Annotated in this window: 47 protein-coding genes and 1 tRNA gene (1 of these 48 running past the window's edge); 37 read left to right on the forward strand and 11 right to left on the reverse strand. The window is 70.5% G+C overall.

The annotated features are described in order from the left end of the window. Window positions 1–761 (reverse strand): IS5 family transposase (locus GXW74_RS07595; RefSeq protein ID WP_211845887.1); only part of this gene is annotated, 761 nt, incomplete at its 3' end. A 363-nt stretch (window positions 762–1,124) separates the two neighbouring features. Between GXW74_RS07595 and GXW74_RS07600 the strand changes: the two genes are divergently transcribed. From GXW74_RS07600 to GXW74_RS07610, 3 genes are read left to right on the forward strand one after another with little or no spacing between them, the layout of a single operon-like run. Beyond that, window positions 1,125–1,727: a DUF3489 domain-containing protein gene (locus tag GXW74_RS07600; protein ID WP_211845888.1), complete on the forward strand. Its 603-nt coding sequence runs from the start codon at window positions 1,125–1,127 to the stop codon at window positions 1,725–1,727. Window positions 1,728–1,739: 12 nt separating this feature from the next. Further along, a complete protein-coding gene (locus GXW74_RS07605) occupies window positions 1,740–2,231 on the forward strand; it encodes a DUF2924 domain-containing protein (protein WP_272877246.1) in 492 nt (163 codons plus the stop codon). Next, window positions 2,224–3,966 (forward strand): recombinase family protein, encoded by a 1,743-nt coding sequence (locus GXW74_RS07610; protein ID WP_211845890.1) that lies wholly within the window; start codon window positions 2,224–2,226, stop codon window positions 3,964–3,966. The genes GXW74_RS07605 and GXW74_RS07610 overlap by 8 nt, the downstream gene beginning before the upstream one ends. Before the next feature lie 315 nt (window positions 3,967–4,281). Here GXW74_RS07610 and GXW74_RS07615 read toward each other — a convergent pair. The 3 genes from GXW74_RS07615 to GXW74_RS07625 all read right to left on the reverse strand — a co-directional run bounded on the left by GXW74_RS07615 (window position 4,282) and on the right by GXW74_RS07625 (window position 6,955). Next, a tRNA-Gln gene (locus tag GXW74_RS07615) sits at window positions 4,282–4,356 on the reverse strand. 20 nt (window positions 4,357–4,376) lie between these two features. Beyond that, the gene (locus GXW74_RS07620) at window positions 4,377–5,258 is read right to left on the reverse strand and encodes a 4-(cytidine 5'-diphospho)-2-C-methyl-D-erythritol kinase (protein WP_211846069.1); all 882 of its coding nucleotides are present in this window, start codon (window positions 5,256–5,258) and stop codon (window positions 4,377–4,379) included. After that, window positions 5,255–6,955, reverse strand: a complete 1,701-nt coding sequence (locus GXW74_RS07625) for a tetratricopeptide repeat protein (RefSeq protein ID WP_211845891.1) — start codon at window positions 6,953–6,955, stop codon at window positions 5,255–5,257. Before GXW74_RS07625 ends, GXW74_RS07620 begins: the two co-directional genes overlap by 4 nt. Before the next feature lie 232 nt (window positions 6,956–7,187). On the opposite strand from GXW74_RS07625, the gene GXW74_RS07630 reads away from it, so the two are divergent. From GXW74_RS07630 to GXW74_RS07670, 9 genes are all read left to right on the forward strand, one after another. Next, on the forward strand, window positions 7,188–8,624 hold the full coding sequence (locus tag GXW74_RS07630; RefSeq protein ID WP_211845892.1) for an NAD-dependent succinate-semialdehyde dehydrogenase: 1,437 nt from the start codon (window positions 7,188–7,190) through the stop codon (window positions 8,622–8,624). A 144-nt stretch (window positions 8,625–8,768) separates the two neighbouring features. Next, window positions 8,769–9,968, forward strand: a complete 1,200-nt coding sequence (locus tag GXW74_RS07635) for an MFS transporter (protein ID WP_211845893.1) — start codon at window positions 8,769–8,771, stop codon at window positions 9,966–9,968. Between the two features lie 33 nt (window positions 9,969–10,001). Beyond that, entirely contained in the window at window positions 10,002–10,481 is a 480-nt protein-coding gene (locus GXW74_RS07640) for a CinA family protein (protein ID WP_211845894.1), read from the forward strand. 63 nt (window positions 10,482–10,544) lie between these two features. Further along, a complete protein-coding gene (locus GXW74_RS07645) occupies window positions 10,545–11,393 on the forward strand; it encodes an AAA family ATPase (RefSeq protein WP_211845895.1) in 849 nt (282 codons plus the stop codon). Between the two features lie 4 nt (window positions 11,394–11,397). Then, the gene (locus GXW74_RS07650) at window positions 11,398–12,576 is read left to right on the forward strand and encodes a vWA domain-containing protein (RefSeq protein ID WP_211845896.1); all 1,179 of its coding nucleotides are present in this window, start codon (window positions 11,398–11,400) and stop codon (window positions 12,574–12,576) included. Window positions 12,577–12,590: 14 nt separating this feature from the next. Beyond that, a complete protein-coding gene (locus GXW74_RS07655) occupies window positions 12,591–13,793 on the forward strand; it encodes a pyridoxal-phosphate-dependent aminotransferase family protein (protein WP_211845897.1) in 1,203 nt (400 codons plus the stop codon). A gap of 75 nt (window positions 13,794–13,868) precedes the next feature. After that, window positions 13,869–15,722 carry a PHA/PHB synthase family protein gene (locus tag GXW74_RS07660; RefSeq protein WP_211845898.1) on the forward strand — a complete coding sequence of 618 codons (1,854 nt, stop codon included), beginning with the start codon at window positions 13,869–13,871 and terminating at the stop codon, window positions 15,720–15,722. Between the two features lie 7 nt (window positions 15,723–15,729). Further along, on the forward strand, window positions 15,730–16,197 hold the full coding sequence (locus GXW74_RS07665) for a CYTH domain-containing protein (RefSeq protein ID WP_211845899.1): 468 nt from the start codon (window positions 15,730–15,732) through the stop codon (window positions 16,195–16,197). Between the two features lie 77 nt (window positions 16,198–16,274). Beyond that, window positions 16,275–18,410 (forward strand): acetate--CoA ligase family protein, encoded by a 2,136-nt coding sequence (locus GXW74_RS07670; RefSeq protein ID WP_211845900.1) that lies wholly within the window; start codon window positions 16,275–16,277, stop codon window positions 18,408–18,410. 51 nt (window positions 18,411–18,461) lie between these two features. Here GXW74_RS07670 and GXW74_RS07675 read toward each other — a convergent pair whose 3' ends face one another. After that, window positions 18,462–19,847 carry an L-serine ammonia-lyase gene (locus tag GXW74_RS07675; RefSeq protein WP_211845901.1) on the reverse strand — a complete coding sequence of 462 codons (1,386 nt, stop codon included), beginning with the start codon at window positions 19,845–19,847 and terminating at the stop codon, window positions 18,462–18,464. 402 nt (window positions 19,848–20,249) lie between these two features. On the opposite strand from GXW74_RS07675, the gene GXW74_RS07680 reads away from it, so the two are divergent. The 20 genes from GXW74_RS07680 (at window position 20,250) to GXW74_RS07775 (ending at window position 44,837) form a co-directional block, all read left to right on the forward strand. Continuing rightward, window positions 20,250–21,353, forward strand: coding sequence for an ABC transporter substrate-binding protein (locus tag GXW74_RS07680; RefSeq protein WP_211845902.1), 1,104 nt, complete (start codon window positions 20,250–20,252; stop codon window positions 21,351–21,353). Window positions 21,354–21,357: 4 nt separating this feature from the next. Next, window positions 21,358–22,149: an ABC transporter ATP-binding protein gene (locus tag GXW74_RS07685; RefSeq protein ID WP_211845903.1), complete on the forward strand. Its 792-nt coding sequence runs from the start codon at window positions 21,358–21,360 to the stop codon at window positions 22,147–22,149. Then, window positions 22,146–22,916 carry an ABC transporter permease gene (locus GXW74_RS07690; protein ID WP_211845904.1) on the forward strand — a complete coding sequence of 257 codons (771 nt, stop codon included), beginning with the start codon at window positions 22,146–22,148 and terminating at the stop codon, window positions 22,914–22,916. Before GXW74_RS07685 ends, GXW74_RS07690 begins: the two co-directional genes overlap by 4 nt. A 2-nt stretch (window positions 22,917–22,918) precedes the next feature. Continuing rightward, the gene (locus GXW74_RS07695; protein WP_211845905.1) at window positions 22,919–23,599 is read left to right on the forward strand and encodes an isochorismatase family protein; all 681 of its coding nucleotides are present in this window, start codon (window positions 22,919–22,921) and stop codon (window positions 23,597–23,599) included. Window positions 23,600–23,814: 215 nt separating this feature from the next. Beyond that, entirely contained in the window at window positions 23,815–25,383 is a 1,569-nt protein-coding gene (locus GXW74_RS07700; RefSeq protein ID WP_246523050.1) for an ABC transporter substrate-binding protein, read from the forward strand. Window positions 25,384–25,388: 5 nt separating this feature from the next. After that, window positions 25,389–26,957, forward strand: coding sequence for a GMC family oxidoreductase (locus GXW74_RS07705; protein ID WP_211845906.1), 1,569 nt, complete (start codon window positions 25,389–25,391; stop codon window positions 26,955–26,957). Window positions 26,958–27,002: 45 nt separating this feature from the next. Then, window positions 27,003–28,244: an NAD(P)/FAD-dependent oxidoreductase gene (locus GXW74_RS07710; RefSeq protein WP_211845907.1), complete on the forward strand. Its 1,242-nt coding sequence runs from the start codon at window positions 27,003–27,005 to the stop codon at window positions 28,242–28,244. 453 nt (window positions 28,245–28,697) lie between these two features. Continuing rightward, entirely contained in the window at window positions 28,698–30,245 is a 1,548-nt protein-coding gene (pehA, locus tag GXW74_RS07715; protein WP_211845908.1) for a phosphoric/sulfuric ester hydrolase PehA, read from the forward strand. Between the two features lie 19 nt (window positions 30,246–30,264). After that, complete coding sequence (locus GXW74_RS07720; protein WP_211845909.1) at window positions 30,265–31,887, forward strand: ABC transporter substrate-binding protein; 1,623 nt, start codon at window positions 30,265–30,267, stop codon at window positions 31,885–31,887. Window positions 31,888–31,894: 7 nt separating this feature from the next. After that, window positions 31,895–33,508 carry an ABC transporter substrate-binding protein gene (locus GXW74_RS07725; RefSeq protein ID WP_211846071.1) on the forward strand — a complete coding sequence of 538 codons (1,614 nt, stop codon included), beginning with the start codon at window positions 31,895–31,897 and terminating at the stop codon, window positions 33,506–33,508. A 3-nt stretch (window positions 33,509–33,511) separates the two neighbouring features. After that, window positions 33,512–35,122: an ABC transporter substrate-binding protein gene (locus tag GXW74_RS07730; RefSeq protein WP_211845910.1), complete on the forward strand. Its 1,611-nt coding sequence runs from the start codon at window positions 33,512–33,514 to the stop codon at window positions 35,120–35,122. Then, window positions 35,119–36,084, forward strand: a complete 966-nt coding sequence (locus GXW74_RS07735; protein WP_211845911.1) for an ABC transporter ATP-binding protein — start codon at window positions 35,119–35,121, stop codon at window positions 36,082–36,084. Before GXW74_RS07730 ends, GXW74_RS07735 begins: the two co-directional genes overlap by 4 nt. Further along, the gene (locus tag GXW74_RS07740) at window positions 36,081–37,067 is read left to right on the forward strand and encodes an ABC transporter ATP-binding protein (RefSeq protein ID WP_211845912.1); all 987 of its coding nucleotides are present in this window, start codon (window positions 36,081–36,083) and stop codon (window positions 37,065–37,067) included. The genes GXW74_RS07735 and GXW74_RS07740 overlap by 4 nt, the downstream gene beginning before the upstream one ends. After that, window positions 37,067–38,002 carry an ABC transporter permease gene (locus GXW74_RS07745; RefSeq protein WP_211845913.1) on the forward strand — a complete coding sequence of 312 codons (936 nt, stop codon included), beginning with the start codon at window positions 37,067–37,069 and terminating at the stop codon, window positions 38,000–38,002. Before GXW74_RS07740 ends, GXW74_RS07745 begins: the two co-directional genes overlap by 1 nt. Then, window positions 38,002–38,874 (forward strand): ABC transporter permease, encoded by an 873-nt coding sequence (locus tag GXW74_RS07750; protein ID WP_211845914.1) that lies wholly within the window; start codon window positions 38,002–38,004, stop codon window positions 38,872–38,874. Before GXW74_RS07745 ends, GXW74_RS07750 begins: the two co-directional genes overlap by 1 nt. 60 nt (window positions 38,875–38,934) lie before the next feature. Beyond that, window positions 38,935–40,059 carry a TIGR03364 family FAD-dependent oxidoreductase gene (locus GXW74_RS07755; protein WP_211845915.1) on the forward strand — a complete coding sequence of 375 codons (1,125 nt, stop codon included), beginning with the start codon at window positions 38,935–38,937 and terminating at the stop codon, window positions 40,057–40,059. Beyond that, complete coding sequence (gene phnX, locus GXW74_RS07760) at window positions 40,056–40,877, forward strand: phosphonoacetaldehyde hydrolase (protein ID WP_211845916.1); 822 nt, start codon at window positions 40,056–40,058, stop codon at window positions 40,875–40,877. The genes GXW74_RS07755 and phnX overlap by 4 nt, the downstream gene beginning before the upstream one ends. An 85-nt stretch (window positions 40,878–40,962) precedes the next feature. After that, entirely contained in the window at window positions 40,963–41,982 is a 1,020-nt protein-coding gene (locus tag GXW74_RS07765) for a putative 2-aminoethylphosphonate ABC transporter substrate-binding protein (protein ID WP_211845917.1), read from the forward strand. 22 nt (window positions 41,983–42,004) lie between these two features. Next, window positions 42,005–43,150, forward strand: a complete 1,146-nt coding sequence (locus GXW74_RS07770) for an ABC transporter ATP-binding protein (protein WP_211845918.1) — start codon at window positions 42,005–42,007, stop codon at window positions 43,148–43,150. After that, complete coding sequence (locus tag GXW74_RS07775; protein WP_211845919.1) at window positions 43,143–44,837, forward strand: putative 2-aminoethylphosphonate ABC transporter permease subunit; 1,695 nt, start codon at window positions 43,143–43,145, stop codon at window positions 44,835–44,837. The genes GXW74_RS07770 and GXW74_RS07775 overlap by 8 nt, the downstream gene beginning before the upstream one ends. Before the next feature lies 1 nt (window position 44,838). On the opposite strand, the gene GXW74_RS07780 is transcribed toward GXW74_RS07775, so the two are convergent. The 6 genes from GXW74_RS07780 to GXW74_RS07805 all read right to left on the reverse strand — a co-directional run bounded on the left by GXW74_RS07780 (window position 44,839) and on the right by GXW74_RS07805 (window position 52,112). Further along, window positions 44,839–46,260, reverse strand: a complete 1,422-nt coding sequence (locus GXW74_RS07780; RefSeq protein ID WP_211845920.1) for an alkaline phosphatase family protein — start codon at window positions 46,258–46,260, stop codon at window positions 44,839–44,841. An 11-nt stretch (window positions 46,261–46,271) separates the two neighbouring features. After that, the gene (locus GXW74_RS07785) at window positions 46,272–47,234 is read right to left on the reverse strand and encodes a PHP domain-containing protein (RefSeq protein ID WP_211845921.1); all 963 of its coding nucleotides are present in this window, start codon (window positions 47,232–47,234) and stop codon (window positions 46,272–46,274) included. Window positions 47,235–47,307: 73 nt separating this feature from the next. After that, entirely contained in the window at window positions 47,308–48,075 is a 768-nt protein-coding gene (gene phnE / locus GXW74_RS07790) for a phosphonate ABC transporter, permease protein PhnE (protein ID WP_211845922.1), read from the reverse strand. Next, complete coding sequence (phnE, locus tag GXW74_RS07795; RefSeq protein WP_211845923.1) at window positions 48,072–48,929, reverse strand: phosphonate ABC transporter, permease protein PhnE; 858 nt, start codon at window positions 48,927–48,929, stop codon at window positions 48,072–48,074. The genes phnE (GXW74_RS07790) and phnE (GXW74_RS07795) overlap by 4 nt, the downstream gene beginning before the upstream one ends. Next, a complete protein-coding gene (phnD, locus tag GXW74_RS07800; RefSeq protein WP_211845924.1) occupies window positions 48,930–49,841 on the reverse strand; it encodes a phosphonate ABC transporter substrate-binding protein in 912 nt (303 codons plus the stop codon). Between the two features lie 294 nt (window positions 49,842–50,135). Beyond that, window positions 50,136–52,112, reverse strand: coding sequence for a PhoX family protein (locus GXW74_RS07805; RefSeq protein WP_211845925.1), 1,977 nt, complete (start codon window positions 52,110–52,112; stop codon window positions 50,136–50,138). A gap of 273 nt (window positions 52,113–52,385) precedes the next feature. Here GXW74_RS07805 and GXW74_RS07810 point away from each other — a divergent pair, with 273 nt between their 5' ends. The 5 genes in view from GXW74_RS07810 to GXW74_RS07830 are tightly spaced (at most 37 nt apart) and all read left to right on the forward strand, a layout consistent with a single transcriptional unit that may run on beyond the window. After that, a complete protein-coding gene (locus GXW74_RS07810) occupies window positions 52,386–53,639 on the forward strand; it encodes a sarcosine oxidase subunit beta family protein (protein WP_211845926.1) in 1,254 nt (417 codons plus the stop codon). Window position 53,640: 1 nt separating this feature from the next. Then, window positions 53,641–53,916 (forward strand): sarcosine oxidase subunit delta, encoded by a 276-nt coding sequence (locus tag GXW74_RS07815; protein WP_246523051.1) that lies wholly within the window; start codon window positions 53,641–53,643, stop codon window positions 53,914–53,916. Then, a complete protein-coding gene (locus GXW74_RS07820; protein ID WP_211845927.1) occupies window positions 53,913–56,858 on the forward strand; it encodes a sarcosine oxidase subunit alpha family protein in 2,946 nt (981 codons plus the stop codon). Before GXW74_RS07815 ends, GXW74_RS07820 begins: the two co-directional genes overlap by 4 nt. Continuing rightward, the gene (locus GXW74_RS07825; RefSeq protein WP_211845928.1) at window positions 56,845–57,438 is read left to right on the forward strand and encodes a sarcosine oxidase subunit gamma; all 594 of its coding nucleotides are present in this window, start codon (window positions 56,845–56,847) and stop codon (window positions 57,436–57,438) included. Before GXW74_RS07820 ends, GXW74_RS07825 begins: the two co-directional genes overlap by 14 nt. A 37-nt stretch (window positions 57,439–57,475) precedes the next feature. Continuing rightward, window positions 57,476–57,671: the beginning of an ABC transporter ATP-binding protein gene (locus GXW74_RS07830; RefSeq protein ID WP_338148176.1), read on the forward strand. The gene runs 827 nt beyond the window's last position; 196 of the gene's 1,023 nt are visible here — the first part of the coding sequence; the start codon lies at window positions 57,476–57,478; the stop codon falls past the right edge of the window.

The following is a 57,671-nucleotide window of genomic DNA, read 5'->3' on the forward strand; positions in this document are numbered from 1 at the left end:
AGGAAGGCGTTGGCGGAGGCGATGGTGGCCTCGAAGTCCTTGGCGAGACGTCGGTTGCGGCCGATCCAGGCGAAGAAGCGCTCGACCACCCGGCGGCGGGCATGAACGGCGAAGCCGACTTGATCCTTCGGCTTGCGGACGATCTCGACGCGGATCGCGGTGGCGCTGGCGACGCGGTCTCCGGCGTAGCCGCTGTCCATGAAGGCCAGTTGCACGAAGGGCCAGCGGCAGCGCGACATCCGCATCGGCGGCGGTGCGCCGTCACGGTCCTGGATGCTGGCCGGATGGTTGTCCAGCGTCAGGCCGCGCCCGTCGGTGTCCACCATGGCGTGGCGCTTGCGGCCTTTGATCTTCTTGCCGGCGTCGTAGCCGCGCGGGCCGCCGCTCTCAGTGGTCTTCACGCTCTGGCTGTCGATCACCGCCGCCGTCGGGCTGGCTTCGCGGCCAGAGCGCTCGCGGTCGAGCATCACCAGGTGATGGTTGATCGCCTCGAACACGCCGCCATCGCGCAGCCGGACGAACCAGCGGTAGACCGTGCGCCAGGGCGGGAAGCTGTCGGGCAGCAGGCGCCAGGCGCAGCCCGCGCGCAGAACGTAGAAGATGGCGTTGGCGCTCTCGCGCAGCGGCCAGGCACGCCGTCGCCCGCGGCCGGGTTCGCCGGGCAGCAGCGGTTCCAGGATCCGCCATTCGTCGTCCGTCAGGTCACTCGCATAGCGCAGCCCCGCGCGGCTATGCTGCCGCCGGGTGGCCGGGGTCCACATCGCGTCGTTCGTCCAAGGTGTCGCAACCCGGTCGAATCACGATGCAGCCCGGCCATCCACCCCCCCCACAGGCTCATATCGAACGTGTTTCGAGACAGCCTCTTAACGTCCGCTTTCAAGATCGCCGTACCAAGAGCAGACCTACCGCTTCCGGCCAGATCCGGCCGCAACTCGGGCGACGAACTCGGTGAGAACGGCCATCGTCGGAGCACCTGAACTTTCCGCTCGACTTCGTCGTGGCGGGAAGCATTGGTGCTGACGCGGCGCGGGTGAGGGAGCCCGCAGCAGCAAACCCGGCAAATCCCGGGCTTCGGGTGGTGGGAGCGCCGCATGGAGCGGCGTCCCGCACAAGGAACCATCCAGATGTCTGACACTAAGACCCTCACCGTCGCCCAGCTTCTGATCCTCTCCACCGCCGCGCAGCGACCCGACCACATGGTCCTCCCCCTGCCCCCGACGATCCGCGCCCGCGGCGGCGCCCAGCGCAATCTGCTCGGCGCCCTGCTCAAGATGGACCTCGTCGCGGAGGTGCCGCTCGACGATGCGAGCATCGCCTGGCGCACCGACGAGGCCGGCCAGCACCACGGCCTGCGTATCACCGCGGCGGGCCTTGCCGCTGCGGGCGTCCATGAGGATGCGACGGTGGAGACGACAGATGCTGACGCCGACACCAGCACCGGAGGGGTCGTGGGTTCCATGAGCGGCGATGCTGGCACGACCGAGGAGCCCGCCGCCGAGCAGGGCACGCAGGAAGCCCCACCCCGCCATCCGACCGGCAAGCTGGGTGAGGTGCTGCAGGCGATCTCGGCCGAAGCCGGTGCGACGCTGGCCGAGATCACCACGCTGACCGGCTGGCTGCCGCACACCGCCCGCGCCGCCGTGACCGGCCTGCGCAAGCGGGGTTTCGATGTGGCACTCATCCAGCAGAACGGCCGCAAGGCCTACCGCCTGACGGCGGTGGACTGAGGAGGGGGCAGAATGCCCCGGCCACGTAAGGTAGGCTCCGACCTGCCCGGCGATGAATCGCCTGCCGCCGCGCGGCGGCAGGAATGGGAACGCCTGCATGGCATGGTGGCGCCCGCCGCGCTCAGCCGCGACTTCCTGGAACGGGACATCGCCTATCGCCTGCAGGCGGACCAACACGGCGGGCTCAGCGCCGATGCCCGCCGCCGCCTGGCCAACCTGGCCAGCGGCGATCCCGGGAGGGCAGGGGAGCCCCGAGTTCCGACGCCGCGGATCAAGGCGGGCTCGACCCTGCTGCGGGAATGGCACGGCAGGACTTACACCGTGCTGGCCCTGGATCAGGGTTTCGAGATGGCGGGGCAGCGCTTTGCCTCCCTCTCGGAGGTCGCCCGCCACATCACCGGCGCCCACTGGTCCGGGCCGAGGTTCTTCGGCCTCCGGCGGGGAGGCGGAACGATGGGTTCTGCCCGTTCTGGTCACCATGCCGAGGGGGCGCGCGATGCGTAGCCGCCGAGGCTCAGTTCAGCCTGCCGCCAGGACCGGCCTGCGCTGCGCCATCTACACCCGGAAATCCTCCGAGGAGGGGCTGGAGCAGGAGTTCAACTCCCTCGATGCCCAGCGCGAGGCCTGCGAGGCGTTTATCCGCAGCCAGCGACACGAAGGCTGGACCTTGCTGTCCACGCGCTACGACGATGGCGGCCTGTCGGGGGGCCACATGAACCGTCTGGCGCTGCAGCGTCTGCTGGCGGATGTCGCCTCCGGCCGGGTCGACCTGGTCGTGGTCTACAAGGTCGACCGCCTGACCCGCTCACTCTCCGACTTCGCCAAGATCGTCGAGGTGCTGGACGGCCATGGCGCCTCCTTCGTCTCGGTCACCCAGCAGTTCAACACCACCACCAGCATGGGGCGGCTGACGTTGAACATGCTGCTCTCCTTTGCGCAGTTCGAGCGCGAGGTCACCGGCGAGCGCATCCGCGACAAGATCGCCGCCTCCAAGCGCAAGGGGATGTGGATGGGCGGATCGGTCCCCCTCGGGTACGAAGTGAAGGACCGCAAGCTGGTGGTCCACCCGGCCGAGGCGGAGCGCGTCCGGTCCATCTACCAGGCCTATCTCGTCCTGGGCACGGTGCGGCTGGTGCAGCAGCACCTTGCCGAGAAGGGCATCACCGGCAAGGCAGGCCGCCCTCTCGCCCGTGGCGCTGTGTTCCACCTGCTGCAGAACCGGGTCTACCGGGGCGAGGTGGCCCATCGGGGCAACGTCTATCCTGGCGAGCACGCGGCGATCGTCGACGCGGAGTTGTGGGAGGCGGTGCAGCAGCGCCTGACCGAGAGCCGAAACCATCGCCGTTTGGGTGGCACTGCCAGCCATCCGAGCCTGCTGGCGGGGATGGTTGCCGACGGCACCGGCGAGCCGATGGTCCCCACCCATGCGAACAAGGGTGGGCGTCGGTACCGCTACTACGTCTCGAACGGGCTGATCACCGGCACGCGCCAGGAGCATGCCGATGCGCTGCGGGTGCCGGCGGCGGCGCTGGAACGGGTCGTCACCGGCCGCATCACCCGCCTCCTGTCCGATGGGCCGGCACTGCTGCGGGCTCTCAGATCCGCTGGGGCGCTGCCAACGGAGGTTGCGCAGCAGCGGCGGGTGCTCGAGGCAGCGGAGAAACTGGCGCGTCGCTGGCGTCAGCAGGGTCACGCTTTGCAGCGCGAGATCCTGCTCGTCCTCCGGGCCGAGATGACGGTGCAGCGGCATGAGGTCACCATCCATCTCGCGCCGCAGGGATTGCTTGCAGTCCTCGCTGGCAAGGGCGGTAGCGCCGCCTCTGTGATCGACAAGGGCAGCGATAACGGCAACGGGAAGGATCGACATCTCCCGCCCATCACCCTCACCGAACCGGTGGCCCTGCGTCGTGCCGGTCGTGAGATGGCGCTGCTGGTCGGATCGACCGTTGCTGCCGATCGCTCGGACCCGTCGCTGGTTCGCCTGATTGCGAAGGCCTGGGCGCTGCGCGAGGCGTTGGTGTCGAATACCGCGCCGAGCCTGACGGCTGTCGCGATGGAGCTGGGCATCTCGCAATCCTACGCGACGCGGCTCGTTCGGCTCGCCTGGCTGGCGCCGGACATCGTCGAGGCCATCCTCGGCGGCTGCCAGCCGACGAACCTCACGGCCTCACACCTGATGCAGGACACCCGCATCCCTACAGACTGGCAGGACCAGCGCAGGGCGCTCGGATTCGTCTGAGCCGGAATGGCTGCGGGCTGCCGTTGCACCGACAGCGTCTCTTAGCCTCCCGAGCACGCCAATGCGCGTCCGGCATGCCAGAGCGGGAGCGAGTGCGCCGGGACCTACGCCACTCCGCGGACCTGGCAACTGACCCCATCCGTACCTGCCGAAATGGCCTCGAGAGACAGAACCGGCATTCGGCCCGCTGAACCCGGCGGGCCAGCGTCTCTCAGGTACAAATCGCCGGAGCCCCTCGCGTGTCGGGCCGGAAAGCCGGGCCTTTCGCGGGCTAGGGTCGCGGACCCGGAAATCGTCCGCGACACCGCGACTGCGTGGTTGGGGCGCCAGGATTCGAACCTGGGAATGGCGGTACCAAAAACCGCTGCCTTACCGCTTGGCGACGCCCCATCCGTCCTGCCTCATAGCCCTCACCGGCCTGCCCCGTGAAGCCCCCCGCCCCAGCGCCACCAGGCGGCCGGCAGCCGTTCCGCCGCGTACTCGGCAGAACGAGGCTCGGCGAAGAGCCCGAAACAGGTTGCGCCGGAGCCGCTCATGCGTGCCAAGAGGCAGCCAGGCAGGGCCCGCAGCGTTCCCACCACCTCTGCCACCACGGGGCAAAGCGCGGCCGCCGGCGGCTCGAGGTCGTTCCGTAGTGCCGCGAGATCGCGCGCCATCGCCGCCGCATCGGGCCATCCCGCGGGCAGCAGGGCTGGGGCCGAGAATCCACCCTCTCGCGCCTTGAACACCGCCGGTGTCGCCAGCGCGATGCGCGGATTGGCCAGCACCAGCCCGCAATCCGGCAGGCGCGGCGCGGGCGAAAGCGCCTCCCCGATTCCCCCCATGCGGCAGGCCCGGGATGCGATGCAGGCGGGAATATCGGCGCCGAGCGGCAAGGCAAGCGCCGCCAGCCGTGCCTGCTGCCAGTCTAGTCCCCACAGCGCGTTCAGCGCCCGCAGCGCTGCAGCCGCATCCGCGCTGCCGCCGCCGATGCCGGAGGCGACGGGCAAGCGCTTCTCCAGCGCCAGCGCGGCACGCGGCGGAATCCCCGCTGCGGCGGCTAGGGAACGCGCGGCGCGCAGCACCAGATTGTCGGGCTCGGCCATCAAGGCCGTCGCCTCCGGCCCCGAGAGCGACAACTTCAGGCCGTCCGCCGGCGCCGCCGTCACCGCGTCCGCCGCGTCGGCGAAGACCACCAGGCTGTCCAGCGTATGGTAGCCATCCGCCCGCTGGCCGGTCACGTGCAGGTACAGATTGACCTTGGCGGGTGCGGCCTCGACGCGCGGCGCGGCGGTCGTCGGGGCACGGTTCAGCGGCGGTTCTCCGCCACCGGGTTTGCGGGCAGGCCATTGCGGATCTTGGCCTCGATCCTGGGTCCCTCGTCCCCTTCCGGACCGAGGGCGAGCGCGCGCCGCCACTGGAACTGCGCTTCCCGCTGCCGGCCGGCCACCCAGTAAACATCACCAAGATGGTCGTTGATCACGCTGTTGCGCGGTTCGAGTTCAACGGCGCGCTCCAGCCACCGCAGCGCGCCAGCGGTATCACCAAGCTTGTAGAGTGCCCAGCCCAGGCTGTCGGCGATGTTGCCGTCCTGCGGGCGCAGCGCCACCGCCCGCTCGAGCATGCGGCGCGCCTCGGCCAGATGCTCGCCCCGCTCCACCCAGGTGTAGCCGAGGTAGTTCAGCACATAGGGCTGCTCCGGGCTGAGCTCCAGCGCGCGGCGGAAATCCGCCTCGGCATCCGACCAGCGGTTGTCGCGTTCCCGCGCGATGCCGCGCGCATAGAAGAGAGGCCACTGCGCCGCCGAGGGCGCCGGGACGCGCCGGATCGCCTCGTCATAGGCGGCGGTGGCCTCCGCCCAGCGCTGCCGCGCGCGCAGCATGTCGCCAAGCCGGGCATGGGGCTGCGACGCGCTGGGAAAGATCGTGGCGACGCGGCGGAATTCGGCCGCCGCTTCATCCGGCCGGTCCAGGCGATCGAGCAGCGCGGCGCGCCGCAGCCCCACCATGCCGGCCAATGGGTCGTCTGCGGCGATCTGGTCGAGCTGCGCCAGCGCGGCGGCATGCTGCCCCTCGTCGGACAGTGCATCGGATGCGAGCAGCAGGGCCGGCGCGAATCCGGGACGAAGCCGCAATGCCAGCCGTGTCAGTGCCAGCGAAAACTCCGCCGCCCCCTGGCCGCGCAGCGCCCCGGCAAGGGCAAGGTGCGCCTCGGCCATGCCCTCCACCGGGGAGGCAACGGCCCTGCCCACCATCATCTGCCGCAGCCCGGCCTCGCCGAGCGCGAGGGCGATGTCGTCCTGCCCGCGGGAGAGGGCGTCCACCAGTCGCTCGGCTTCGCCTTCCTTGCCGTTGCGGGCGAGGATGCCGCCGGCGATCTGCACCAGGCGCAGCGTCAGCGGCTGGCCGTCGCCGATGGCGATGCGCACGAAGCGCTCCGCTTCCCGCGCGCGGCCGGAGAGGTCGCAGATCAGCGCCGCATGCAGCGCGTAGAGCGTGCGCAGCCGCCCGCTCTCCGACAGCGGGCGCAGCAGCGCCACCGCCGCGTCCGTCTGCCCCTTGCCGTGCAGCACCCAGGCGAGCAGCATCGGCTGCAGGAGCTGTGAGGCGCCCTGCCGCGGCAGGGCGCGGACCCGCGCCTCGGCACGATCCCAGCGGCCGGCCTGCGCCTCGCTGCCCGCGATCAGCATGGCGGCGAGCGGGTTGTCCGGCAGGCGCCGCGCCAGGCGCACGGCCTCCGGCCGGCCATCGAGCAGCGTCGCGACGAAGGCCCGCTGCACCACCTCCGGCTGGTCCGGATCCGCACGCAGCGCCGCCAGCAGGCTGTCGGCGGCGACCCTCGTGTCGGATTCCGAGGTGGCGAAGCGCCCCGCCAGGTAGGCGCCGAAGGCGTTGCTCGGGGAAGGCGCGAAGGTGGTTTCCCCCGCCCTCCCCCCCTCGGCGGCGCCACAGGCGGACAGGAGGGCCACGGCCAGGAGCAGACAGCGGGGCGACGGGAAGGACAGGATCATGGCGCCATCCTAACCGCCGCTCCGGCGCCGCACCAAGGTGGATCGCGCCCGGGGGCGATCCACCCTCGCCCGAGGGCGACCACGACCCAGCGGCTCACCGCTTCGCGACCCGCCGCCCGCCGCCGGGGAGGGGCGGCCAGCCATGCAGCCAGGGCAAGCCGCGCCATCTGGCCCGGCGCGGGTTGCGGGTCTAGGCTGCGCGCCGAGACCGAAACTTCGGAGGAAGGCGCCGATGTCGTATCCGAACGTCCTGCTGCACGTGAACGGGGAGTGGCGTCCGGCCCGCTCCGGCAAGACCCTCAACGTGCTGAACCCGGCCACCGAGGAGGTGATCGGCACCGTCGCCCACGCCGAGAAGGCCGACCTCGACGAGGCGCTGGCCGCCGCCGACAAGGGCTTCGCGGTGTGGAAGAAGGTTCCGGCCTTCGAACGCTACAAGCTGATGCGCAAGGCGGCGGACATCTTCCGCTCCCGCGCCGACGAGACCGCCCGTCTGCTGACCCTCGAGCAGGGCAAGCCGCTGCCCGAGGCGAAGGTCGAAGTGCTGGCCGCCGCCGACATCATCGACTGGTTCGCCGAGGAAGGCCGCCGTGCCTATGGCCGCGTCATCCCGGCACGGGCCGAGGGCATCTATCAGCTCGTGGTGAAGGAGCCGGTCGGCCCCGTCGCCGCCTTCACGCCGTGGAACTTCCCGATCAACCAGGTGGTGCGCAAGCTCTGCGGCGCCGTCACCACCGGCTGCTCCATCATCGTCAAGGCGCCGGAGGAAACCCCGGCCTCTCCGGCCGAGCTGATCCGTGCCTTCATCGATGCCGGCATCCCGGCGGGCGTCGTGAATCTGGTCTTCGGCGTGCCGGCCGAGATCAGCGAATACCTCATCGCGCATCCGGTCATCCGCAAGGTGACCTTCACCGGCTCGACCCCGGTGGGCAAGCTGCTGGCGGGCCTCGCCGGCCAGCACATGAAGCGGGTGACGATGGAACTCGGCGGCCATGCGCCGGCGATCGTGTTCGACGACGCGGATCTCGACCTGGCGGCGAAGACGCTGGCCGGGGCGAAGTTCCGCAATGCCGGCCAGGTCTGCGTCTCCCCCACGCGCTTCCTGGTGCAGGAGAAGCTGTACGACGGCTTCGTCGAGAAGTTCGTCGCCCACACCAAGACGCTGAAGGTCGGCGACGGCCTGGCCGAGGGCACCACCATGGGGCCGCTCGCGCATGAACGCCGCGTCCCCTGGGTGGAGACGCTGGTGCAGGACGCGCAGTCCAAGGGCGCCAAGGTGCAGACCGGCGGCAAGCGCATCGGCAACAAGGGCTACTTCTACGAGCCGACGGTGCTGACGGACGTGCCGCTGAGCGCACGCGCGATGAACGAGGAGCCCTTCGGCCCGATGGCCATGATCTCCCGCTTCAAGGACCTCGAGGAGGTGGTGACGGAGGCGAACCGGCTGCCCTACGGCCTCGCCGCCTATGCCTTCACGCGCTCGGCCAAGACCGCGAACGCCATCGCGGCGCAGGTGGAGAGCGGGATGATGACGATCAACCACCTCGGCCTCGCCCTGCCGGAAGTGCCGTTCGGCGGCGTGAAGGACTCCGGTTACGGCTCGGAAGGCGGGTCGGAGGCGATCGAGGCTTACCTCAACACGAAGTTCGTTTCCCAGGCGGGGCTGTAAGAGGTCGGGGGGAAGAGAACTTCCCCCCGAACCCCCCAACCTTCTTTGGCATTTGGAGACTGACTCCGGCTGTCAGTTCCCAAACGACAGAGAAGGGAGGGGGTTCGGGGGAGGTTCACCCTCCCCCGACCTTTCTTTCGCGCAATGCCGGAACCGGCCTGGCGCGCCCTCTTTCGCGACCGCGACTTCCGCAATCTCTGGACGGTCGGCCTTGCGGTCTTCGTCGTCCGCTGGCTGGAGACGCTGGCGGTCGGCGTCTTTGCCTATGCGGCGACGGGTTCGGCCTTCGTCGTCGCGATGCTCACCATGCTGCGCCTGCTGCCCATGGGCCTGTTCGGGGCTTTCCTGGGGGCGGCCGCGGAGCGCATGGACCGCCGCCGTGCGCTGCTGCTGATCGTCCTGTCGCAGATGGCGACCTCCGCGGTCATCGCCGTGCTGGCGCTGCTCGATGCCGTCGAGGTCTGGCACCTGGCGGTAGCGAGTTTCATGAACGGCATCGCCTGGGCCTCCGACAATCCGGTGCGGCGGGCGATGATCGGCCAGGTGGCCGGGCCGGCACGGATGGGGGTGGCGATGTCACTCGACGTCGCGACCAGCAACGGCAGCCGCGTGCTGGGGCCGATGCTGGGCGGGACGCTGCTCGCCGCGATCGGCCTCGATGGCGCCTTCGTGCTGAGTGTCGTGATCTACCTGCCGGCGCTGGTGGGGACGCTGCGCCTGCCCAAGGCGCCATCCGCACCGGCGGCGACGGCGGCGCCGGTGCTCGCGCGCATCGCCGAGGGCCTGGCCTGCGTCCGGCAGGAGCCACGGCTCGTCGGCACGCTGCTGGTGACGCTGCTGTTCAACCTGTTCGGCTGGCCTTCCACCAGCATGATCCCGGTGATCGGCAAGGACAGCCTGGACCTCGGGCCGCAGGGCGTCGGCGTGCTCGCCAGCCTGGACGGACTCGGGTCCTTCTGCGGGGCGGTGACCATCGCGGTGCTGGCGAAGGCGGGGCAGTACCGCGCGATCTACCTCGGCGGCATCTCGCTCTACTTCGGTATGCTGGCGGTCTTTGCGGTCGCGCCCGATCCGCTGACGGCGGGTGTGGCGCTGATGCTTGCGGGCATCGGCGGGGCGGGCTTCGCCATCATGCAGCCGACGCTGGTCTTCCTCGCGACGCCGGTCGAGATGCGCAGCCGGGTCCTGGGACTGCTCTCGGTCTGCATCGGGCTGGGGCCGATCGGCTTCCTGGCGCTGGGCGCGCTGGCGGAATGGTTCGGGGCGCCGGCGGCGACGGCCGGCATGGGCATCGCCGGGCTCCTGGCCCTGGCGCTGACGCGGCGCTGGTGGCGGCACATCTGATCTGCTTCGCTCGGCGCGAGAATGGAGGACGTGATGGAAGCATTGCTGCCCGCGGCGCGGGCCCTGGCGGATCGGCTGAAGGCCCGAAAGGAGACGGTCGCGGTGGTCGAGAGTTCGGCCGGTGGGCTGATCTCGGCGGCGCTGCTCGCCGTGCCGGGGGCCTCGGCGTATTTCCTCGGCGGCGGCGTGATCTACACGAAGGCGGCGCGGGGCGCGCTGCTCGGCATCACCGACGCCGAGATGGCAGGGATACGGTCGTCCTCGGAGCCCTATGCCCTGCTGTTGGCGCGCACGGTGCGCGCGCGGCTTGGCGCCGATTGGGGCTTCGCCGAAACCGGGGCGGCCGGGCCCTCCGGCAATCGCTACGGGGATGCGGCGGGGCATACCTGCCTGGCGGTGTCCGGGCCGGTGGAGCGGGTGACCACCCTGGAAACCGGCATGGCGGGGCGGGAGGCGAACATGCGTGCCTTCGCCGCCGCCCTGTTTCGCCTGGCGGCGGGGGCGCTCGGATGATCCGGGCTTGCGCGAAGCGCCAAGCGGCCCGACCCTGAAGGCCGAACAGGCAGGGGACGGACCGTGGCGCAGTTCAAGGGCACGGAGAACTATGTTGCTTCCCGCGAACTGGAGGTCGCGGTCAACGCCTCGGTCGCGCTGCAGCGCCCGCTGCTGGTGAAGGGCGAACCCGGCACCGGCAAGACCGTGCTGGCGCAGGAGATCGCCAAGGCGCTCGGCTATCCGCTGATCGAGTGGCACATCAAGTCCACGACGAAGGCGCAGCAGGGGCTGTACGAGTACGATGCCGTCTCCCGCCTGCGCGACGGCCAGCTCGGCGACCCGCGCGTACACGACATCGCCAACTACATCGTGCGCGGCAAGCTATGGGATGCCTTCGAGAGCGAGCAGCCCGTCGTGCTGCTGATCGACGAGATCGACAAGGCGGACATCGAGTTCCCGAACGACCTGCTGCTCGAGCTCGATCGCATGCAGTTCTTCGTCTACGAGACGCGCAAGACCATCGCGGCGAGGCACCGCCCGGTGGTGATCATCACCTCCAACAACGAGAAGGAGCTGCCGGACGCCTTCCTGCGCCGCTGCTTCTTCCACTACATCCGCTTCCCCGACCGCGAGACGATGGAGATGATCGTCCGCGCGCACTACCCCGACATCCGGCGGGACCTGCTGCGCGAGGCGCTGAACGTCTTCTTCGACATCCGCGAGGTCAACGAGCTGAAGAAGAAGCCGGCGACGAGCGAACTGCTCGACTGGCTGAAGCTGCTGACCATCGAGGACATGCCGCCCGAGGCGCTGCGGTCCTCCGACACGAAGACGGCGATCCCGCCGCTCTACGGCGCGCTTCTGAAGAATGAGCAGGACGTGCACCTGTTCGAGCGGCTGGCCTTCCTGGCGCGCCGCCGCGGCGGGTAGTGCGATGTTCGCGCCCTTCATCCTCGCGCTGCGCGCCGCGGGCGTGCCGGCCTCCATCACGGAGTACCTGGCGCTGCTGCGCGCGATGAAGGAAGGCGTGGCCGGCTTCAGCGTGGATGATTTCTACCATCTGAGCCGCGCGGCGCTGGTGAAGGACGAACGCCACCTCGACCGCTTCGACCGCGTGTTCGGGGAGATCTTCAAGGGGCTGGAATCGCCGAGCGGGGAGGCCCCGCGCGAACTCCCGGCCGAATGGCTGCGCAAGATGGCGGAGAAGATCCTCACGCCGGAGGAAATGTCGCAGATCGAGGCCCTGGGCGGCTTCGACAAGCTGATGGAGACGCTGAAGCAGCGTCTGGCGGAACAGAAGGGCCGGCATCAGGGCGGATCGAAGTGGATCGGCACGGCGGGAACCTCGCCCTTCGGCGCCTATGGCTACAACCCCGAGGGCGTGCGCATCGGGCAGGAGGAATCCCGCCACCGCCGCGCGGTGAAGGTCTGGGACCAGCGCCAGTTCAGGGACCTCGACGAGGACGAGGCGCTGTCCTCCCGCAACATGAAGGTCGCGCTGCGCCGCCTGCGGCGCTTCGCCCGCACCGGCGCGGCGACCGAGCTCGACCTGCCCGGCACCATCGGCGCGACCGCTCGCAATGGCGGCTCGCTCGACCTGCACATGGTCCCCGAGCGGCACAATGCCGTGAAGGTGCTGCTGCTGATGGATGTCGGCGGGTCGATGGACGACCACATCCGCATCTGCCAGGAGCTCTTCACCGCGGCGCGCTCCGAGTTCAAGCACCTGGAATTCTGGTACTTCCACAACTGCCCCTACGAGCGCGTCTGGCGCACCAACCGCCGGCGGCGCGAGACCGAGCGCCCGACGATGGAGATGCTGCGCACCTACGGCCCCGACTGGCGCCTGGTGATCGTCGGCGACGCGACGATGAGCCCCTACGAGATCATCCAGCCCGGCGGCAGCGTGGAACACTGGAACGAGGAAGCTGGTCAGGTGTGGATGGGCCGGCTGACGCGCCATTTCCGCAAGGCCGCCTGGCTGAACCCGGTGGACCAGTCCCATTGGCGCTACACGCAATCCATCACGATCCTGCAGCGCCTGATGGAGAACCGCATGTATCCGCTGACGCTGGCGGGGCTGGAGACGATGGCGCGCGAACTGGCGCGTTGACGGAGGAAGCACGAATGTCCACGACCACCGCCCGCGCCCCGCGCGGACGCCAGTTCTTTGCCAATCCCGGGCCGACCAACATCCCGGACTCGATCCTGCACGCCGTCGCGCATGTCAGCATCGACTTCAACGACCCGGCCTTCCTCACCGTCTATGACGGCTGCGTCGCCGGGCTGAAGCGCGTGCTGCGGACGGAGCAGGAGGTGTTCCTCTACACCGGCTCCGGCCATGCCGCGTGGGAGGCGGCGCTGGTCAACCTCTTTTCCCCCGGCGACGCGCTGCTGGTGATCGAGACCGGCCACTTCTCCGAATCCTGGGGGAAGATGGCGAAGGATCTGGGGCTCGAGGTCGGGACCGTCGCGGCCGACTGGCGGCGCGGGGTCGATTTCGCCGCGCTGCGCGCCGCCCTCGCCGCCGACACGGGCCACGCCATCAAGGCGGTCTGCGCCGTGCACAACGAGACGGCGACCGGCATGGAACTGCCGCTGACGGAGGTGCGCGCCGCGCTCGACGCCACCGGCCATCCGGCGCTGCTGCTGGCCGACACCATTTCCTCCCTCGGCTCGCTCGATTTCCGCATGGACGAATGGGGCGTCGATGTCGCGGTCGGCGGCAGCCAGAAGGGGCTGATGCTGCCGACCGGCATGTCCTTCACTGGCGTCTCGGCCAGGGCCATGGCCGCTCACGCGGCATCCCGCCTGCCCAAATCCTACTTCAGTTGGACGAACATGCTGGCGCGGCGCCATCGTTCCTTCATCGGGACGGTGCCGACCTCGCTGTTCTACGGGCTGCGCGAATCCCTCCGCCTGCTGGAGGAGGAAGGGCTCGACAACGTCTTCGCCCGCCATGCGCGGCTCGCCGAGGCGGTGCGTCGCTGCGTGCGCCACTGGTCGGGGAACGACGGGCCGCAGCTTTTCTGCCTCTCGCCGGACCGCTTCTCCAACTCCGTGACCGCGGTGCTGATGCCGGAGGGCCATGATGCGGAAGCGGTGCGGCGCATCGCGCTGCAGAGCTTCAACGTCTCGCTCGGTGGCGGCCTGGGGCGGCTCGGCGGCAAGGTCTTCCGCATCGGGCATCTGGGCGACCTGAACGAGCCGATGATTCTCGGGACCCTTGCCTCGGTGGAAATCGCGCTGCGGCTCGCCGGGGTGCCGCACAGCCCGGGCGGCGTCGATGCGGCCATCGCCTGGCTGGCGGAGGCGGCGCGGGCGGCATGACGCCCTCATGAAACCGTAGCCGGCTTGCGCCGCCGCAAGTGCGGGGGCGGCGCGGCTGCGCTATAGGCCATTTCCATGACATCCCGCCGTTCCGCCCGCGGCACGCCGCCCGGCGCGCTGGTGCCGGCCGCCGTGCCGGCCACGACCGTCCGCCCCGCCGCGCCGCACCCCGCCCCGCCTTCATCGCCCTCCACCGAACCCCTGGTCGGCCCGACCTTCCACACCTTCGACCGCATCCTCCGCGCGGCGCAGGCGCGGATGACGCAGGGCATTTCCCCGGTCGCCATCGGCACCGTCTGGACGGACTGGGCGGTGCACCTGACGCGCGCGCCCGGCAAGCAGATGGAACTTGCCGCCCGGGCCTGGATCCAGGGGCTGCGCTACCTGCTCTGGCTGCGTCGTGCGGCGACGGGCGAGCATCCGCCGCCCCTGATTGCCCCCAACAACGGCGACCAGCGCTTCACCGGAGAGTACTGGCAGGCCTTCCCGTACAACGCGCTCGCCCAGGCTCACCTGATGGCCGAGGCCTGGTGGCTGGAAGCGACCCGCGGCGTGCCGGGCCTGCCGCACCGCCATGCGGAGGGCGTCGCCTTCATGATGCGCCAACTCGCCGACGTGCTGGCGCCGACCAACATCCCCTGGGTCAATCCGACGATCGTCGCCCGCACCCTGTCGGAGGGCGGCCTCAACCTGCTGCACGGGGCGGAGAACTGGCTCGACGACCTGGAGCGCGGCCTCGCCGGGGCGCCGCCCGCCGGCGCGGAGCATTTCCGCCCCGGCCATGAGGTGGCGGTGACGCCCGGCCGCGTCGTCTACCGCAACGACCTGATGGAACTGATCCAGTACGCGCCGACCACGCCGACGGTGCATGCCGAGCCGGTGCTGATCGTGCCGGCCTGGATCATGAAGTACTACATCCTCGACCTCAGCCCGGAGAACTCGCTGGTCCGCTGGCTGGTGGCGCAGGGTTTCACGGTCTTCATGGTCTCCTGGAAGAACCCGGACGTGCGCGACCGGGAGACCGGCCTCGACGACTACCGCCAGCGCGGCGTGATGGCGGCGCTCGACGCCGTTTCGGCCATTGTGCCCGACCGCCGGATCCATGCCTGCGGCTATTGCCTGGGCGGCACGGTACTTTCGATCGCCGCGGCGACCATGGCGCGCGACGGCGACAGGCGGCTCGCGAGCATGTCGCTGTTCGCCGCGCAGACCGACTTCGCCGAGGCCGGCGAGCTGATGATGTTCGTGGATGAAGGGCAACTCTCCTTCCTCGAGGACATGATGTGGGACCAGGGCTACCTGGACACGCACCAGATGTCAGGCGCCTTCCAGTTGCTACGGTCCAACGACCTGCTGTGGTCGCGCATGATCCGCGACTACGTTCTCGGCGAGCGCAACGGCATGAACGACCTTGCCGCCTGGAACACCGACCAGACGCGCATGCCCGCGCGCATGCACGGGGAATACCTGCGCGGCCTATTCCTCGAGAACCGGTTGACGGCGGGGCGCTTCGCGGTGGAAGGGCGCGTCATCGCGCTGCGCGACATCAAGGCGCCGATCTTCGCGGTGGGCACGACCAAGGACCACATCGCGCCCTGGCGGTCGGTCTACAAGATCTCGCTGTTCAGTGACACGGATGTGACCTTCGCCCTGACCAAGGGAGGCCACAATGCCGGCATCGTCAGCGAGCCCGGCCATGCGGGGCGACACTTCCAGGTCATGACGCGCCGGCATGGGGAGCGGTACATCGACCCCGACACCTGGGCAACGATCGCTCCGCACCGCGATGGTTCCTGGTGGCCGGCCTGGGCGGAATGGCTTGCGCAGGCCGGCAGCGCCGAGCAGATCGCGCCGCCCGCCATGGGCGCACCCGAGCGCGGGCTGCCGCCGCTCGAGGACGCGCCCGGCACCTATGTGCTCATGAAGTGACCGGCATATGGGCATCGAGATCGAGCGCCGCTTCCTTGTCCTTGGCGATGGCTGGCGGGCCGCTGTCACGCGCAGCCGCCGCTTGCATCAGGGCTACCTGGCGCGTGAGGAGGGGGTGGCGGTGCGGCTGCGCGTCACGGATGGCGGGGCCGTGCTGACGATCAAGGGGCCGGGGCACTTGGCGCGGCCGGAATACGAGTACGCGGTGCCGCTGGCGGAGGCGGAGGAGATGCTCGGCACCCTCTGCACAGGCCGCCGCATCTTCAAGACGCGCCATGATGTCTTGCATGGCGGGCTGGTCTGGGAAGTGGACGTGTTCGAGGGACCGCTGGCCGGCCTGGTGATCGCCGAGGTCGAACTCGACGACGTGGCGCGCGTTCCGGACCTGCCGCCCTGGGCCGGACGGGAGGTCACGGCCGACCCGCGCTACTCCAATGCCGCGCTTGCTTCCGCGGCTGCTCCGCCGCGGGGGTGACGGATCGCCGGACGCATCCTAGGCTTCCTTCTGCCGGCCGGAAATGAGCCGGGCTGCAGCCGAGGGGAAGCGCAAGCATGAGTTTGTCGAGCCGCGCCGTCTATCGTCATGGCGACATGCGCAGGTTGTTCGATCCCGCTTCCATCGCGGTGATCGGCGCGAGCCCCAGGGCGGGTTCCTTCGCGGACCGTACCATCCAGGCGCTCAAGGACTTCACGGGCCGGCTCTACCTGGTGAATTCGCGCTACGAGAAAATCGGGGAGCGCGCCTGCTTCCCCTCCGTCGCCGCGCTGCCGGAGGCGCCGGATTGCTGCATCGTCGTCGCCGCCAAGGATGCGGTGGAGGAGATCGCGACCGACTGCGCCAGGGCCGGTGTCGGCGGCATCATGGTCTATGCCTCCGGCTTCCGGGAAACGGGGCGGGAGGACGACATCGCCGCGCAGGACCGCCTCGCGGAGATCGGACGCGCGGCGGGGATGCGCATCGTCGGGCCGAACTGCATCGGCATGCTGAACTTCCGTACCAGGGCGGGTGTGACCTTCATGATCCCGCCGCCGATGGAGCAGCCGCTCCCGCACGCGGTAGGGCTCGTCAGCCAATCGGGCGCGCTGGGCTTTTCGCTCGCACAGGCGGTGATGCGCGGCGTCTCGGTCAGCCACCTGCTGACCACGGGCAATTCCTCCGACGTCGACGTGGCGGACTGCATCTCCTTCCTCGCGGATGATCCGGACTGCGCGGCGATCGGCTGCGTGTTCGAAGGCATGCCCGACCCGATGCGCTTCATCCATGCGGCGGAGATCGCCGATGCGGCGAACAAGCCGCTGGTCGTCTTCAAGCTCGGCACCGGGGAGGCCGGCGCGGCGGCGGCGATGTCGCACACCGGGTCGCTGGCGGGCGAGAACGCCGCCTACCTCGCCGCCTTCGAGCGCGCCGGCGCGATCGTGGTGCCGGATTTCGAGGCGCTGGTGGAAACCGCCTCCTTCCTCGCCAAGGCCCCGCCGCCCAAGGCGCGCGGCGTGGCGGTCGTGGCGGTTTCCGGCGGCGCCGCCATCATGTCCGCCGACAAGGCCGAGGCGCGCGGCGTGCCGTTGCCGCAACCGACGCCCCCCGTGCAGAAGATTCTCGAATCCCGCATTCCGGATTTCGGCTCGGCACGGAATCCCTGCGACGTGACCGCGCAGGTGGCGAACGACCCCGAGAGCCTCACCGCCTGCGCCTCCGCCATGTTGGGGGAGGAACACTACGGCGCGCTGATCTACGCGCAGATCTACTCGACGGAGCTCTCGGCCAAGCGGCCGGGGGAACTCGCCGCGATCGCCGAGCAGCACGACAAGCCGATCTGCGTGGTGTGGACAACGGAATGGCTGGAGGGCTTCGGCTCCAAGGAGGCGGAGCAGAACCGGCGCATCGGTCTGTTCCGGTCGATGGACCGCTGCTTCGCCACGCTCGCGCATTGGCACGCGCGGGAAGCGCGCCGCGCCGCCGGGCCGCGCATCACCGCGCGCCTGTCGCGCCCGGAGGCGAAGGCCGAGGCAGCGGCGCTGATCGCTGCCTCCCAGGACCGCACGCTGACCGAGCGCGAAGCGAAGGCGGTGCTCGCCGCCTACGGCGTGCCGGTGGTGCCGGAGAAGCTGACACAGAGCGAGGATGCGGCGGTGGCGGCCGCGGAGGCGCTCGGCTTCCCCGTGGCGATGAAGGTCGAAAGCCCCGACCTGCCGCACAAGACGGAAGCGGGCGTCATCCGACTGCGGCTCAAGGACGCGGCGGAGGTGCGGGATGCCTACCGCGCCGTCATGGCGAATGCGAAGCATCACGCGCCGAATGCGCGCATCAACGGCGTGCTGGTGCAGCCCATGGCGAAGCCGGGCGTGGAGGTCATGGTCGGCGCCCGCGTCGATCCGCTGATGGGACCGCTGATCGTGGCGGGCCTCGGCGGCGTGCTGGTGGAGCTGATGCGCGATTCCGCGCTGGCGCTCGCCCCGGTCACGACGGCCGAGGCGCGCGGGATGTTCGCTCGGTTGCGCGGCCGCGCCGCGCTGGAGGGCTTCCGCGGCGCGCCGGCGGCGGATCTCGACCGCCTGGCGGACATCGTGACGCGCCTGTCGGAGTTCGTCGCGGATCAGCGCGACCGCGTGGCGGAACTCGACGTGAACCCGATCATCATCGCGGGGGCCGACGCTGTCGCGGTGGATGCGCTGATCGTCAAGGCATGAGAAGGTGCCGGGCGCCAGGCGCGCCCGGATCCTCACCGGCGGGGCGGCGGATCAGCACTGCACGACGTTGACCGCCAGCCCGCCGAGCGACGTCTCCTTGTACTTGTGGGACATGTCGAGGCCGGTCTGCCGCATGGTGGCGATGACCTGGTCCAGGCTGACCAGGTGTCGCCCGTCGCCATGCAGCGCGAGCCGGGCCGCGTTGATCGCCTTCACCGCGCCGATGGCGTTGCGTTCGATGCACGGCACCTGGACCAGGCCGGCGACCGGGTCGCAGGTGAGGCCGAGATTGTGCTCCAGCCCGATCTCGGCGGCGTTCTCGACCTGGGCGTTCGTCCCGCCCAGCGCCGCCGCCAGCCCCGCCGCTGCCATCGCGCAGGCCGAACCGACTTCGCCCTGGCACCCCACCTCGGCGCCGGAGATCGAGGCGTTGCGCTTGATGATCGCGCCGATCGCCGCGGCGGTCAGCAGCAGGGTCTCGACACCCGCCATGTCGGCGCCGGGCACGAAGCGTTCATAGTAGCTCAGCACGGCGGGGATGATCCCGGCGGCACCGTTGGTCGGCGCGGTCACCACCCGACCGCCGGCCGCGTTCTCCTCGTTCACCGCCAGCGCCCATAGATTCACCCAGTCCATCGCATCGAGCGGGTCCGCCTCGTTGCGGAGCGAGCGGGCCTCGAGCCTGCGGAGCAGGTCGGGAGCGCGCCGACGTACGCGCAGCCCGCCAGGGAGTTCGCCTTCGGCGCGCAGGCCGCGGGCGATGCAGGCGCGCATGGCGTCGCGGATCCGGGCGATGCCGGCCACGACATCGGCCGGACTGCGCAGGCTTGCCTCGTTGGCGCGCATGAGGGCAGCGATCGACAAGCGGGCCGCGTCGGCGCGATCCAGCAGTTCCGTGGTGTGATGGAACGGGTAGGGGACCTCGCCGGTCGCGGCGGCGGTGCCGGTCAGCTGTTCTCCGTGCTCATCGACGACGAAGCCGCCGCCGACCGAATAGTAGATGCGCGTGACATCGCCGCGCCCGGCCGAATGCGCGGTCAGGCGGAGACCATTCGTGTGCAGGGGCAGCGTCTCGCGCGGCCGGAAGATGATGTCTTCCCGCGGGTCGAAGGCGAGGCGCCGCCCGCCCGGCAGGGTCAGCCGCTGCTGGCTGCGGACCTGCCGGACCATGGAAGCTGCGTCATCCGGGTCGATCGTGTCGGGGCGCGCGCCCGTCAACCCCAGGATCACCGCGGCATCCGTGGCGTGTCCCTTGCCGGTGAGAGCGAGGGAGCCGAAAAGTTCCACGGTCAGCCGTTCGAGCGGCGCCGTCGGATCGAGGTCGGCGACGAAGCTCCCCGATGCGACCATGGGGCCGACGGTGTGGGAACTCGACGGCCCGACACCGATCCGGAACAGATCGAACAAGCCGATCCAGTGGGGGCTGGGCTGCGTCATGGCTGGTGGAGCGTATCCTCGGCCTGGCGGCACAATACGTGCCGCGATCGGGCTGAACAATGACAGCGATCCACCGATCCGAACGGCGTGGTGGGGCGGCGGCGAAGCCTTCGCATCCGTGCCGATGTCCGCTGCCGCGGCCTCGGCACCCCTGTCGCGCAGAGCCGTGCTGCGCGGGGCCCGCAACCCGCACGCGCCGTGCCGAAGCTGCCGTGGAAGACGTCATTGCGGCTGCTCCGTGGGCAGCGGGGCGCTGCCTGCCGGACGCGCGACGAGGCACAGGATGGGCGGGATGCAAGGGCGGCTGGCATCCGACCTGCCGCGTGGTACGGTGCTTGCACGCTGGCGGCTCCACGCCGCGGGACCTTCTCCGTGTCGGCATGCGCCTCGGGAATCAAGACCATGTTCGCTGCCCAGACCCCCCATGTGAGTCGCCGCGCCCTGCTTGCCGCCGGCCTGTTCGCGGCCGGCGCCACGCCGCGCCTTTCCGCGCCAGCCTTGGCGCAGGGGCTGAAGCCTGTGAAGCTGACGCTCCCGTGGCTTGCCAATGGATCGACGCTTTTCACCTATGTGGCGAAGAACCAGGGCTTCTTCCGCCGCCGTGGCATCGATGTCTCGATCTCGCGTGGCTTCGGCTCGGTCGCGGCCGCCCAGGCGGTGGGTTCAGGGGAGTTCGACTACGGCTTCGTCTTCGCCGGCGGCACCATCCTGGGCGCCGCGCGAGGGTTGCCGCTCGTGGCCATGTCCACTCTCGGCTACGACGCGACCATGGGCATCCTGGTCCGCGCCGACAGCCCGGTCAGGGAAGCGAAGGATCTCGAGGGCAGGAAGATCGGCATCGTGCCGACCTCGGCCGAAGCCCCTTACTGGCCGGCCTTCGCACGGAAGACAGGCATCGACGCTGCCGGCATCACCATGGTGCAGATGGACAACCGGGTGCTGGAGCAGGGCCTCATCAACCGCCAGGTGGATGCCATCACCGCCATCGGCACCTCCAGCGTGCCGGTGATGCTGGCGCTGCGCCAGCAATGCCGCTTCCTGCCGTGGAGCAAGGCCGGTGTCTCGCTCTATGCCGGCCAGGTGGTGACGCGGCGCGAGACGCTGGAGAAGGACCGCGAGCTGTCGCGCGCCGTGACCGACGCGCTCGGCGAGGGCCTGGCCTTCGCGCTGAAGGATCCCGAGGCCGGCATCGACATCTTCCTGCGCGAGGTGCCGGAAATCGGCGTCACCTCCGGCGGGCGGGAGAACGCGCGCATCTCCCAGGCGCTGATGCACTACACGGTACTCTCGCCCGAGGCGCAGACGCACTCGCTCGGCTACACCGACATGGCCAAGGCGGCCGAGATGGTGGAGATGGTGATGGAATTCGGCGCGCCGCGCGATGCGCGCAAGCCGGATGTCGCAACCCTGTTCAGCAACGACTTCGCGGGCACGGTGAAGCTGACCGCGGCCGAATGGGCGCAGGTGCGGCAGAACGTGGCGTCCTACGCCGCCATTCTCGGCTGATGACATGAGCGCACGCGGCGCGGCCGCCGAAGCCATCACCGCAGCGCGCGTCCGAAAGGTCTACGAAACGCCCTCCGGCCCGGTGGAAGCCGTGGCCGAGGCGAGCTTCCGCATCGCGCGGGGCGATTTCGTCTCGATCCTGGGGCCGTCCGGCTGTGGCAAGAGCACGCTGATGCTGATGGTCGCGGGCCTCGAACCCGCGACCGCGGGCAGCCTGCGGATCGACGGCGTGGAGGTTTCCGGGCCGCAGGTCGACGCCGGCATGATGTTCCAGGACCCGACGCTGCTGCCGTGGCGCAGCGTGCTGGACAACGTGCTGTTCCCGATCGGCATGCGCCGCCGGGTCAGCGCCGCCGACCGCGAGCGGGCGGAAGGCCTGTTGCGCATGGTCGATCTCTGGGGCTTCCGGGACAAGCGGCCACGGGAGCTGTCGGGCGGCATGCGTCAGCGCGTCGCCCTCGCCCGGGCCTTGATCGGGGACCCGCGGATCCTGCTGATGGACGAGCCCTTCTCCGCGCTCGACGCCATCACGCGCGACGAGATGGGGCTCGCCCTCGCGCGCATCTGGGACACGACGCACAAGACCTCGATCTTCATCACCCACTCGATCCGGGAGGCGATCTTCCTGTCCGACCGTATCCTGGTGATGGGGCGGCGGCCTTCCACCATCGTCGAGGATATCCGCGTGCCCTTCGAGCGCCCGCGCCAGCCTTCCGTCGAGGCGGACGCCCGCTTCAACGAGCTCTACCTGCACCTGAAGGCCTCCATCCACCGCACCACGGCGGGGGCGGCATGACCCGCGCTCAGCTCACGCGGGCGCATGCCCGCCAGGTTCTCCTGCCGCTGCTCACCGCCGGGCTGATCCTCGGCGCATGGGAAGCGGCGGTGCGCATCGGGGAGATACCGGACATCCTGCTGCCGGCGCCCTCCGCCGTCGCGATCCGGCTGTACGAGACCCTGCCCTTCCTGCTGAAGCAGGCGGTGCCGACCACGCTCGAGACCATCGCGGGCTTCGCCATCTCGACCGTGCTCGGCATCGCGCTGGCGGTGCTGGTCAGTGCCTCCCGCCTGGCGCGGGAGGCGCTCTATCCGAACATCGTCTTCTTCCAGCTCATCCCCAAGATCGCGCTCGCGCCGCTGTTCATCGTCTGGCTCGGCATCGGCAGCCCGTCGCGCGTCACCTTCTCGGTCTTCATCTCCTTCTTCCCGGTGGTGGTGGCGACGCTGACCGGGCTGACCTCGGTGGACCGCGACCTGCTGCGCCTGTGCCGCGCGGTCGGCGGGAGCGGCTGGAAGACCTACGCCCAGGTGCGCTTCCCCGCGGCGGTGCCGCACATCTTCTCCGGCCTGAAGATCGCCATCACCTTCGCCATGATCGGGGTGATCGTGGGCGAGTTCATCACCGCCCAGGCCGGGCTCGGCTATATGATCCTGTTCGCCGCCTCGCAGGCGGAGATGGCGCTGATCCTCGCTTCCATCGCATTGCTCTGCGTCATCGGCCTGCTGCTCTACGGCGCGGTCGTGGCCATGGAGCGCGTCGCCCTCAAGCGCTACGGAGCCTGACCATGGCAGCCATCACCATCGCGGCCGAACCGGAGGCGCTGCCCATCGCCACGGCCACCACGGCGCTCGTCGTGGTCGACATGCAGAACGCCTACCTGTCGAAGGGCGGCTATCTCGACCGCGTCGGCTTCGACGTCTCGGCCAGCCCGCCGGTCATCGAGAAGGCGGCGATGGTGCTTGGCGCGGCGCGCAAGGCGGGGCTCTTCGTCGCGCATCTGCAGAACGGCTTCGACGCGCTGCAGACCGAGGCCGGCGGCCCGACCGCGCCGGTCTGGCACAAGTCCAACGCGCTGAAGTACATGCGCGCCAACCCGTCCGAGCGCGGCAAGCTGATCACCCACGGCACCTGGGACCATGAATTCGTGGAGCCGATGCGCCCTGCCGCCGGGGAGGCGATCATTCCCAAGGCACGCTACAGCGGCTTTGCGGGCACCAATCTCGAGCAGCTCCTGCGCGCGCGCGGCATCACCACGCTGCTGCTGGTCGGCGTGAATTCGAATGTCTGCGTCGAATCGACCCTGCGCGATGCCTATCACCGCGAGTTCTTCGCGCTGATGGTGCCCGATGCGACGTTGCAGGCGGGGCCCGACTTCATTCATGCGGCCACCATCTTCAACGTCCAGCGCTTCTTCGGCTGGACGGCGCCGGCGGCCATGGTGGTCGAGGCTCTCGCCGGCGGTTGAGCCTGCGCCGCACGGCGGTGCTGCGCGACGCGGCAGCGACGAGCCGCGTGGTCGCGGGGTCTTGCCCGAGGCAGATTGCCCCCGCCGCGGGACGAATTGCCCTGCCGGCAAGCAAATGCGTCGGAGGGTCCCTGTTTTCCCCCGCCCTGGGGCCTTGCCGGGTGCCTCGGCGCCATGTTCGCCTCGCTCCATCAAGCAACATCGGGGGTATTGGCATGCCGACTCGAACGGCAGCGCGGCTGCTCGTGCTTCTTGCGATGCTCGGGACGGTCACGCCGATGACGCCACCGCGGGCGCAGACGCTGACGGCGGTGCTGGAGGCGGAGATCGTCACGCTCGATCCGCACTTCACGCCGGCCTACATCACCCGCACCTTCGGCTACATGGTGTTCGACACGCTCTTCGCCATGAACGGCGCGGGCGAGGTGCGGCCGCAGATGGTGCAGGACTGGACGCGCTCGCCGGACGGTCTCACCTGGACCTTCACCCTGCGCGACGGGCTGAAATGGCATGACGGCACGCCGGTGACGGCGGCGGATTGCGTCGCCTCCCTGCGCCGCTGGTTCACCCGCAGCGCGCTCGGGCGGCGGCTCGGCGAGGCGACGGCCACCCTCGAGGCGCGCGATGCGAAGACCTTCGTGCTCACGCTGCGCGCGCCCTTCGGCCTGGTGCTGGAGACGCTGGGCACCACGTCCTCCCCCGGGCCCTTCATGATACCGGAGCGCCTGGCGCGCACGCCGGGCACGGAACGCATCCCCGAGATCATCGGTTCCGGCCCCTTCGTCTTCCGCCGGGAGGACCACCGGCCGGGCGACCGCATGCTGCTGCGCCGCAACACCGCCTACGTGCCGCGCCCCGAGCCGGCCGATCACCTGGCAGGCGGCAAGGTCGTGCGCATCGACGCCCTCGACATCCGCGTGGTGCCGGACGGCGCGACCGTCGTCGCGGCGATGCGGTCCGGCGAGATCGACTACATGCAGTACGCGCCCTTCGACATGCTGTCAGTGCTGGAACGCGACCGGCGCATCCGGCTGGTGAATTTCAGCGGGCTCGAGCAGTTCACCGGCCACTATCGGACCAATGCCGCCTCGGGTCCCTTTTCCGATCCCGCCATCCGCCGCGTGCTGCTCTCCCTCGTGGACCAGTCGGAAGTGATGGCCGGGATGGGCCTGTCCGACCGCTATTCCCGCACCTGCAACGCCTTCTTCATATGCGGCTCGCCCTATGAAAGCGATGTCGGCACGGAGCCGATGCAGCGCCCGTCCATCGAGGCGGCGCGGGAGGCGCTGCGCCAGACGCGCTATGCCGGCGAGCCGGTCATCGTGCTCGTCGCCAACGATCTGGAGGCGCCGAAGATCTCCAGCGAGATCCTGGCGGACCGGCTGCGCCGCGCCGGTTTCAACGTGGACATGCAGGTGATGGACTGGGCCTCGGTGCTGGCCCGCCGCACCCGGCGGGATGGCTGGAGCGTCTTCGGTGTGCATGCCCTCGGCGTCGATCTGCACAATCCGCTGACCAACTCGGTCATCGGCTTCAACTGCACCGGGGCGACCACCGGCGGGTTCCATTGCGAGGCGAGGCTGACGCCCCTGTTCGACGCCTTCGCGGCAGCCCCGACTCTGCAGGAGCGCCAGCGCATCGCCGCGGAGATCCAGGGGATCCTCTACGAGCAGGGGATCGCGGTGCCGTGGGGGCAGTTCGCCCAGCCCGCCGCGCATCGTGCCCAGTTGCATAACCTGATCACTTCGGCGATCCCGCTCTTCTGGAACGTGGAGAAGCGCTAGCCGTCATGTTCGATGTGATCGTCGTCGGCGCGGGTTCGGCCGGTGCGCCGCTCGCCGCCCGCCTGTCGGAGGACGGGCATCGCAAGGTGCTCCTGCTGGAGGCCGGGCGCGACTGGCGGGCCGCCGAGGCGCCCGCCGCCCTGCGCAGCGCCAACATCATTCCCTTCATGCACGACCCCGGCCACCAGGCGGAGTGGCAGTGGCCGGGCCTGACGACGCGCCGTACTGCTCTGCAGGAGCCGAAATTCTACTGGCGCGGCAAGACCATGGGCGGCTGTTCCACGGTCAATGCGCAGATCGCCATCCGCGGCGTGCCGGCTGCCTTCGACGCCTGGGCCGAGGCGGGCTGCGAGGGCTGGTCGGCCAGCGACGTGCTGCCGATCTTCGACGCCATCGAGGATGATTCGGAAACCGGCGCCGCCCCGGGTATCCGGCGCGGCGGCCCGCTGCCGGTCTTCCGCATGCCGGCGGATCAATGGGGCTCGGTTGACCGCGCCCTTCGCGATGCCGCCCTTGCCGCAGGGCACCCCTGGAAGGCGGACCTCAATGCGCCGGAAGGGGAGGGGGTCTCCTGTTACCCGATCAACCTTCGCGACGGGCAGCGCATCACCACCAATGACGGCTATCTGGAGCCGGCGCGCGGTCGCCCCAACCTGACCATCCGCGGTGAGGCGCTGGTCGATCGCGTCCTGTTCGACGGCCGGCAGGCGCGCGGGGTGCGCGTGCGCTTCGGTGCCGGCCTCTGGGAAGAGATCGCGGCGCGGGAAGTGGTGCTCTGCGCCGGCGCCATCCACAGCCCGACCATCCTGCTGCGCTCCGGCATCGGTCCCGCCGAGGAACTCGCCACCCTTGGCATTCCGGTGTTGCACGACCTGCCGGAGGTCGGGCGGAACCTGATGGACCACCCGATCCTGCGCGCCACCCTGGCGCTGAAGCCGGAGCATCAGGCGCGCGGCCGCGACGCCCGCCACACCAATTGCTGCGTGACCTACAGCAGCGGCCTCGCCGGCGGCGGCGAGCGCGACATGATCATGATCGCCTTCAACCATCGCGGCCTGACCGCCGATGGCGAGCCGGCGCCGACGGGTTCGGTCGGCCTGTCGCTCTACGATGCCTTCTCGCGCGGCAGCGTGCGGCTCGTCTCGGCCGATGCGGATGCCCAGCCCATCGTCGATGAGAACATGCTGGCCGACCCGAGCGACCGCATGCGGCTGCGCGACGGGGTGCGGCGGCTCGCGCGCCTCGCCGCCCTTGCGCCGATCACGGGCATCGCGGAGCGCGTCACCTTCTGCGAGGCGGACATGTCCATCGCCGAGGCGGCCGCTCTGCCGGACGATGAGCTGGACACGCTGATGCTGCGCGAGGCGGGCGACATCCAGCATGCCGCCGGGACCTGCCGCATGACGGCGCATGAGGACCCCCGTGGCGTGGTGGACCCGGATCTGCGGGTGCGTGGCGTCACCGGCCTGCGGGTGGCGGATGCCGCGATCATGCCGACGGATTGCCGCGCCAATCTTCACTTCACCTGCGTGATGATCGGCGAGGCACTGGCGCGGCGGATGCGGCAGGCATGAGTATGCCGTGCCGCGAATCGGACGTGATCGAAGGGTGATGTGAGAATGCCGCAATCGGCGATCGTGCTCGGCGCGGGCATGGTGGGGGTCTCGGTGGCGCTGCATCTGCGCCGCCGCGGCTACGACGTGGTGCTGGTGGACCGGCAGGGGCCGGGCGAAGGGGCCTCCTTCGGCAATGGCGGCCTGATCCAGCGCGAGGCCGTGCACCCCCATCCGTTTCCCCGCGACGTCTCCGAACTGCTCCGCATCGCGCGCAACGGGTCGATCGACGCCCACTACCACCCCTTCGCGCTGCCGGGGCTTGCCTCGCCGCTGCTGCGCTACTGGTGGCACTCGGAACCGGCGCGCTACGCGCAGACCGTGCAGGCCTATGCGCGCCTGATCGAAACCTGCCTCGACGAGCATCTAGCGATCGCGCGGGGCACCGATGCGATGGCGCTGCTGCGGCCGATCGGCTGGATGCGCCTGTTCGGCGACCCGCAGCGCTTCGAGACGGCGCTGGCCCAGGCGGAACTGGCGCGCAAGGAATATGGGGTCAACTTCGTCGCGCTCGACCGGGCCGGCGTGGCGGCGGCGGAACCGCATCTGCTCGCGGAACGCACCGGCGCCATCCATTGGACGGATCCGCTTTCGGTCAGCGACCCGCATGCGCTGACGCTTGCCTATGCGCGGTTCTTCGAGGCGGAAGGCGGTCGCTTCGTCCTGGGCGACGCGGCCACGCTGCGCCGCGTTGCCGCGGGTTGGCGCGTGCAGGCCGAGGACGGCCCGGTCGAGGCGGCCGAGGTGGTGATCGCGCTCGGCGCGGCGGCCACCGAGGTGACGCGGCGGTTCGGCTATGCGCCGCCGCTCTTCGGCAAGCGCGGCTATCACATGCATTACCGCCTGCAGGGGAATGCGGTGCTCAACCGGCCCGTGCTCGATACCGATAGCGGCTTCCTGCTGGCCCCGATGCGGGCGGGAATCCGCCTGACCACGGGGGCCGAGTTCGCGCGGCCCGACGCCGCCCCTTCGCCGGTCCAACTGGAGAGGGCGGAGCCGGTGGCGCGGCGCCTGCTGCCGCTGGCCGATCGGGTGGAGGCCACCCCGTGGATGGGCGTGCGCCCCTGCATGCCCGACATGCTGCCGGTCATCGGGCGTCTGCCGGGCCATCAGGGCGCCTGGTGCGCCTTCGGGCATGGGCACCAGGGGCTCACCCTAGGGCCGACCACCGGGCGCCTGCTCGCCGAGATGATGACGGGCGGGGAGACCTTCGTCAGCCCCGAGCCGTACCGGCCGGACCGCTACTAGCACGCTGGCGAGACGCGCGGATTGAGGGGCCTCACCCCCTCAAACTCTCGTGTCGGGGGGCACGGCCCCTTCGATCTGCGGTGACGTAAGGTAGCGGTTTCCAAAGGCCTTTCGGCCTTTGGCGGGGAGAGCCCGAGAGGGGCGGCGCCCCCCTAGGAACAACCAACGAGGCCTTCTGCAGAGCGGATTGCACGCGGCCGGAATCAACCGCATGCATGAAGATGCCCGCCAGGTGACGGCCGGAGCGATGGGAAGCCGCACCCACGGCTCGCGCCGGCGAGAACTGGGCTGACCTCGCCGGTCGCAGCATGCGCGTAACGCACCGCGTCTCTCTCCGAGACATGCCCTTCCACACCACGCCGCACGCCGCGCATCACACAACCGAAACACGTCCGTCATCGGCGCGTCGCGCTGATGCTCTACCCCGCCCCCCGCTTCAGGAGATCGGGCGGCATGGCGGGACGGCGGAACGTACTTCTCATCGTGGTGGACCAATGGCGCGCGGATTTCGTGCCCTGCCTGGGTGCGTCCTTCCTGCACACGCCGAATCTCGACCGACTTTGCCGCGAGGGTGTGACCTTCCGCAACCATGTCACCACCGCCGTGCCCTGCGGGCCGGCGCGCGCGTCGCTGCTGACCGGCCTCTATCTGATGAACCATCGCGCGGTGCAGAACACGGTGCCGCTCGACGCGCGCCACATGAATCTTGGCAAGGCGCTCCGGCTCATCGGCTACGATCCGGCGCTCATCGGCTACACCACTTCGACCCCGGACCCGCGCACGACCGGCCCGCGCGACCCGCGCTTCACCACGCTGGGCGACCTGATGGACGGGTTCCGCAGCGTCGGCGCCTTCGAACCCTCCATGGACGGCTATTTCGGCTGGCTGGCCCAGAAGGGCTACAGGCTGCCGGAGCGCCGCACCGACATCTGGCTGCCCGAGGGAGAGGACGCCGCGCCCGGTGCGACCGACCGGCCCTGCCGCATCCCGTCGGAGCTCTCCGACAGCGCCTACTTCACCGAGCGTGCGCTGACCTATCTGAAGGGCAAGGGCAGCAAGCCGTGGTTCCTCCACCTCGGCTACTGGCGGCCGCATCCGCCCTTCGTTGCCTCGGCGCCTTACCATGCCATGTACCGGCCGGAGGACATGCCGGCGCCGATCCGCGCCGCGACGGCGGAGGAGGAGGCGGCGCAGCACCCGCTGCTCGGCCACTATCTCGAAGCGATCCGCCAGGCCTCCTTCTTCGAGCGCGCGGACGGGCGCGGCGCCGAGCTCGACGGGCGCGAGATCGCACAGATGCGTGCCACCTATGCGGGCCTGATCAGCGAGGTCGACGACTGCCTCGGCCGCGTCTTCGCCTATCTCGACGAGACCGGCCAATGGGAGGACACGCTGGTGATCTTCACCAGCGACCATGGCGAGCAGCTCGGCGACCATCACCTGCTCGGCAAGATCGGCTACTTCGACGAGAGCTTCCGCGTTCCGCTGGTGGTGAAGGATCCCGACGCGCCGGAAGTCGGCGGCCGCATCGAGAATGCCTTCACCGAGAGCGTCGACGTCATGCCGACCATCCTCGACTGGCTGGGCGGCGACATCCCGCGTGCCTGCGACGGGCGTTCAATCCTGCCCGTGCTGCACGGCAGCCGGCCGGCGGACTGGCGGCGCTTCCTCTCCTACGAGTTCGATTTCCGCGACGTCTTCTATGACCAGCCGGAAGGGCGCCTCGGTCTCGGGATGGAGGAGGCGTCGCTGATGGTGGTGCAGGACGAGCGGCGGAAGTACGTGCACTTCGCCGCGCTGCCGCCGCTGTTCTTCGATCTCGAGAAGGACCCGCACCAGTTCCGCAACCTGGCGCTGGATCCGGCCCATGCGGTCGAGCTGCGCGACTACGCGCAACTCGCGCTGTCCCACCGCATGACGCATGCCGAGCGCACGCTCACGCATTTCCGCGCCACCCCGCACGGGCTGGAGAACCGGCTCGTTCCGACCACCACCGCCTGACGGACGGAGGAGAACACCCATGCGTCTCGATCGTCGTTCCCTGCTTGCCGGCGGCGCCGGCCTTCTCGCGATGCCTCGCATCGCCATCGCACAGGCGGACCAGCGCCCATCCATCACGATTGCCGTGCAGAAGGTGAGCAACAGCAACACGCTGGAGCCTCTGCGTGAACAGTCCAATGTCGGCGAGCGCGTCTTCCTCACCTCCATGTGGGAAGGCCTGCTCGGCCGCGACTATGCGAGCCGCCTGGAGACCATCCCGGTGCTTGCGGTCGAGAACCGCCGAATCAGCGACAGCGTCGTAGAGTTCAAGCTGCGTCCGGGCGTGAAGTTCCACAATGGCGATGAACTGACCGCCGAGGACGTCGCCTTCTCCTTCGGCAATGATCGCATGTTCGGCCCCGCCGGCCCGAACAGCGGCAGCACCATCCGCGTCGGTGAAGCCATGCCGACCAACAGCGGCAAGCAACTGCCGGTGGAAGTGCCGGCGGTCGCCAACCGCTCCTTCCCCGGCTTCGAGAAGATCGAGATCGTCGATCGCCACACGCTGCGCTGGATCAACCGCACGCCGGACGTGACCCTCGAAGGGCGCCTGGCGCGCATCGGCAGCGAGATCGGAAGCCGTCGTGCCTTCGCCGAGGCGGCGACCTGGCTTGAATGGGCGCGCAGGCCCGTCACCACCGGCCCGTACAAGGTCGCCGATTTCCGTCCCGACCATTCGCTGACGCTGGCCGCGCACGACGAATACTGGGGCGGCCGCCCGCCGATCCGCCAGATCCGCTTCGTCGAGGTGCCTGAAGTCTCCTCCCGCGTGAACGGCCTGCTGTCCGGCGAATACCAGTTCGCCTGCGACATCCCGCCCGACCAGATCGCCGGTATCGAGCGCAACGCGGCCTTCGAGGTGGTGGGCGGCACCATCCCGAACCACCGCCTCACGGTGTTCGACAAGAACCATGCCTCGCTGCGCAACCCGCTGGTGCGCCGCGCCTTCACGCACGCGATCGACCGGCAGGCGATCGTGGAGAGCCTGTGGGCAGGCCGCACCGAGATCCCCAAGGGCCTGCAATGGTCCTTCTACGGCGACATGTTCATCGCCGACTGGTCGGTGCCCCGCTACGATCAGACCGAAGCGCGCCGCCTGCTGCGCGAGGCCAACTACCGCGGGGAGCCGATCCCCTACCGCCTGCTGAACAACTACTACACCAACCAGGTCGGCACCGCGCAGATCCTGGTCGAGATGTGGCGCCAGGTCGGCCTGAACGTACAGATCGAGATGAAGGAGAACTGGTCGCAGATCCTCGAACGCTCGCCCACCCGCGCCGTGCGCGACTGGTCGAACTCCGGCCTGTTCAGCGACCCGGTCTCCTCGCTGGTGAACCAGCACGGGCCGAACGGCCAGCAGCAGCAGGTCGGCGAATACGCGAACGAGGAGTTCAACCGCCTCTCGGTCGAACTCGAGACCAGCACCGACCGCGCCCGTCGCCGCGCCGCCTTTCAGCGCATGCTGGTGATCGCGGAGCGCGAGGATCCCGCCTATACGGTGCTGCACCAGAACGCGACCTTCACCGCGAAGCGCAAGGACATCCGCTGGAAGGCCGCGCCGGCCTTTGCCATGGACTTCCGCGCGCAGAACTGGGGCGCCTGAGGCCATGATGCCGCTGAGCCGCCGCGCGGCGCTGCTGTGTGCCGCTGCCGTCACCCTGCCGCGCCCGGGAATGGCTCAGGCAGATCAGCGGCCTTCCATCACCATTGCGGTCCAGAAGGTCGTCAACAGCAATACGCTGGAGATGGCGCGCGAGCAGTCCAACGTCGGCACGCGCGTCTTCAATTCCTACTCGGAGATGCTGATCGACACGGACTGGATCGGCGATCTCTCGCTGCGGCCCGGCCTCGCCACTGCCTGGCGACGCATCGACGATCGCACGGTGGAACTCGACCTGCGTGAAGGCGTGCGCTTCCACAACGGCGATCTCATGACCGCGGAGGATGTCGCCTTCTCCTTCGGGCCTGACCGGCTCTGGGGTGCGGGAGGGCGGCAGGCGGGCGGCGCGCTTTTCGCCGGCGGTGCCGCCGGCGCCGCCGGCAAGGCACCGCCGCCGGAGGTCTCGGCTATCGCCCGTCGTACCTATCCGGGGTTCGAGCGCATCGAGATCCTCGGGCCGCACAAGGTCCGCTTCGTCAACCGTACGCCCGACATCACGCTGGAGGGCCGCATCGCGCGCAATGTCGGCCTGATCCTGTCGGAGCGCAGCTTCTCAGAGGCGGAATCCTGGCTCGCCTGGGCACGCCGCCCGGTGGGCACGGGGCCGTATCGCGTCGCGGAGTTCCGCCCCGATCGCGACCTGATGCTGGAAGCCTTCGACGAATACTGGGGGGGCCGGCCGCCGGTGCGCCGGATCCGCTTCGTCGAGGTGCCCGAGCCGGCGTCACGCGTGAACGGGCTGCTCTCCGGCGAGTTCGACTTCGCCTGCGACGTGAATCCCGATCAGATCGCGGATGTCGAGCGGAACCCGCGCTTCGAGGTGGTGGGCAGCACCATCACAAACCATCGCCTGACGGTGTTCGACCGCAACCATCCGCAGCTCCGCGATGCCCGCGTGCGTCGTGCCTTCACCCACGCCATCGACCGCCAGATGATCGTCGATGCGCTGTGGGCCGGCCGCACGCGCATCCCGAAGGGCCTGCAGTGGGACTACTATGGCGAGATGCTGCAGGCGGACTGGGCCGTGCCGGCCTTTGATCCGGCCGAGGCCCGCCGCCTTCTGCGCGAGGCCGGCTACCGCGGCGAGCCGATCCCCTATCGCCTGCTCAACAACTACTACACCAACCAGGTCGCGACCGCGCAGATCCTGGTCGAGATGTGGCGCCAGGTCGGTCTGAACGTGCAGATCGAGATGAAGGAGAACTGGGCGCAGATCTTCGATCGCAATGCGCCACGTGCCGTGCGCGACTGGTCCAACAGCGCGGTGTTCAATGACCCGGTCTCCTCGCTCACCGCGGCCTTCGGGCCGGAGGGGCAGAACCAGCAGGTCGGCGAGTGGCGCAACGAGGAATTCAACCGCCTCTCCGTCGAGCTCGAAACCGGCACGGATCGCGCGCGTCGGCGGCTGGTGTTCCGCCGGATGCTCGAGATCGCGGAGCGCGAGGACCCCGTCTACACGGTCCTGCACCAGACGGCGACCTTCACCGCCAAGCGCAAGGACATCCGCTGGCGCGCGGCACAGTCCTTCCTGATGGATTTCCGCAGCAGCAACTGGGGGGCCTGAGCCGTGACCTCACTTCCTCGCCGCGCAGCACTCGCGGGCAGCGCCGCGCTCGTGCTGCCGCGCTTCGCCATCGCCCAGGCCGACCAGCGGCCGGTGCTGACCATCGCCGTGCAGAAGATCAGCAACTCGAACACCTTCGAACCGCCCCGCGAGCAGTCGAATGTCGGCTTCCGAATCTCCTATTCCTATGCGGAGACGCTGATCGATTCCGACTGGTTGGGCGATCTCGGCCAGGTGCCGGGTCTCGCCACCGCCTGGCGGCGCATCGACGACCGTACGGTCGAGTTCGACCTGCGCGAGGGCGTGCGCTTCCACAACGGCGACATCATGACCGCCGAGGACGTCGCCTTCAGCTTCGGTCCCGATCGCCTGTTCGGCACGGGGGCGGCCCCGGCCTCGGGCGGCATCACCGCCGGCGCGGCCTCGAAGGAGCCGCCGCGCGAGGTGACCGCGGTCGCCCGCCGCAGCTTCCCGGGCCTGGAGCGTGTCGAGGTCGTCCGCCCCGGCGTGGTGCGCTTCGTCAATCGCGTGCCCGATGTCACGCTGGAAGGTCGGATCGCGCAGAATGTCGGCGCCGTCTTCTCCCGCCGCGGCTTCGGCGAGGCGGCGTCCTGGCTCGCCTGGGCGCGCGCGCCGGTCGGTACGGGACCCTACCGCATCGCGGAGTTCCGGCCCGATGCGCAACTCGTGCTGGAGGCGCATGACGAGTACTGGGGCGGCCGCCCACCGGCCCGCCGCATCCGCCTGATCGAGGTGCCGGAGGTGTCGTCCCGGATCAACGGGCTGCTCTCCGGCGAATGCGACTTCGCCTGCGACATCCCGCCGGATCAGATCGCCGGCATCGAGCGGAATGCCCGCTTCGAGGTGCTGGGCAGCCCGATCAACAACCACCGCATCATCTGCTTCGATCGCGGCCATCCGCAGCTGCGCGATCCGCGGGTGCGCCGTGCCTTCACCCATGCGATCGATCGCCAGGCGATCGTGGACAGCCTCTGGGCTGGCCGGACCGTCGTGCCCAAGGGTCTGCAGCTCGAAAGCTTCGGGCAGATGTTCATCGGCGACTGGTCGGTGCCGAAGCATGATCCGGCCGAGGCGCGCCGTCTGCTGCGGGAAGCGGGCTACCGCGGCGAGCCGATCCCGTACCGGCTGCTCAACAACTACTACACGAACCAGACGCCCACCGCGCAGGTGCTGGTCGAGATGTGGCGCCAGGTCGGCCTCAACGTCCAGATCGAGATGAAGGAGAACTGGACGCAGATCACCGACCGCAACGGCCAGCGCGGCGTGCGCGACTGGTCGAACACCGCGCTGTTCGGTGACCCGGTGGCCGCCATCCTGCGCGGCTTCGGTCCGAACGGCGAGATGCAGCTCAACGGGGAATGGACGAACGAGGAGTTCAATCGCCTGAGCGCCGTGGTCGAGACCTCGACCGACCGCGCCGCGCGCCGGGCCGCCTTCCGCCGCATGCTCGAGATCGCCGAGCGGGAGGACCCCGCCTATACGCTGCTCCACCAGGCGGCGACATTCACGGCCAAGCGCAAGGACATCGAATGGCGCGCGGCCAAGGCCTGGGCGATGGACTTCCGCGCCCGCAACCTGCGCTTCCCGGGATGACCCTCGTCGCCATCCGCGGCCTTTCGGTCGCCTTCGACGGCATTCCGGCACTGCGCGAGGTGGACCTCGACGTGCCGCGAGGCGGTGCCGTCGGCATGGTAGGGGAATCCGGCTGCGGCAAGTCGGTGACCTGGCTCGCCGCGCTCGGGCTGCTGCCGGGGCGCGCCACGGTGACCGGAAGCGTGGCGCTGGACGGGCAGGAACTGCTGGGCGCGCAGGGAGCCACGCTCGACCGCGTGCGCGGCGGTCGTGTCGCCATGATCTTCCAGGATCCGGCGAGCAGCCTCAACCCCGTGCATCGCCTTGGCACGCAGGTGGCGGAGGCGCTGCGGCTGCATCGCGGCATGGTCGGCACGGCGGCGCGCGCGGAGGCGAAGCGCCTGTTCGACCAGGTCGGCATCCCCGACGCGGCGCGCCGGCTCGACGCCTATCCGCATGAACTGTCCGGCGGCCAGAACCAGCGCGTCATGATTGCCATGGCGCTCGCCGGGCAGCCCGAACTGCTGGTGGCGGATGAGCCGACGACGGCGCTCGACGTCACCATCCAGGCGCAGATCCTCGACCTGCTGAATCGCCTGCGACGGGAGACGGGAATGGCCCTGGTGCTGATCTCCCATGATCTCGGCGTGGTGTCCGAGACCTGCGAGGAGGTCGCGGTCATGTATGCCGGCCGCATCGTCGAACAGGCGCCGGCGGAGGCGCTCTTCGCCAATCCGTCGCATCCCTACACGCGCGGGCTGCTGGCGGCGCTGCCGCCGCTCGACGGGCCGCGACAGAAGCTCGCTGCCATTCCGGGTGGCGTGCCGGAACCATGGGCCATGCCGCGCGGCTGCGCCTTCGCGCCGCGCTGCGCGCGTCGCACGCCGGCCTGCGAGGTGGCGGTCCCCTCCCACGCCCGCATCGCCGAACGCCACAGCGTCGCCTGCGTGCTGGCCGAGGCGCGGGAGCTCGTCGCGGCATGAGGGCGGCCACACTTCTTGAAGCGCGCGATCTCGTGCGGCGCTACGTCATGCGACGCGGCCTGCTCGGCCGCAGCGTGCCGGTCACCGCGGTGGCCGGATTGTCACTGACGCTGCATCGTGGGCGGACGCTCGGCCTGGTCGGCGAATCCGGCTGCGGCAAGTCGACCACCGGCCGCATGGTTCTGGGCCTCGAAATGCCGGATGCCGGCAGCGTCGCCTTCGAAGGCCGGCCGATGCCGCCGCCCGGCACGGCCGCCTGGCGGGCGCTGCGCGCGCGGATGCAGATGGTGTTCCAGGATCCGCTCGGGGCGCTCGACCGGCGCATGACGGTGGCGGCGCAGGTCGCCGAGCCGCTCGACATCCACGGTGTCGGCGGCGCCGCGGAGCGTGCGGACCGGGTCGAAGCACTGCTCCGCAACGTTGGCCTGCGGCCCGACCAGGGGGCGCGCTACCCGCATGAGCTTTCGGGCGGCCAGCGCCAGCGCGTGGTGCTGGCGCGGGCGCTCGCCACTTCGCCGGCCATGCTGGTCTGCGACGAGCCGATCAGCGCGCTCGACGTCTCCATCCAGGCGCAGGTGATGAATCTGCTGGTGGAACTGCAGGCTGAGCACGGCATGGCGCTGCTCTTCATCAGCCACGACCTGCGCGCGGTGCGCCAGGTGAGCGAGCGGGTCGCGGTCATGTATCTCGGCACCATCGTCGAGGAAGGCGAGCCCGACGCGCTGCTGCGCGACGCCCGCCATCCCTACACGCAGGCATTGGTTTCGGCGATTCCGCATCCGGGGCGCAGCGATGGCCGCATCGTCCTGCAGGGCGATCCGCCGAATCCCGCGGCGCGCCCCTCGGGCTGCCCGTTCCATCCGCGTTGCCCGGTCGCGGTGGCGCGTTGCGCGCAGGAGGCGCCCGTGCTGCGCGACCATCCCGGCGGGCGGCGCGTCGCCTGCCACCTGGCCGATCCGGCCGCCTTCGCGGAGGCCGCGTGATGCTGCGCTTTCTCGCCTCGCGCCTCGCCCGCGCGTTGCTGACGATCGCGATGGTCGTGACCTTCGCCTTCGTCGTGCTGCGCCTGTCCGGCGACCCGGCACTGCTGATCATGAGCGTCGATGCGCCGCCGGAAGCCATCGCCGCCTTCCGCGCCGCCTGGGGGCTCGATGAGCCGCTCTGGATGCAGTACGTGAAGTACTTCGGCGCCATCGTGCAGGGCGATCTGGGGCGCTCCATGCGCGATGGCCGCGACGCCATCGTGCTGGTCACCGAACGCATCCCGGCGACGCTCGCGCTGACGCTGCCGGCACTCGCGATCAAGATCGGCATCGGCATCCCGGCCGGCATCTACGCCGCGCTGCACCGGAACTCCCTGACCGACCGGCTGGTGATGACGCTGGCGGTGATGGGATTCACCGTGCCGTCCTTCGTGCTCGGCCTGCTGCTGGTGCTGGTGTTTGCTGTGCAACTCGGCTGGCTGCCTTCGGGCGGCGACGGGACCTGGCGGCACGCCATCCTGCCGGTCGTCACGCTCGGCATCGGCGGCGCGGCCGTGCTGGCGCGCTTCACCCGCAGCGCGATGCTGGAGGTGCTCGGCCAGCCGTACATCCGGACCGCGAGCGCCAAGGGCGTGCCCTGGCGCGCCGTGGTGCGGGGCCATGCGCTGCCCAACGCGGCCATCCCGACCGTGACCATCATCGGCTTCATGGTCGGCAGCCTGATCGCCGGTGCGGTGGTCGTGGAGAGCGTCTTCTCCTGGCCGGGCGTCGGACGGCTGCTGGTCGTCGCGGTGTCGAACCGCGACCTCGCGGTGGTGCAATGCATCCTGCTTCTGGTGGCGGCGACGATGGTGGCATCGAACCTGATCGTGGACCTGCTCTACGGCGCGCTCGATCCACGGCTGCGCCAGGCGCGCGCGGGGGGGGCGGGCTGATGTCGGACGCCGTGCTGCCTGCCGTGACCGCGGCGCCGCCGAGGCGGCGGACGCGCGTGCCGGTCGCCGTCGCGATCGGCCTCGGGTGGATCGCACTCATGCTGGCCGTCGCGCTGCTGGCCGACGTGATCAGCCCCTATGCCTACACCGCGCTCGACCTGCGCAACCGCCTCTCGGCGCCGGTCGGCATCGGCGGAAGCTGGGCCCATGGGCTGGGCACCGACGAACTTGGCCGCGACGTGCTCTCGCGCCTGTTCCACTCGATCCGCATGAGCCTGCTGATCGCCTTCGGCGCCACCATCATAGGCGCGGCCTTCGGCACCGGCATGGGCTTCCTCGCGGCGCATTTCCGCGGCTGGGTCGAACAGGCCGTGCTGGCGCTGGTGGATTTCTCCGCCAGCCTGCCCTTCCTCATCCTTGCTCTCGCGGTGCTCGCCTTCTTCGGCAATTCGCTGACGCTGTTCGTCGTGCTGCTCGGATTCCATGCCTGGGAACGCTATGCGCGCATCGCGCGGGGGCTGGCGATCAGCGCCGGGGCGCAGGGCTATGCGGCGGCGGTCCGCCAGCTCGGCGCGCGGCCGCTGCGGGTCTATTGGCGGCATATCCTGCCGAACATCGCCTCGACGCTGATCATCTCGATGACTCTCGCCTTCCCGGAGATCATCCTTCTGGAGAGCGGCCTGTCCTTCCTCGGCCTCGGTGTGCAGCCGCCGGCGACCTCTCTCGGCAACATGGTGGGCTATGGGCGGGAATACCTGACGCGCGCCCCCTGGATCCTGCTGGCGCCGGCCTTCACCATCATCCTGACGACGCTGGCCATCTCCATCGTCGGCGATTGGCTCCGGGACCGGCTCGACCCTACCCTGCGATAGGCGGCTGCTGCTGTCCGCGAGCACGACCGGCGCGCGGTCATGGAGCTTCGAAAGGCTGTGATGGATAGGGAATACGATCTGGTCGTCGTCGGCGCCGGCATCCTCGGACTGGCGCACGCGCTGCACGCCGCGCGGCGCGGCCTGAAGGTCGCGGTGCTGGACCGTGATGCGCAGGCCAATGGCGCGAGCATCCGCAATTTCGGCTTCGTCACCGTCACCGGCCAGGGGGCGCGCGACACCTGGCGCCGCGCCCGCCGCAGCCGCGACATCTGGGCGGAAGTTGCCGCGCTCGCCGGCATCGCGGTTCATCACCGCGGCCTGTTGATGACCGTGCGCCGGCCGGAGGCGGCCGCGGTCATCGAGGAATTCGCAGCCGGCCCGATGGGCGAGGGATGCCGCGTCCTGCACGGGACGGAACTCGCGGCCCATGCGCCGCCGCTGCGGGCGGACCATCTGCTTGCCGCGCTGCACAGCCCGCACGAACTGCGCGTCGAGAGCCGCGACGCCATCCCGCGCCTCGCCGGCTGGATGGAGGCTGCACTGGGCGTGCGCTTCCACCGACGCGTCGCGGTCCACGCGGTGGAGGCCGGCCGCGTCGAAACCGCCGCCGGCACCTTCCGCGCCTCGCGCATCGTGGTCTGTCCCGGCCCCGACATCGCGACGCTGTTCCCGGATGCCTTTGCGCGGAGAGGCGTGACGCTGTGCAAGCTGCACATGCTGCGCCTGGCCGATCCCGGCTGGCGCCTGCCTGCGGCGGTGATGAGCGACCTTGGCCTGCATCGCTACCGCGGCTATGCGGAATGCCCATCTCTGCCGGCGCTGCGCGCGCGCCTCGCCACCGAGCAGCCGGAGGAACTGGCGCACGGCGTCCATCTCATCGTCGTGCAATCCGCCGACGGTTCGCTGGTGGTGGGGGACAGCCACCACTACGGCGACACGCCCGACCCCTTCCAGCCGGAGGAGGTGGATGCGCTGATCCTGAACGAAGCGCGGGCGGTGCTCGACCTGCCGGCGCCGCGCGTCGTCGAGCGCTGGACGGGACTCTATCCCTCGGCGTCCGAGGATGCCTTCTTCGAGGCGCCGGCGCGCGGCGTGCGCCTCGTCTCCGTCACCTCCGGCACCGGCGCCAGCACCGCCTTCGGGCTCGCCGAGGAAGTGCTGGCCGATCTCGAGGCAAACCCATGACCAGCATCAAGGCCGTCATCCTCGATTGGGCCGGCACCGTGCTGGACCACGGCAGCCGCGCGCCCATGGGCGCCTTCGTCGAGGCCTTCGCGCGCTTCGGCGTGACCATCTCCATCGCCGATGCGCGAGGACCGATGGGCATGGCCAAGCGCGACCACATCCGCATGGTCGGCACGTCGCCTGCCGTCCTCGCGGCCTGGCGGGCGCGGCACGGGCGGGACTTCGGAGAGGCCGACATCGACGCCATCTTCGAGGTGTTCGAGCCCTTGAACGTCGCCGCGGTGGAGGCTCACAGCGCGCTGATCCCCGGTGCCGCCGAGGCCCTCGCCTGGTGCGCCGCGCGCGGCATCCGCATCGGGTCCACCACCGGCTACACACGCCCCATCATGGATCGGCTGGCGCCGCTCGCCGCCTCCCAGGGCTTCGTGCCGGAGGTGACGGTCTGCGCCGGGGATCTCGCGGCAGGCCGCCCCGCCCCGCTGCAGATGTGGCTCGCCCTTGCGCGGATGGGCATCTGGCCGGCGAGCAGCGTGGTGAAGCTGGACGACACGCCGCCCGGCATCGGCGAGGCGCGGGCGGCCGGCTGCTGGGCCGTGGGGGTCGCGCTGTCCGGCAACGTCGCCGGACTCTCGACAGAGGAGCTGGCCGCCCTGGCGCCGGCGGAACGCGACGCGCTGCGGCGGGAGGCAGCCGAGCTGCTCATGCGGGCCGGCGCGCATCTGGTGGTGGATTCCATCGCCGACCTGCCCGCCGCGGTCGGGCATATCGAGGCGCGGCTCGGCGGCGGCGAACGCCCGGGGGGGTGGGAGACATGCTGACGCGGAATGGAAACATTTACGTCACGCGCATGACTTCGGCTGTGGGCTACGCAGCCGCCGCACCTACGGATCGGGAGTTCCGAACATGCGCCGCGTCATTCTCCTCGCCCTTGCTCTCGCCGGCCTGGCGCCGGCCGCGGAGGCCCAGCAGCGCACGCGCCTGACGGTCTACACCGCGCTCGAGAACGAGCAGCTCGCCCCCTTCAAGCAGGCGGCCGAGGCGGCGCTGCGCGATGTCGAGATCGCCTGGGTGCGCGATTCCACCGGCGTCATCACCGCCCGCCTGATCGCCGAGCGCGCCAACCCGCGCGCCGACATGGTGTGGGGCCTGTCGGTCTTCTCCCTGCTGCAGATGGAGGGGATGGACATGCTCGAACCCTACACGCCGCAGGGGGCGGAGGCGCTGCGCGCGAACATGCGCAGCGACCGCAGCCCGATGACCTGGACGGGCATGGATGCCTTCGTCTCGGCGATCTGCTTCAACACGGTGGTGGCGCAGCAGCGCAACCTGCCGCGCCCGACGACATGGAACGACCTGCTCGCGCCGGCCTTCCGCGGCCAGGTGGTGATGCCCAACCCGAATTCCTCCGGCACCGGCTTCCTGACCATGGCGGGCTGGATCGGTGCGCGCGGCGAACAGGGTGCCTGGGACTACATGACCCGCCTGCACGACAACATCCAGGTCTACACCCACTCCGGCTCGGCGCCCTGCAACAACGCGGCGCGCGGCGAATACGGCGTCGGCATCTCCTTCGACATGCGCTCGGTGACGCTGCGCAATCAGGGCGCGCCGATCGAGATCATCGTGCCGACCGACGGCGTGGGCTTCGACCTCGAGGCGACGGCGATCCTGCGCGGCACGCGCAACCAGGCGGCGGCGCGGCGCCTCGCGGACTTCGCGGTGTCGCGGCCGGCGATGGAGCTCTATGGCCGCTACTACGCGCTGCTCGCCCTGCCGGGCGTGGAGCCCTCCGTGCGCAACTACCCCGCGGATTTCGGCGAGCGCCTGGTGAACGCCGATTTCCGCGCCGTCGCCGCACGGCGCGATGAGCTGCTGCGCGAATGGGCGCGCCGCTTCGACGGCAAGTCGGCGCCGCGGAACTGAACATCACGGCCGGAGTGCTGCAATGACCGCCCATCGGCAGGATCTGGACGCCTCCGACGGGCGGCTGGCGCCGGGCGACACGCCCGGCGGCGAGCAGGCCGTGCCGTATCTGGAAGTCCATGACGTCGGCAAGCAGTTCGGCACCTTCGTCGCGCTGCGCCGCGTCAACCTCGCGGTGCGCAGCGGCGAGTTCGTGACCTTCCTCGGCCCTTCGGGCTGCGGCAAGACGACGCTGCTGCGCGGCATCGCCGGGCTCGATCCGCCCAGCACGGGCCGCATCCTGCAGGCCGGGCGGGACATCACCTTCCTGCCGCCCGCCGCGCGCGATTTCGGCATCGTCTTCCAGTCCTATGCGCTGTTCCCGAACCTGACGGTGACGGAGAATGTCGCCTACGGTCTGCGCGGACCGGCATGGCCGCGCCGGCGGGTGCAGGAACGCGTGGCGGAACTGCTCGGCCTGGTCGGCCTGGCGGACCAGGCGCCGAAGTACCCGGCGCAGCTCTCGGGCGGCCAGCAGCAGCGCGTGGCGCTGGCACGCGCGCTGGCGAACGAGCCGGGGCTGCTGCTGCTCGACGAGCCGCTCTCGGCGCTCGATGCCATCGTGCGGCAGCACCTGCGGCAGGAGATCCGGTCGCTCCAGCAGCGCCTCGGCGTGACCACCATCATGGTCACCCACGACCAGGAGGAGGCGCTCGGCGTCTCCGACCGCATCGTGGTCATGAGCCGCGGCCGCATCGAGCAGATCGGCACGCCGGCCGAAGTCTACGATCGCCCGGCGAGTCCCTTCGTCGCGGGCTTCATCGGCCATTCGAGCCGCTTCGAGGCGATGGTGGACAGCCCCGCCGGCAGCATCCTCGCCCAGGGTATCCGGCTGCAGGCGGAGGCGGCGCGCCATCTGCTCTACGGCAGCCGCGTCCTCGTCTTCGTGCGGCCCGAGCATGTCGCGCTGCACCCTGCTTCCGCTGCGCCGCCGGGGGCGCTGCCGGCCCAGGTCACGGGCCTCGAATTCCTTGGCCCGGTATGCCGTGTCTCGCTGCAGGCCGGACCCCTCGCGCTGATGGCATCCGCGGCGCCCGCCGAGCTGATGGACCTCGCGGCCGAGCCCAGCGCGCAGATCGCCGTCACGCTGCCGCCGGAGCGGCTGATGGTGTTCCCCGAGGATGTCTGAGGCGCTGCGCGGCGTCGCCGTCTCGCGCCCCGTGCTCTCGGCGGATCAGCGCCTGATGCGCGCGGGCCTGGTCCTGGCGCTGGTCTTCCTGGGCCTCTTCCTCGCGCTGCCGCTCGGCACGCTGCTGGTCCGTGCCTTCGAGACGCGGGAGGGCGAGTTTGCCGGCCTCACGAACTTCGTCACCTATGCGGCGACGCCTGCACTGCTTCGCGCAGCGTGGAACAGCATCTGGACGGCGGCGCTCACCGCGGTGCTGGTGGTGCCGATCGCCTTCGCCTATGCCTATGCCCTGACGCGCGCCTGCGTGCCCTTCAAGCCCTTGTTCCGCGCGGTGATGATGCTGCCGCTGCTGGCCCCTTCGCTGCTGCCGGCGCTGGCGCTGATCACCCTGTTCGGCAACCAGGGCATGCTGAAATGGGCGCTGGCCGGCGGCAGCATCTACGGCCCGGCCGGCATCGTGGCGGCGCAGGTCTTCTACTGCTTCCCGGCGGCGGCGCTGATCCTCTGCGTCGCGCTCTCGACGGCGGATGCCCGTCTCTATGAAGCCGCTGAGGCGCTCAAGGCGACGCGGCTGCGCATCTTCCTCACGGTCACGCTGCCCGGCGCGCGCTACGGGCTGGTCTCCGCCGGGGTGGTCGTCTTCACCCTGGTGGTGACGGATTTCGGCATCCCGAAGGTGATCGGCGGGCAGTTCCCGGTGCTCGCCACCGATGTCTACAAGCAGGTGGTCGGGCTGCAGGACTTCAACATGGGCGCGGTCGTCGGCCTGGTGCTGCTGGTGCCGGCGGTGATCGCCTTCGTGCTCGACCGCTGGGCGACGCGGCAGCGCGCCGGGACGCTGAGCGGGCGCGCCGTGCCGCTGCGGCCCAGGCCGCGTCGCCGCCGCGACGTGCCGCTGTTCGCCTTCTGCATGCTGGTGGCAGCCATACTGTTCGGGATCGTCGGCGTCGCGGCGTGGGGTTCGCTGATCCGCTTCTGGCCCTATGACCTGTCGCTGACGCTCGACAACTACGACTTCTCGCGCTTCGACACCGCGGGCTGGGGTGCCGTGTGGTTCTCGGTCCGCATGGCCGCGCTGGTCGCCGTGCTTGGCACGGTGATCGTCTTCGTCGTCGCCTACGTCCTGGAACGCGGACCAGCCGGCGGCAGCGTGCCGGCGCTGACGCGCTTCGCGGCGACGACGCCGCTGGCGGTGCCGGGACTGGTGCTTGGCCTCGCCTACATCCTGTTCTTCAACCACCCGGCCAATCCGCTCGGTCTGCTTTACGGCACGATGGCGATCCTGGTGCTGAACTCGATCGTGCACTTCTACACGGTCGGCCATCTGACGGCGGTCACCGCGATCCGCCAGCTCGATCCGGAATTCGAGGCGGTCGGCGCGTCGCTGCGCGTGCCGGTCTGGGTCACCTTCGCCCGCGTCACGGTGCCGATCTGCCTGCCCGCGATCCTGGAGATTGCCGTCTACCTCTTCGTCAACGCCATGACGACGGTCAGCGCGGTGATCTTCCTCTACGGCCCGGACACCAAGCCCGCCTCCGTCGCCGTCGTCCACATGGATGAGGCCGGGCAGGCCAGCGCGGCCGCCGCGATGGCGGTGGTGATCCTTGGCGTCACCACCGCGGCGAAGCTTGGGCAGCTTGGGCTGGGCGCGGCGCTTGGGCGCCTCACCCAGGCCTGGCGCCGCTGAGTCAGGACCGACGCAGCGCCGTCGGGTAGAAGCGGCCCGAGGGCGCGCGCATCGCTTCCAGCACGAAACCGCCCGGCAGGTCGAGCACCTCGCGGTTCGGCGGCGCGTCCGCCGCAGCATCGAGCGCGGCGCGCAGCGGGCGGCCCTCCATCCCTTCGACCGGCAGCCCGAGCGCATGCAGCACGGTCGGCACGATGTCGGTCAGGTCCGCCGGTTCCTCGGCCACCGCACCGCGGCGGAACGGACCGCCCTCCATCACGAGCACGGTGGCGAGTTCGGCGCGGTGCAAGCCGCCATGCATGCCGCCGCCCTCCGGCACGTCCGGCGCGTCGAAGGGCGCGAAGCCGGGCAGGCCCCATTCGTCCGGCGCTTCCTCGCCCGCGAAGGTCGCGACCAGGTCGGCGCTGCGTGCATGGGCGCTGCCGAGCAGGGCGAGCGGAACGGTGCGCCCCTCCGGCAGGATGGACGGGTCGCGTGCCAGCAGCGGCCCCGCCCAATCCTGCGCTGCGAGGAAATCGGCGATCAGCGGCGCCAGCGCGGCATCGCGCAGCCAGATCCCGGGAGCGGCCGCCGGGGCCACCACCACATCGACCTCCGGCGCCATGCCGGTGCCGGCGCGGAAGCCTGCGCGTTGCAGTTCGGTGCGCAGGCAGCGCTTGCCGCGGCCGGTGACGTGGCCGTGGTCGGACAGCACGATGATGGCGATCTCCGCCGCATCGGGCTGTGCTTCGCGCCAGGCGCGGATGCGGCCGAGCACGGCATCCGCCGCGGCCAGCGCGTCGCGCGTCGCCGCCGCGCCGAGCCCACCCCAATGGAAGGAGATGTCGGGCTCCGACAGCCAGAGCAACGCCACGTCCGGGCGATGCCGAGGCAGCACGTGCTCGAGCAGCACGCGTCCGGCGAATTCGACGCGCGGCGTATTCGGCATGCCATGGGCGGGCGTGGCGCCGAGCGCGGCGCGCACCTCCTCTGCCGCCATGCCGGCGCTGTCCTCGACGTTCCAGCGGAAGCTGCCGAGGCGCTCCGCCGCCGGGTGCAGCAGCCGTGCCGCGCCCGCGGTCCCGGCGCTGACCAGCGCGAAGCGCCGGCCGGCAGGGGCCAGGCGCTCGGCCAGGCTCGGCCGCTGCAAGGGCGATTCCGCGCCCGCCGCCATGGCGAGAACGTCCTCCACCAGTTTGGTGCGCAACAGGCGGTCCGGCGCGACGGTGGCGTCGAACAGCGTGTTCGCCACCATGCCGTGGCCGCCCGGACGGCAGCCGGTGATCAGCGAGGGCGTCGCCACCCGCGTCTCGGAGGGGAAGACGCTGCGCGCATTGGCGAAGCGCGTGCCCGCAGCGGCGAGCGCGAAGAGGTTCGGCGTCGCGGTGGCGTCCACCATGTCCGGACGCAGGCCGTCGAGGGCCACCATGATGACGCGGGTCATTGCTTTCTCCCTCAGCGTGCGATGAGCACGGGATTGGCCCAGGCGCGCCGCCCCTGCGCATCCGCGACGACGATGCGCGCGAAGCCGCCAGGCAGCAGCTTTCCGATCGGAAGCCGCACGCGCGTCTGGTTCGCCTGCACCGACTGCACGGCGAGCGAGCCGCGGCCCAGCGCCATCACGCTCGCCGCCGGGGAGCAGGTGACCTCCACCTCATCCGTGCCCCAGGCGATGTCGTGGATCAGCGGCCCCTGGGTCGAGTAGAAGCGGCCGGACTTGATCGCTTCCAGCAGGGGCTCCGGCTCATTCGCCTCGGCCTTCACCATGAGCCAGCCGCCGAAGGCGTCGGGGCAGGCGAAATGGGCGTCGTCCACGGCGATCAGGTTGATGTGGCGTCCCTCCGCCAGGAGCAGGTCGGCCATGTAGACGCCGTCGCCGCGCTCGGTGCGGAGCTGGGAGGTGTGATTGTAGACCTCGACGGCATGGGCGCCCGGGATGCTGCGCGCATCCTCGATCGTCAGCGCGTACCAGGCGGGATGCGGGATGGCGACGAAGGCGCCGGCGGCCAGCGCGCGCGCGGCAAGGGCCGGTCCGCTCTCCTCCGCGGCGGTCGGCGCGAAATCGGCAGGCAGGCCGACGGCGAGGATGTGCCACTGTTCCCCGAGCGCCGTCGCCGGGGCATGCAGTTCGGCGCCCAGGATCGTGGTGAAGCGGCTGGTGCGGTAGGGGCGCGTGTCCACGATCGGGAAGCCGTATTTCGGCAGGAAGTGGTCGGTCAGGGCCAGGAAGTCGTAACCGGCGTCCCGATAGGTCGCGCAGACCGCCTCCGGCGCCAGCATGCCGTCGGACAGGGTGGAATGCGTGTGGATGTTGCCCTTCCAGAAGCGGCCGGGGCTGGTGAAGGCAGGATCGTGGACCATGGTCGCCTTGCGGTTGTCGAACGGATGCTGGAGCGGTTCCCGTTCGCCTTGGCTCACGGCAACCGCTCCAGCCATTGATTTCGCGAGCATCTTTACCCGATCAGGTGATTCCACCTGATCGGGATCTGCTCTAGGGGCGGATGAGGCGCAGGCGGATCATCCGGCTTGCCAGGTCGATCGCCGCGACCATGGCAAGGATCATCAGCATGATAAAGGCGGCCTCGTCCCAGTTGTTGATGCGGATGCGGTCGGACAGCGCGAGGCCGATGCCCCCGGCGCCCACCACGCCGAGGATGGTGGCAGAGCGCGTATTCGATTCCAGCGTGTAGAGCACCTGGGAGAGCATCACCGGCGCCACCTGCGGCAGCAGCCCGAGCCGGATGGCGAGTCCACGCCCCGCCCCGGCGGCGCGGACCGCCTCGACCTGGCGGCGGTCGGCCCCTTCCAGTGCCTCGGAGAACAACTTCGCCAGCGTGCCGGTGTCCGAGACGGCCAGCGCCAGGATGCCGGCGAAGGGCCCCATGCCGACGGCGGAGACGAAGATCAGTGCCCAGATCAGCGCATCGATGCCGCGCAGCCCGTCGAAGATGCGCCTGGCCGAGAAGCGCAGCAGCGCCGAGCCCACCACGTTCCCCGCGCCGAGCAGCGCCAGCGGCAGCGCCGCCACCGCCGCGAGCAGCGAACCGAGGAACGCCATCGCCAGGCTCTCGGCGAGCCCCTTCAGCAGGTCCGCGAAGGCCCCGCCGGGGGAAGGCGGCCACATCAGCGCGACCAGCCAGCCGAGCCGGCCCAGCCCGGTCCAGATGCGCTCCGGCGAGGCATCGATGCGCCACAGCCCGACCAGCAGCATCAGGAAGCCCGCACCGAAGATCAGCGGCGTGGCGGAAAGGCGGTTCATGCCGTGCGCGCCCCGAGCGCGCGCCGGCGCAGCGCGCCGCACAGCAGATCGATCGCCGAGACAGTCGCCAGGATCAGCACCAGGATGGCGGAGATGTCCTGGTATTCGAACTGGCGCACGGCGAGATAGAGCTCCTCCCCGATGCCGCCGGCGCCGACGATGCCGAGCACGCTCGCTTCCCGCACGTTGATCTCGAAGCGCAGCAGGCCGAGAGAGAGCATGCCGGGCAGGGATTGCGGCAACACGCCGAAGCGCATCTGCGCCGCCCAGGCGCCGCCGGTGGCGCGCACCGCCTCCACCGGGCCGAGGGCGGCGTTCTCGTGTTCCTCGGCGAACAGCTTGCCGAGGGCGCCGGCGGTGTGGAGCGCGATCGCCAGCATGCCGGCGAAGGCGCCGAGGCCGAAGGCGTAGACGAAGACGAGCGCGAGGACGAGCGTCGGCACGGTGCGCGCGAACTCCAGGAACCGCCGCGCGGCTGCCACCGCCCAGGGCGGCGCCAGCGTCGCCGCCGCCGGGAAGGACAGCAGCAGCCCCGCCGCCGCTCCCAGCACGGTGCCGGCATAGGCGATCAGCAGCGTGTCGCCGAGTAGCGCCAGCCAGTCCGGGAAGCCCCACATCCAGTCGGCGAGATCGGCGCCCAGTGTTTGCGCGTGCAGCGGCGGCAGGGTGCGGCTGACATAGTCCCAGGCGAGCGGCAGGCCGCGGCCCAGCCGCGTGAGGCTGACCTCACCCACCCAGCCGGCGGCGAGCACCGCGGCGAGGAAGGTGAGGCCGCCGAGCAGGAGACCGCGACGCCGCCGCGCGCGTGCCGCACGCCAATGGTCTTCCGCGGCAAGGACGGCGGCGCTGGCCATTCAGGACCGCCGCTCGCGCCGGCGCGCGGCGTTCTCCTCGAGGATCGCCATGATGTCCGCGTAGTCCTCGTGCCGGGCGGGCACAAGGCCGCGCGCGCCGGAGGACATCTCGCGGAACGCCTGGGCATCGCCTTGGGGCATCGCTGCCAGTGCAGCCGTCAACTCGGTGCGAAAGCTCTCGGGCAGGTCCATCCGCAGCACGATCGGGCTGTTGGGAATGAGCGGCGAACGCCAGATCACGCGGACCTGGCCATCCTGGATCATCCCCTTCTCCACCATGCGCTGGAAGGTGTTCCGGTTCTCGTTTGAATAGGCGACGACGGCCGCGTCGTAGGTGCCGTTGATCACCGCCATCACGCCCTGCTCGTGGCTGCCCGTGAAGCCGGTGCGGGAGAAGAAGGTGGCGGGGTCCATGCCCTGCCGGCGGAGGAACCAGCCCGGCACCTGGAACCCCGAGGTGCTGTTCGGATCGCTGAAGCCGAGCGAGCGGCCGCGCATGTCCTCGACGCGCTGGAAGGGGCTGTCCGTGCGTACGATCATGACGCTGTGGTAGCCTTCCATTCCCGCGTTATCGAGGTAGCGGAAGACCGGGGCGACGCGCTCGCCCATGATGCGGCGGGCGAGGCCGTAGGAGGCCGGGCCGAGATAGGCGAGCTCGGCATGGCCGGAGCGCAGTGCCTCCACCACCGCCGCATAGTCGGTGCCGCGGAAGACGCGGCAGGGCACGCCGAGACTGCGCTGCATGTAGGCCTGGAATCCCTGGAGGCGGGCGACGGCATCGCGCTCGTTCTCCACCGAGATCATGCCGAAGCGCAGTTCCGGCACCTGCGCGCGCCAGTCCGACTGCGCGGCGGCGGCGGGCGGCAGCAGGGCAAGGGTCGGCAGGGCGAGTGCGGTGCGGCGGGTGATCATGGGCGGCTCCTTGGTCGGGACGGCGCCGGGTGCCACGCGGCCCGGGACCTCCCGATGACGGATCGGTGAAGAAGCCGTGACGTCGGGAAGGGCCGATCGGCAACGTCGAGCGGGGGCGCGAACGCCCCCTTCGGCTGCGGCCCTCCTGCAGACCTCGATCGGGTGGGATCGCCCGATCGGCTGCAGCCGTCCGAACCAGCAAGGGCTTCGAGCGGTCTGGCGCGCGGGGCTGGTGGGGCGGCCGCGCGCCAGACCAAGACTCTGATAGCGAGCCAGCCGATAGGCTGGCCGGTATCAATCGCCGATCGGACCGCCGTCCTTCTTCACGATGGCGATCACCGACGGTCGCGGCGGCACGCCCTCGGCGAAGTCCGGCCAGCGTGTGGACGGGCGCTCGAAGGTGGAACCGCTGTCCTCGCCCGGGTGCTGGATGGCGAGGAAGATCGTGCGGTCATCCGGCGTGAAGAGCGGCCCGCAGACCTCCGCACCGGTCGGGGCCTGATAGAACAGCCGCGTCAGGGCACGGCCGCGGCCCGTGGTGTCGGCTGCGTAGAGGCCATCCGCTACCCCCGCCGCCGACGGCGCGCCGTCGGTGGCGATCCAGATCCGGCCCTTGCTGTCGAAGGCGCAGTTGTCGGGGCAGGACAGCCAGCCGTTCGGGCTGGTGGCGCGGTGATACTGCGCGCCGGCGTCGATGCCCGGTGCACCGGCGACGAGGAAAAGGCCCCAGCGCATCTCCTTCGCGGCGTGGTCCACCTCCGCCGTGCCGGCACCCGGCGGGATGATCTCCACCACATGGCCCTGGGTGTTGCGCGCGCGGGGATTCGCGGCATTGACCTGCTGCGCCGTGCGGCGGTCGTTGTTGGTCAGGATGACATAGACGCGGCCCGTCGTCTTGTTCGGCTCGACATCCTCCGGCCGGTCCATCGGCGTCGCGCCGAGCAGGCTCGCCGCCTGACGGGCATTGATCACGACGTCGCCCTGGTTGCGGAAGCCGTTGGCTTCGGTGAGCGGCCCCTGGCCATGCACCAGATCCAGCCACTCGACCTTGCCGTCATCCGACAGCTTCGCGACAGACAGCGTGCCTTCGTCCAGCAGGTCGCGGTTGGCGGCGCGGTTCTGCCGGTCGAAGGGCCGGGCGGTGACGAAGCGGTAGACGAACTCGAAGCGCTCGTCGTCGCCCATGTAGATCACCACGCGGCCATCCTTGCTGACGGCGTGGTGGCAGCCCTCATGCTTGAAGCGACCGAGGGCGGTGCGCTTCACCGGCTCGCTGGTCGGGTCATAGGGGTCGAACTCAACGACCCAGCCGAAACGGTTCGGCTCGTTCGGCTCCTTGCCGAGGTCGAAGCGTTCCATGTGCTGCGGCCAGGAATACCAGGCATTCTGCGTGATGCCGTAGCGGCGCCAGGCGGCATGCTGCGGGTTCTGCTGGTTGGCCGCCTCGGCGCCGCCGAAATAGCCGTTGAAGTTCTCCTCGGCGGTCAGCACCGTGCCCCAGGGCGTATTGCCGCCGGCGCAGTTGTTGAGCGTGCCGAGCACGCGCAGCCCGGTCGGGTCGGCGTTGGTCTTCAGCTTCTCATGCCCCGCCGCGGGGCCGGAGACGCGGATCGGCGTCTCGCCGGTGATGCGGCGGTTGAAGCGGCTCTCCTTCACGTAGGACCAGCGGCCGTTCTGCTTGCGGATCTCGACGATGGACATGCCATGGGCAAGCAGCTCGGTCTTCGCCTGTTCGGCACTCGCGCGCACCGAGCCGGTGCGGCCCGAGGGCAGGCCCGGCCACATCAGCGCGGTGTTGGTGTATTCGTGGTTCACCGCCAGCAGGCCGTGGTCGGAGCCGCTGTTTCCCTGCGGCAGGGGGAAGAAGTCCAGGTAGTCGTTGTTGTAGCCGAACTGCTTCGCCTGGGCGTCCGGCGTGCTGCGGCCCGGCACGAAGTCCGGCGCATCGGCGAGGATCGGGTCGCCCCAGCGGATCACCGTCTGGACCTCGTAGCCCTCGGCAACCGCTTCGGTCTGGGCGAGCTGGTGGCGGATCTCGGGGAAGCTCAGGGTGGAGGGGCCGCCCGCGCGGGGGACGCCCTGCGCCTCGGCCTCGCCCGGCAGGGCGCCGGCGGCGAGTGCCGCGGCCGCCGCCCCGGCGCCGAACAGGGCGCGGCGGCCGTAGCGCGCCTCGATGATCTCGCCGATCGGCCGGCGGGGATCGGGGTTGGAGGTGCCGAGTTCTTCCGAAGCGTCGATCTTGGCGTCCTCGGGGATCGGGGCTGTGTGCATATCGGGCATGGCGTCCGTCGCTGTGAGGATCGCCGCCGGCCGGATGGCCGGCGGTGAGTGCGATGTGGCGGGAACAGCCGCATGGGGAAACTACGCATTCGGTGAAGAATCTGCGACGGTGGCGCTGGAGGCGGGCTGCCGCGGTGTGGCGGCGCCCCGCACTGCCCATCCATCAGGCCGATCGCGGCTTAGCTGAGGACAGGGCCGCAGCCAGCGGGTTGCCAGCGGCGAAAGGCGGCCCCTAAAGTTCAGAAAGACAGTTCAAGGACGGCGATGCCACGCTATTCGGGCTTCCGCATCCTCGCAGAAGGCCTCCGCGGCAACAGCGGCTGGCAGCCGGCGTGGCGCAAGCCGGCGCCGAAATCCTCCTATGATGTCGTCGTGGTGGGTGGCGGCGGGCACGGCCTCGCCACCGCCTTCTACCTCGCCGAGGTCCATGGCATCCGCAATGTCGCCGTGCTCGAAAAGGGGCCGATCGGCCATGGCAATACCGGGCGCAACACGACGATCGTCCGCTCCAACTACCTGCTGCCCGAGAACAACAACTTCTACGAGCATTCGCTGAAGCTGTGGGAAGGGCTGGAGCAGTCGCTCGGCTACAACGTGATGATGAGCCAGCGCGGCGTCATCAACCTCTTCCACAACGACGCGCAGCGCAATGCCGCGCTGCGCCGCGGCAATTCCATGCGGCTCAACGGCATCGACGCCGAGATCCTCGACCGCGACGGCGTCAAGGCCATGTGCCCGCTCGTCGATCTCGACAATGGCCGCTACCCGGTGATGGGCGGGCTGCTGCAACGGCGCGGCGGCACGGCGCGGCACGACGCCGTCGCCTGGGGCTTCGCCCATGCGGCCGATGCGCGCGGCGTCGACATCATCGAGCATTGCGAAGTGACCGGCATGATCGTGGAAGGCGGCGCCATCCAGGGCGTGCGCACCACGCGCGGCGAGATCCGCGCGCCGAAGGTGGGCCTGGCCGTCGCCGGCCACACCAGCACGCTGACGGACATGGCCGGGTTCCGCGTGCCGATCGAGACCCACCTGTTGCAGGCCTTCGTCAGCGAGGGGCTGAAGCCGCTGATCGACTGCGTCGTGACCTTCGGCGCCGGGCATTTCTACATCAGCCAGTCGGACAAGGGCGGGCTGGTCTTCGGCGGCGGGCTCGACGGCTACCCGAGCTACGGCCAGCGCGGCACTCTGCCGGAAGCGGAGCATGTCTATGCCGCCGGCATCAGCATGATCCCGGCGCTGGGCCGGCTGCGCGGCCTGCGCTCCTGGGCCGGGGTGATGGACATGACGCCGGACGGTTCGCCCTACATCTGCAAGACGCCGGTGCGCGGCCTCTACATGACGGCGGGCTGGTGCTACGGCGGCTTCAAGGCGACGCCGGGCTCGGGCTGGTGCCATGCCTGGACCATCGCGAAGGACGAGCCGCACCGGCTGAACGCCGCGCACACCCTCGACCGTTTCCGGGAAGGCCGCATGCTCGACGAACGGGGCAACGGCCCCTTCTTCTGGGCGCAGTAGCATGCTGCGCATCCCCTGCCCGCATTGCGGCCCGCGCGACGAGGCCGAATTCTCCTACCGTGGCGACGCGACCGTCACGCGCCCCGGTCCGGAGGATGGGATCGAGGCCTTCCACGGCTACCTCTACGAGCGACGCAACCCGCGTGGCTGGCAGGTGGAATGGTGGCAGCACGGTGCGGGCTGCCGTGCCTTCCTCAAGGTGCTGCGCCACACCGTGACGCACGAGATCCGCGCTGTCGCGACGGCGACCGAGGCGCTGGAGGTGCCGGAGGCATGAGCCAGCCACATCGCCTTGCCGCCGGCGGCCATGTGGACCGGACGCGGCGCGTCTCCTTCACCTTCGATGGCCGGCGCTACGAGGGCCATCCGGGCGACACCCTCGCCTCCGCCCTGCTCGCCAACGGCGTGCGGCTGGTGGGGCGGTCCTTCAAGTACCACAGGCCGCGCGGCATCTTCTCCGCCGGCGTCGAGGAACCCAACGCGCTGGTGGAACTGCGCGACGGCGCAAGGCGGGAACCCAATACGCGGGCGACCGTCGTGGAACTCTTCGATGGGCTTGCCGCCACCAGCCAGAACCGGCGCGGCTCGCTCGCCTTCGACTGGATGGCGGTGAACGGGCTGCTCGCGCCCTGGCTCGGTGCCGGCTTCTACTACAAGACCTTCATGTGGCCCGCGGCCTATTGGGAAAGGGTCTATGAGCCGCTGATCCGCAAGGCGGCGGGCCTCGGCCGAGCCTCGGGCCTGCCTGACCCCGACCGCTACGAGGCGGCGCACGCGCATTGCGATGTGCTGGTGGTCGGCGCCGGCGCCGCCGGGCTGGCCGCGGCGCGCGCGGCGGGCGCGACCGGCGCGCGGGTGATCCTGGCGGAGCAGGATGCCCTGCCCGGCGGCGACCTGCTGAACGAGCCGGGGCTGGAACCCTGGCGCACCGAGGCGCTCGCCGCCCTTGCGGCGATGCCCGAGGTCACAATCATGCCGCGCACGACCGTCTTCGGCTTCTACGACCAGGGCGTGCTCGGCGCGGTGGAACGCGTCGCCGACCACCTGCCGGAACCGCCGCCGCACACGCCGCGGCAGAGGAGCTGGACCATTCGCGCGCGGGAAGTGGTGCTGGCGACCGGCGCCCATGAGCGCCTGATCGCCTTCCCCGGCAATGACCGCCCCGGCGTGATGCTGGCGGGCGCCGCGCGCAGCTATGCGCGTCGCTTTGGCGTGCGGGCGGGGGAGAACGTGGCGCTCTTCGCCACGCATGACGGCGCCTACGACGCTGCCTTCGCCCTCGCCGAGGCCGGCGCCCGCATCGCCGCCATCATCGACCCGCGACCGGACAGCCCGGCGATGCAGCGCGCGCGGGAAGCCGGCTTCGCCGTCAGGGCCGGCAGCGTGGTGTCCGCGACGGTCGGCGGCACGGCGCTGCGCGGCATCGAATTGCGCGCGGCCGGCGGGTCCGGGCGCGGCGATGCCGTCGCGGCGGACCTGTTGATGATCTCGGGCGGTTGGAACCCGGCGGTGCACCTGGCCAGCATGTCCGGCGCAGCACTCGCCTGGGACGAGGGGCTGCAGGCCTTCGTGCCGGGCCCGCCGGCGCAGCGCGAGCGCAGCGCCGGCGCCTGCCGCGGCGTCCACGGCATCGGCGCCGCCGCGGCGGATGGCGCCGCCGCCGGGCGCGCCGCCGCGATCGCCGCCGGCTTCGCCGCTGCACCGGATATTGCGCTGCCCGACGCGCCGGCGCCCGACCATCGGCCGCATCCGCTGTGGGAGGTGAGGGGCCGCGGCAAGGCTTTCGTGGACATCCAGGACGACGTCACCGCCGACGACATCCGCCTCGCGCATCGCGAGGGCTTCAGTCATATCGAGCACGCCAAGCGCTACACCACCCACGCCATGGGCACGGACCAGGGCAAGACCGGCGGCATCGTGGGCGCTGCCGTGCTCGCGGAGGCGCGCGGGGAGCCGCTGGCCAAGGTCGGCCTGCCGCGCTTTCGGCCCTACACCTCACCCATCGCCTGGGGCGCCATGGCGGGGGAGGGGGTCGGCGCCCACTTCCAGCCAACGCGCCGCACCTCCCTGCATGCGGTGCATGAGGCCGCCGGCGCGGTGTGGATGGATGCGGGCATCTGGAAGCGCCCGGCCTACTACCCGAAGCGCGAGGATGCCGACGCCTGGGCCAGCGTGCTGCGGGAAGCGCGCGCGGTGCGCGAGCGCGTCGGCATCTGCGATGTCTCGACGCTTGGCAAGATCGCGGTGGAAGGGCCGGATGCGGCGATCTTCCTCGACCGCGTCTATGCCAACACCTTCTCCACCCTGCCGGTCGGGCGCGCGCGCTACGGGCTGATGCTGCGGGAGGACGGCATCGTCTTCGACGACGGCACCACCAGCCGCATCGGACCGGACCGCTTCTTCGTCACCACCACCACGGCGCAGGCCGGGCCGGTGATGCAGCACCTCGAATTCCACCTCGCGAGCGTGTGGCCGGAGCTGGATGTCAGCCTTGCCAGCATCACCGACCAATGGGCGGGCATCGCCATCGCGGGACCGAAGGCGCGCGAGGTCATCGCCGGCGTGGTCAGCGGGCTCGACCTGTCGAACGAGGCCTTCCCCTTCATGGCGGTGGCCGACTGCATGGCCGCCGGCGTGCCGGCGCGGCTGTTCCGCATCTCCTTCTCGGGCGAGCTCGCCTACGAGATCGCCATGCCGGCCGGCTACGCGGCGCATGTCTGGCAGGCCGCGATGGCGGCCGGCGCACCGCACGGCATCGAGCCCTATGGCATGGAGGCACTCGGCCTGCTGCGCATCGAGAAGGGCCATGTCGCAGGTTCTGAGCTGAACGGGCAGACCACGGCGCAGGATCTCGGCCTCGGCCGGATGCTCAAGAAGAAGGGCGACTTCATCGGGCGTGTCCTGGCGCAGCGGCCCGGCCTGACGGACCCGTCGCGGCCGCGGCTGGTCGGGCTGCGCAGCCTCGATCCGCGCAGGCAGATCCGTGCCGGGTGTCATCTGCTGCTGCCGGGCGGCGACGGAAGCAGCCAGGGCTGGATCACCAGCGCGACGCAATCCGTCGTCGATCCTGGCTGGATCGGCCTCGGCCTGCTGCGCGACGGCGAAGCGCGGATCGGCAGCGAGATGTTGGCTGCGAACCCGCTGATGGGGGAGGAAGTGCCGGTGAAGGTCATCAGCCCCCACATGCACGATCCGGAGAATCTCCGTGTCCGCGCCTGAACCGACCCACCCGCTGGCTGCCGTCGCGACACCGGGCCGGCACGGCGCGGCCGGCGACGCGCCGCTGCGCGTCACGCTGCCGCGCCGCGACCTGGTGCAGGTGATGGCCCGGCGAGGCCGCGAAGAAGCGCTGGCCCGGGCGATGCAGGACACCTTCGGCATGGCACCGCCGGCGGCTGGCCGTTCCGCCACCGGCCGCGACGCCAGCGCCGTCTGGATCCAACCCGGGGCCTGGATGCTGACGGCACCGCGTGGCGCGGAAGGGGCGCTCGCCGCGCGTGCGGCAGCGGCCTTCGCGGGCCTCGCGGCGGTGGAGGACCAGAGCCACGGCCGCACCACCATCATCGTCTCCGGCCCCGCGGCGCGCGCCGTGCTGGCACGCGGCTGCCGGATCGACCTGCATCCGCGCGCCTTCGGTCCGGGTCGCGCGGCCGGGACGCAGATCGCGCATGTCTCCTGCCTGGTGCATCAGGTGGATGACGCGCCGAGCTTCGAACTGACGGTCTTCTCGACCCTCGCCGAGCCCTTCTTCCACTGGCTGCTTGAGGCCGGCGCCTCCCATGGCGTGGTGATCGCATGACGCGCCCCGCGCCGCCGCCGGTACAAGGCTCCGCAGCGTGACAGCGGCGGCGACCCTCCCGCGCGATGCGAGAGCGGCCGCCGCCGAAGGCCCCCTGCTGGCCGTTCGCGACCTGACGGTCCACATCCCGGTACCGCCGCACGTGCTGCGCGCGGTGGACGGCGTCTCCTTCGAACTGAACCGCGGCGAGACGCTCGGCCTGGTGGGCGAAAGCGGCAGCGGCAAGACCCTGA

The sequence above is a fragment of the Neoroseomonas eburnea genome (assembly GCF_018129005.1).
Lineage (GTDB): Bacteria > Pseudomonadota > Alphaproteobacteria > Acetobacterales > Acetobacteraceae > Neoroseomonas > Neoroseomonas eburnea.

Excerpts from the sequence above, each read along its gene's own strand:
- GXW74_RS07600 (WP_211845888.1), top strand. The coding sequence starts at position 1,125 with ATGTCTGACACTAAGACCCTCACCGTCGCCCAGCTTCTGATCCTCTCC.
- GXW74_RS07605 (WP_272877246.1), top strand. The coding sequence starts at position 1,740 with ATGCCCCGGCCACGTAAGGTAGGCTCCGACCTGCCCGGCGATGAATCG.
- GXW74_RS07610 (WP_211845890.1), top strand. The coding sequence starts at position 2,224 with ATGCGTAGCCGCCGAGGCTCAGTTCAGCCTGCCGCCAGGACCGGCCTG.
- GXW74_RS07625 (WP_211845891.1), bottom strand. The coding sequence starts at position 6,955 with ATGATCCTGTCCTTCCCGTCGCCCCGCTGTCTGCTCCTGGCCGTGGCC.
- GXW74_RS07630 (WP_211845892.1), top strand. The coding sequence starts at position 7,188 with ATGTCGTATCCGAACGTCCTGCTGCACGTGAACGGGGAGTGGCGTCCG.
- GXW74_RS07635 (WP_211845893.1), top strand. The coding sequence starts at position 8,769 with ATGCCGGAACCGGCCTGGCGCGCCCTCTTTCGCGACCGCGACTTCCGC.
- GXW74_RS07640 (WP_211845894.1), top strand. The coding sequence starts at position 10,002 with ATGGAAGCATTGCTGCCCGCGGCGCGGGCCCTGGCGGATCGGCTGAAG.
- GXW74_RS07650 (WP_211845896.1), top strand. The coding sequence starts at position 11,398 with ATGTTCGCGCCCTTCATCCTCGCGCTGCGCGCCGCGGGCGTGCCGGCC.
- GXW74_RS07655 (WP_211845897.1), top strand. The coding sequence starts at position 12,591 with ATGTCCACGACCACCGCCCGCGCCCCGCGCGGACGCCAGTTCTTTGCC.
- GXW74_RS07660 (WP_211845898.1), top strand. The coding sequence starts at position 13,869 with ATGACATCCCGCCGTTCCGCCCGCGGCACGCCGCCCGGCGCGCTGGTG.
- GXW74_RS07665 (WP_211845899.1), top strand. The coding sequence starts at position 15,730 with ATGGGCATCGAGATCGAGCGCCGCTTCCTTGTCCTTGGCGATGGCTGG.
- GXW74_RS07670 (WP_211845900.1), top strand. The coding sequence starts at position 16,275 with ATGAGTTTGTCGAGCCGCGCCGTCTATCGTCATGGCGACATGCGCAGG.
- GXW74_RS07675 (WP_211845901.1), bottom strand. The coding sequence starts at position 19,847 with ATGACGCAGCCCAGCCCCCACTGGATCGGCTTGTTCGATCTGTTCCGG.
- GXW74_RS07680 (WP_211845902.1), top strand. The coding sequence starts at position 20,250 with ATGTTCGCTGCCCAGACCCCCCATGTGAGTCGCCGCGCCCTGCTTGCC.
- GXW74_RS07685 (WP_211845903.1), top strand. The coding sequence starts at position 21,358 with ATGAGCGCACGCGGCGCGGCCGCCGAAGCCATCACCGCAGCGCGCGTC.
- GXW74_RS07690 (WP_211845904.1), top strand. The coding sequence starts at position 22,146 with ATGACCCGCGCTCAGCTCACGCGGGCGCATGCCCGCCAGGTTCTCCTG.
- GXW74_RS07695 (WP_211845905.1), top strand. The coding sequence starts at position 22,919 with ATGGCAGCCATCACCATCGCGGCCGAACCGGAGGCGCTGCCCATCGCC.
- GXW74_RS07700 (WP_246523050.1), top strand. The coding sequence starts at position 23,815 with ATGCCGACTCGAACGGCAGCGCGGCTGCTCGTGCTTCTTGCGATGCTC.
- GXW74_RS07705 (WP_211845906.1), top strand. The coding sequence starts at position 25,389 with ATGTTCGATGTGATCGTCGTCGGCGCGGGTTCGGCCGGTGCGCCGCTC.
- GXW74_RS07710 (WP_211845907.1), top strand. The coding sequence starts at position 27,003 with ATGCCGCAATCGGCGATCGTGCTCGGCGCGGGCATGGTGGGGGTCTCG.
- pehA (WP_211845908.1), top strand. The coding sequence starts at position 28,698 with ATGGCGGGACGGCGGAACGTACTTCTCATCGTGGTGGACCAATGGCGC.
- GXW74_RS07720 (WP_211845909.1), top strand. The coding sequence starts at position 30,265 with ATGCGTCTCGATCGTCGTTCCCTGCTTGCCGGCGGCGCCGGCCTTCTC.
- GXW74_RS07725 (WP_211846071.1), top strand. The coding sequence starts at position 31,895 with ATGCCGCTGAGCCGCCGCGCGGCGCTGCTGTGTGCCGCTGCCGTCACC.
- GXW74_RS07735 (WP_211845911.1), top strand. The coding sequence starts at position 35,119 with ATGACCCTCGTCGCCATCCGCGGCCTTTCGGTCGCCTTCGACGGCATT.
- GXW74_RS07740 (WP_211845912.1), top strand. The coding sequence starts at position 36,081 with ATGAGGGCGGCCACACTTCTTGAAGCGCGCGATCTCGTGCGGCGCTAC.
- GXW74_RS07745 (WP_211845913.1), top strand. The coding sequence starts at position 37,067 with ATGCTGCGCTTTCTCGCCTCGCGCCTCGCCCGCGCGTTGCTGACGATC.
- GXW74_RS07750 (WP_211845914.1), top strand. The coding sequence starts at position 38,002 with ATGTCGGACGCCGTGCTGCCTGCCGTGACCGCGGCGCCGCCGAGGCGG.
- GXW74_RS07755 (WP_211845915.1), top strand. The coding sequence starts at position 38,935 with ATGGATAGGGAATACGATCTGGTCGTCGTCGGCGCCGGCATCCTCGGA.
- phnX (WP_211845916.1), top strand. The coding sequence starts at position 40,056 with ATGACCAGCATCAAGGCCGTCATCCTCGATTGGGCCGGCACCGTGCTG.
- GXW74_RS07765 (WP_211845917.1), top strand. The coding sequence starts at position 40,963 with ATGCGCCGCGTCATTCTCCTCGCCCTTGCTCTCGCCGGCCTGGCGCCG.
- GXW74_RS07770 (WP_211845918.1), top strand. The coding sequence starts at position 42,005 with ATGACCGCCCATCGGCAGGATCTGGACGCCTCCGACGGGCGGCTGGCG.
- GXW74_RS07775 (WP_211845919.1), top strand. The coding sequence starts at position 43,143 with ATGTCTGAGGCGCTGCGCGGCGTCGCCGTCTCGCGCCCCGTGCTCTCG.
- GXW74_RS07780 (WP_211845920.1), bottom strand. The coding sequence starts at position 46,260 with ATGACCCGCGTCATCATGGTGGCCCTCGACGGCCTGCGTCCGGACATG.
- phnE (WP_211845922.1), bottom strand. The coding sequence starts at position 48,075 with ATGAACCGCCTTTCCGCCACGCCGCTGATCTTCGGTGCGGGCTTCCTG.
- phnE (WP_211845923.1), bottom strand. The coding sequence starts at position 48,929 with ATGGCCAGCGCCGCCGTCCTTGCCGCGGAAGACCATTGGCGTGCGGCA.
- phnD (WP_211845924.1), bottom strand. The coding sequence starts at position 49,841 with ATGATCACCCGCCGCACCGCACTCGCCCTGCCGACCCTTGCCCTGCTG.
- GXW74_RS07805 (WP_211845925.1), bottom strand. The coding sequence starts at position 52,112 with ATGCACACAGCCCCGATCCCCGAGGACGCCAAGATCGACGCTTCGGAA.
- GXW74_RS07810 (WP_211845926.1), top strand. The coding sequence starts at position 52,386 with ATGCCACGCTATTCGGGCTTCCGCATCCTCGCAGAAGGCCTCCGCGGC.
- GXW74_RS07815 (WP_246523051.1), top strand. The coding sequence starts at position 53,641 with ATGCTGCGCATCCCCTGCCCGCATTGCGGCCCGCGCGACGAGGCCGAA.
- GXW74_RS07820 (WP_211845927.1), top strand. The coding sequence starts at position 53,913 with ATGAGCCAGCCACATCGCCTTGCCGCCGGCGGCCATGTGGACCGGACG.